Here is a 53361-nt window from a genome sequence, read left to right on the forward strand (position 1 = left end):
GGCAAGGCCCGCCCCTGCCACCCAGACAGCCAGGTCCAGGGCGCTGGCCTTCACCTGGGGCGAGAGGGACTGGAAGCTGGCCACTACCTTCTCCAACCCATCCGCCACCTGCTTCGCCACCGGCATCAGCGCGTCGCCAATGTCAGCAGCCAGGGTGTAGAGCAGCGAGGTAATCCGCTCCACCTCCTTGGACATGGCCGCGTTGGACTGGGACGCGGCGGCCACCGCGCCCGCGAGTCCCGCCGCCACCACCGCGCCAATGTCCCCGAGGTCCCCGGCCTTCTCCTTCACTTCCTTGGCGGCCTTCTCCACGCCCTTCACCAGCTTGGCGAGGTTGGCCATGGCCTCGCCAATGGCGGCCGTTACCGCCACGTAGAGGTCGCCCACCTTCAGCCCGCCGCCAGACATGCATCACCTCTTCGGACGCTTTCGGAAAACCGTTGTCCCTGCGTGACCGCCGCTCCCGGGCCCCGCCTGGGGGCGTCCCGCGCGCAGCTCGTCGGCCTCCAGCTCACAGAAGGCGAGTAGGTGGACGACGTCGTCCCAGGCCCACCCGCGCACCGCGTCTGGAGACTGGCCCGTCAGCTTCACCACCCCATGCAGGGCCTTCAGCTCGGGGTGGTCTCGGAGTTTCCCTTCGCGCCCTCCAGCGTCGGGCCCGCGAAGGCCGAGGCCAGCTCGCCCTGCACCTCCTCCAGCCAGGGCTCGTTCTTCACCGCCGCCACGTCCGCCTCGGTGAAGACACGCGTCGCGGTGCCCGGGAAGTACAGGCAGCAGACGGCAATGCGAGCCATCATCATCATCCCCGCCGCCTCGTCCACGGGATGGCGGTTGTCGCCCATCTCCTTGGCGGCGCGCGACGCGGACAGCACGTCCATCTTCTCGCCCAGCGTGGGGCGGCAAATGTCGTAGTCGGCGCCGTCGAGAGCGACGCGCTTGTGGAGGGCTCGGCGGGTGCCCAGGGGCTTGCGGTGCATGACGGGTGCGGACATGGGTGTCTCCTCGAAGGTGGAAGGCAGTGGCCAGCTACACGGCAACAGGAGCGCCCTGGCCGTTGAGGGTGACTGAGAAGGTGACGACGTCCGTGGAGGTGCGTCCTTCCTCGTAGGACGTCACCGTCACCGGGTAGCGGTAGCCCTGGCTTCCCACGGGTGCCGTCTCGTCCTCGATGATGGTGAAGAACACCGTGGCGTCTGACTCGAAGGCATCGCGCAACACCTTCTGAGGCGCGCTGCCCTGGAGGACGTGGCCAGAAAGAGGGATGGTGAAAGACTTGAGGGTGCCCTTGCTGCGCTTGTACCCGTCATTCCCGAAGTAGTTGGTGTCGACGGTGTCCTTGGCGCGGTTGACAGGGGCCTCCGTGACACCATCCAGCGCGTCCACCTCGGTGGGTGCGGTCTCCGTGGCACGGATGTAGAGTTTGTCGAAGAAGGCTTCTCGGGGATGGGCCATGGGGAACCTCTCAGCGGGCGGGGAAACGACGAGCGAGGAAGTCCTGGAGGACGGCGGCGACGCGGCGGCGCGCGCTGCCTCTGGCTCGTCGGAACGATTTGCGGAGGAAGTGGGGCGGAGGGTTGAAGATGGGCTCGCCCCAGTGCCAGCCCTCGTGAATGGGGCCGGCGGACGGGTGCGAGTAGCCCGCCGCCCACGTGGTGGAGAGGGGCGGCCCGAGGTTGTACCGAGGACCGTCGAGGAAGGCCGTGTCGCGCAGGTGGCCGTCCGTCCCGTCCTTGCCCACCGGCACCAGGAACAGGGAGTAGTCGAGGGCGAGCCGCGCGATGTCCCGGCACGGCACGTCCAACGCGCGCAGCACATCGGCAGGAGAGCGGCGCAGGCGCTCCAGCTTCACGACGTCGACTTTGACTCGAACGGGCATCCCACTACTTCTTTATGGGGACGCTTTCCGGAACTGGCGCAGGACGACTGTCCTCCATCTCTATTGCAAAAGCCCCTGCGATTCGGGCTCGACAACAAGAACCGACCTTAAACTCCACCCATCAACACAGATAACAGCGTGGAAAATCATGACCCTCAAATTCCCATCAAGCTGGCGATTCGACGCCAACAAGACCGTTCCAGCAATCCCCGCCAACCTACTCAACGACCTCCACTCTCTCGCAATTGACCTCTCAGACCTGCACAAAAACCCACAACACATAGTTGAAATATTCAAGTCAAATTTCGGAAACCACTCAGCCAGTTCCAACATGGATTGGGCTGTATCCGATCTCCGAAGCGCAATGGAGAAAAAGGACCCCAACTCAGCAAACTTTATCTCTGCCTATTGGGCCTCCCTAGAGGAAACCCAGAAACAAGGAGTAGACATACCCTCGGCCGAATACATGAACAACCTCCTGAAAGTCCACGAGGTGCCCTTTGAAATACGGCCTCCAAATCTCGTCAGAGTCCTCCCATCCCATTCAGAACTACACCACCAAATAGACATAGACGAAGCCACCAACCCCCCCGACGCGCAAACACAGCACCAATACATCCAAGGCGAACTCCTCGGCCAAGGGGGATTTGGCTCCGTCTACAAAGCGACACGACACACCAGTGCAGGCACTTTCGAATTCGCCCTCAAGCGCCTTGACCCCAGCCCCTTCAACGAAGACGTCGGCAAGGCCAGACTCAGATTCCAAAGAGAAGTCGGCGCCATACAAAAACTCCAACATCGCGGAATCGTCCCCTATTTTGACGCAGGCTTCGACACTGAGGGGCGCCCCTTTCTTGTGATGCCTCGAATCCACGGAAGCAACATCAGAGACGCAGCAGGCATCGAGCCCTACTGGCAACGCGTCTCATTCATCACCGAAGTGCTCGACGCGTTACACCACGCACATAAAAACGATGTCCTTCATCGAGATCTAAAACCAAGCAATATCATTGTCCGCAATACAGACAAGCAACCCATCATCGTGGACTTCGGAAACGCATACATTGTCGACCGCCTCGACCAGGAATCACTCACAACCAAGGCCGTGGGCTCCCTTGGCTACATTCCATCAGAAGTAGTTGCGAACCCTAAAAACAGAAGCCCCCTACACGACATATACTCGTGCGCAGTAATAACGTACGAAATAATCGCAGGCCGGAGGCCTGATCCTGCCGACTACGAGAAGCTTGAGACACTAGATCCTGAACTCTCGCCGCTAGACCCGATTCTCAAGAAGGCGCTTGGCCCGGCATCAAAACGGCATGCTTCCGCACTAGAGCTAAAGAACGACCTACTAGCAATCATCACAAGCAGAAAGACATAGCATCACAAAAACACAGAAAATCGCACAACCAAGGTCACAATCCAGCGGTGCCGGTCCGCCCCGTCCGTCCCCAGGTAGACCGGGGCGCTCTCCTCGGCCCGCACGCTGATACCCGGAAAATGGGGCGACTGGTGGAGCACCGTGAAGGCGGCGAGCGCGAGTGACTGCCCCCCCTCGAAGTCCTCGCGCGCCGAACGGATGCGCAACTGACAGCCCGGGGACAGGTACGTCGCTCGTCCCAGCCCCAGGTAAGGCAATGGCCCAGCGCCGCCGCTCACCACCAAAGCCACGGCTCTGTCCGGCACACCACCATCCGCCTCGGGCATGGGGGCAGTGAAGAGGTTGGCGCCCGATGAGGGAGGACGCGTCAGCCCGAGGCCCGCCGCTTCCAGCACTGTCGCCAGCTCCGCAGCAAGGTCGCGATTCACAGCCACACCTTGCGAAAGCTCACCACGCCCGCGCCGTCCACCAGCTCATCCACCGCTACGGGACGCCGGGCACGATTGAAGTCGGGCACGTCCTCTCGTGACAGCCACAGGCGATGTTGAAGCGTCAGAGGTGCATCGATGTAGATGACATGGGAGGCAAGGTGCTCATTACCGCCCGCGTCGCGGATGAGCCTCCGACTCGGTTGCACGCGCGCTCGCGCCGAGGACACCAGCCCCAACATTGGCTTGCCGTGCGCATCCCTCCCTGTGACCAGGGAGTAGAAGATGATCTGACGGAACCTGTCCGAAGGCGACGCCATCAGCTCACCCAATGCAGAGCGTAGGGCGCGAGGAGCGCCTGCGCTGCCCCCGGAATGGGACTCTTCCCCTCGGCCTTCGCCGCGAAGTAGCTGACGCTCCAGTCGCCAATCGACTCACTGGCCACCATGGCGTCGACACCTCGCGAGCGGTAGAGCTGAACGGCAGTGAGGACGGCGGCCTCTTGCACATCCTCGGGAAGTGTCACCACCAGGGCACCATCGAGCGCCTGCTGGCCAGGAGTGACGTAGCCCCCATCGTAGACGACGCGGAGCCCATCCTCGCTACCGTCTCCATGGAAGTCCCCGAGCATCCCCGTCACCCCACCTCCCGCGCGCACCGTGGCCCGCCACACGCCGCGTCGTCGCCTCAACATGCCGGACTCGGCCAATCCGCCCGCAATCTCGTACTCGTCGGCGGAGACCTGGTTGCCACCCTCCCAGACTCCAGAGACAGCCAAGACGGGAGGGCGCTCCAGGAGAAGCAAGGGGCGCCCGTAACCAGCCGGGTACTCAACGAGCCCCAGGCCCCGCTCGAAGACCCGACAGCAGTAACCCGCCACGGCGCGGCTTGCCGCCGTGACGAGCACCTCCACGCGCGGAGACACGGGGATGCCCAAGTCATCCGCGACAGTGGAGGCAAGGCAGAGGTCCGCAGCTGAAGGCATGGATCACCGCACCGGAAACTCGTCAGCGCCGCCGAGGACGAGAGCCGCGCCCCATTGCGCGGTGTCCGTGCTCGCAGCCGACAAGTCGGGCGTCACCTTCATACGGAGGAAGCGCTTGCGGTTGGCAACGCGCAAGTCCACCCGGAGGCAGAAGGCTTGAGGCGCGGCGCCACCGGCCACCACCGTTACGGCATTGGCCAGCGTCTCATCCGCGCCGAACGTCACCCCGTCCTCGGATTCGGCCATCTTCACCGTCGCCTTGAGCGTCTGGCCCGCCGCACAGTTGGTGCTCCCCGTGAAGAGGAGCTGCGCGGAGTCGAACCCGTTGCGGTCCACGGCACCGCTCGTCACCTCGGCGGCGTCACCCGTCCCACCGGCCGTGAGCGCGCCGCCCGCCACCCCAACGGCCTTGTAGAAGACTTGGAAGTCCTGCGTGTTCGCGTGCATGTCGTGTCTCCTGGTGAGTCCGCAGGCTCAGTAGCCCTTGCGCTCCGAGAACGCCTTGTCGTGTCGCAATTTGAAGTCCCCTCGGCAGATGCCCCGGAGCGTCGTCTCGTCGTACTCGACGCGGACGTCGTGCTCCGACAGCACCAGCTCCGTGTCCACGCCATAGAGCAGCTGGTCCCACGTGCCGAAGAGGATGCGGCTCGGAGCAATCCGCGTGGACGCCTTGTAGGGGAAGCCGCGCAGCGTGCCCCGGTTGAGCATCTCGTCCCGGAAAATCCACGTGCCGCCGTCCTTCAGCCCGAGCAGCGCCGTCTCCCGCGTCGGGTGCAGCAGGAAGCCCGGACGCCGCAGCTTGATGTTCGCCTTGAGGACGTCCTCCACCATGCCGTCCACGTCCGCGAGGTAGTGGTCCGCGCTCGTTCCGCTCCGGGCCTTCGAGTGCGAAGAGTCCATCTGCGCCAGGACGCCCTTGGGGTTGGGACCCTGTCCGTCCCCGTTGAGAGCCGCCTCGTCCATGCCATCCGCCGTCGCCTCGCGGAAGTCCTCGGCCACACCCGCGTCACCCACCGCCGGGTTGCGCAGAAGGTCGTTGGAGATGTCCGCCAGAATCATCGCCTTGTGAGCCTTGAGGACCACCTTCCCGTGCGAGGGCTGCGTCTTCTCCACCTTCTCGCCCTCGCCAATCCACTTGAAGGTGACGCTCCCGGTCTTCTTGCCGAAGTGGAGTTCGCCCTTGAAGGGCACGGTACGAGCCCCCAGCGCGAGGACGACGGAGTCAGGACGGAGGAACTCAATCATCTCCCCCGCCTCCTGCACCGGCACCAGTACGCCCGCCGAGCTGAAGACGCTCTCCTGCACCGCCTTCTGGACGTCCGCGCCACCGAAGCGCTTGGCCTGCTCCAGCACCGCCTCGCGCGTCGGGTTTCGGCCCGCGTTGACGACGGCCTTCAGGTACGCGCCGAAGCCGTTCAGACTCTTCAGGATGCCGGAGACCTGGCTGTCCTCGGGCTTTGACTTCGCGCCCATGAGGCCCGCTAGCCCGTCACGCTGGCCCTTGGCCTGCTCCATCAGCTGCTCGGCCACGAGGGGCCCCAGCGACTTCGCCATTTCCTGCATCTGCTCGGGGGTCATCGCATCTCCTTGAAGTGCTGCAAGAGGGCCTCGGCCGTGTGCTTGGCCAGGGCGTTAACGTCGGGGGCTGGAGGGAGCGCGGCCTTGCTCCGCTCGCGCTCATCGAGCGTGGCGACCACGGCCTTCGCCACGTCCTGGATGAAGGCGGCGCGCTCGTCGGCCAGTTCCTTCACGCGCACCGCGCGCTGGTTGCCCGGAATCGTGACGACGGAGATTTCGAGAAGCTCTTGCTGCTCGCAGTCGAATCCGCCGCGCTCGTTCTCGTGGTAGCGGTGCATGAGGTAGCGCACCGACACGGCATTCAGGATGCCGCGCGCAACCTTGCTCTCCACCCTCCGAGCGAAGTCGTCTTCCTGGTCGAACTCGATGTCCACCAGGAGGGCATCGCCCTGGACGTAGGCGCGCCCCTTGCCGATGGGCAGGACGTCCTTGCGGCCCACACCGAAGAGGCCGCCGGAACCGTCGTCGTGGTTGTAGAGGACGACAGGGTTAACGTTGAAGGCGTCCAGCATCCAGCCCTGGACGCTCAGACGGTCGTTGTAGCGGTCGAAGTCGCCGTCGTTGGCGCGGAAGGTGTGAAACCTCGGCTGGTCTTCGACAGGCGCGGAGGCGTCCTTCTGGACGGCGAAGAGGAGGGACCTGGAGAGAGGTGTGGGCATCCACCTCTCTTTATGGGGACGTCTTCCGCAAATGGTCCCACGCCATCAGTCTCGTTTTCTTACGAGCGCCCCCTACACCTAGCCAGCCTCGTCCATTCCCCCCACATCTTCATCATCAACCAAGTCTGACTCATGCATATCAAATCCATCTCTTATCAAAAAAACCCTATCCCCTCTGGCCCCAGCGTTGCCCAAAATCGCGTCAACAACCTTCCTGCCCCAACCGCTCTCGCCATCTTCAACACCAGCATCCGCAAACTCAGCAGCAATGCGCACATACTCAATATAGTGCCTAACCAAAGAATCACACTCATCCTGGACATCAGGATCCATGGCTACTCCATCTGGCCATGTACCTACGCGCTTAATCATATCAACCAGCTTCGACTTCGAAACTTGAGGCCTAAGCCTTGGAAGCAGATCAACGCGACCATCCTCCGACTTCACCACAGCAAGGCATCGCCGCCGACGCTCAGCACCCTGCCTTTTCCCAAAAACATATCGCAGCGCCGAATTAAACCTCGCGCCGCGAGCAGGATCGCCGAGCGGATAGGCTTCACCATCAAGAATCACCCCAACGCCATGACACATCCCATTCGGATCCAGCAAGATGGCGCCATCAATAGATGCAGCATGAACTGCAACTGCTCCTGATAAACAGACTGGCGTCACCGGCATTGACTGAGAAGCCAGATGTTCAATCTCGCTTTCCGCGTCATCCACCACCACTACCAGTGCACCATGCCCCTGACGCAGCACATCATCAACCACACTCCAGGCGCGCACCGTTCCCTCGTGATGACTCTCCCCAAAAACCCGCAAGAACGCCGCCTTAAACGAGTCCTCGCTCAATTGAGGACGGGGAAGACTTGGAACCCCAAAAGCGACCTCCATGAGTCGCACATCCCCTACACCAACCCACCAACGACTCTGTCCACGAAATTCAACCCAGAACTCCAAGTTGCTTCGCTGGTTCCTGCGAACGAGGCCATGAAGCGAAGTCCCATCCGAATACAGGCAAAATTCCCTAGACGACAACTCCACAACCTTTCTTGCCCAAGCAGCCGAAGAGAGCGGAACCTTCTTCTTGAAGTCCAACTCAAACTTACCACCTCCTTCCGCCATCCCAAAAACGACCACAGCCTTTGCCTCGGCAGACTCATACCTCAGAGACGAAATAGCTCCAATCCAGTCATAGAGGCTGTCGCCACCCAATAGCTCATCCTGAATAAAGAACCGCAAATCCCCAAGCAGCCGACCACCAGCCTCTCTCAAAACGCCTTCAATATCGGCGTCTTCAATTTGACTTCTAAATCCCCCACTCTCTTTTCGGGCCTCATTCTCGATCCGACCAAGCAATGCTCTCGAAACCGCCTTGAGCATCGACCCCCCGCGCACACTCCAGTCCTCCGAGGCTACGTCGCCCAAGTGAGGACACTTGACAACATCATCAACCCGCATCTCTAAGACAAATATGACCTCATGCATCGCAACGGGCACTGCACTCGAAACAAGCGAAACTGTCTTCGCAGCCACGCCCTGACTTCGCACATCTTCCATTAGAGCCGAACGTAAAAACCATCCGCTCTCTGATTCACGAACCAGCCATATGCTCATCGCCATTTCTTTGGAACTCTCATCAGCCTTAGCGCGTGCGCGCTCGCGCAAATCATGAGGATCAACCACCCACTTCATGCGGGGGTCCCGAACAACAACTGGCTCGCGTTTATATTTTTCTTCGTCCCACCGAGAAACAGCAACAAAACCCAACAACGGAATATGCTCGACACCTAAATGATGAAATGTCCGCCGGACCAGCGTCCTAGCTTTGGTTAAGAAATCATCCTGAAAGTACCAAACCTTTTCCTGTCCATCGGAATTCGACACTTAAACCCCCATGCAAGCGCCAGTTTGTTCCCACAAATCACGTTGTCGTTGGAACCAAGCTTAGCCGAAGTCTTCTGAGGCCTGCGAGGCCTCCCCTGTCCCTAAATACTGGCCGGGAAGCGGCAAGGGGTACCCCTGACGACTTGGGTCTGGACGAAGTCCGGCCAGCTCACGCCATTCGTCATAGCTGAATGCTTCCGGCATGGTGCCCATGACACGGAGTTGGTGCTCGCGGTCCGCAGGGACAGGGCTGTCGTAGTCGAGGATAGCCCCTTCATCGCCCAGCAGCGGCATCAGCCGCATCTGGTACTCGGTGCGCAGGAACTCCATGCGAGGGAGCGTCGCCTGCTCGGCAAGGTTCTCCCGCGCCGCGAAGGCCGTGGCCTTGTTGGAGCTGGAGATGTCCCCGACGATTTCGGGGGGCACCCGGAAGGTCATCCGGACGAAGTCCATCAGGAAGCGGCGCAGCTCCACGAGCTGCATGTCCTTGAAGCTCGTGTCGAGGCGCGCGAACGTCACCTTGCCGCTGGTAATGAGCAGCTTCCCCGCCTTGTCCGGCCCCTGGTGCTCGCGCGCCAGCGACTCCTTGAACGCCTTCGCGCCCGCGCTGTTCGCATCGGACAGGCCCTCAATCGAAGCGATGGCAGGCGGCAGCATGTTGTTCCAGAAGGACGTCTTGAGGAACCGGGCCACGTACTCGTCGGTATCCAGCTCGTCTCCCAGCGCATAGGCCGGACCGATGCCGCGCCCCAGCGGGTCCTCCGGGTCCAAGCTGCGCAGATGCAACACGTCGCTGGCCGGAATCTCTCGCGACACCTTGCCCACCGTCACCGTGTACGTGCGTTGCTCGCGCGGCACGTCCAACGCGGGCAGCCGCGTGACAGTGCTCGGGGGCACCGGCCAGAAACCCACCGGCACACCGCCAACGCGCTCCAGCACCAGGAACGCCTCGCCCACCAAATCGAGGTACACCTGAACGAGCTTCGTCACCGAGCGGCCGGTGAGATGGTCGTTCGGGTCCGAGAGCAGCTTGAGGACGGGATGGTCCGGAACCTCCTGGGCCTCGCCGGCCTCCAGCATGGCTTTCAGCCGCCCAGTCCGGACCTCGCGCGTCGCGCTTCGCAGCGCGTAGTCCTTCACGGGATGCCCGTCCTTCTGGACACGCCGGTAGACGCGCCACTGCACGCCCGCCACCGAGTCGGCCACCACGTCCACACACGCGCGCAACCACGGCATCTCACGGTACGAGGCAAGGAGCTGCGCTGTCCCTCGACGCGGCGGTGCCTGCTGCCAGCGCACCAGCTCCAGCCCCGTCCCCTTGCGCGGCTCACGACTCACCGCCGCCTTCATCCGTCCCCAGAAGCCCATTGCCACCCTCACAGACAGAAGAAGGAATCCGCGAACACCAGCTCGTGGACGCCCCACAACAGGGCATCCACGCGGTCATCGCGGCGACCGTTGATGCCGCTGAACTTGGAGAGCTGGGACTCGAGCTTCGCGAAGGTGCCCACCAGCTCGATGCGCCCCGTCTCGGCCAGAGCGCTCACCGGTTCGGCGCGCTTGGACTTGGCCTCGCGGGCGCGGACGGGCTTCACGTTGACGTGGACGCCCATCTCAGAGGCCACTGTCTGAATCGTCGTCTCGACCATCTCCCCGCCCGAGTTCACCTCGGCCACAAGAGCGTCACATCCGAAGGCAAGGTACTCGCGGATTGCGGCGGCGGCCCACTCGCGCGGCGAGCCCCGGAGGCTGGCGTCCTTGAGCACCGAGACGCGCTTGAGTGACGCGCCGTCCGTCCCGACAAGCGGACTGTTTCTCACGCCCTGGACGATGATGCCTGTCTCGTCCGAGCCCGTCTCGCTGGTAGGCGCAGGGTCCACGGAGACGATGCGCCTATCCAACGCCCGCGCGTACTCGTGAGCGTCCGCCTCCACCCTGCCCCACCGCGCCGAGCCGAAGATGGCCCCCGGCACGTCCATCAGCAGCCTGCCGAGGACTTCCTGTTGGCCCCAGCGGGTGTGCATGAGGGCCTTCATGGTGGCCACGGCACTGGGCGCCAGGTTGGCGCGGTTGGCCAAAGAGGAACCCGTCCGCAGCACCACGCCAGGCCGAAGCGCCTTCGTCTCCGCGTCGGAGAAGAGAAGCTCTTCCAGCTTCCGCAACGGGCGGGGCGTGCCGGTGAGAAGGAGCTGGGGCGGGTTCGCAGCGGTGCCGATGCGCAGCACCATGGGGAGCTGGTCCAGAGCCGCCATCTCATGCTTCCACGAGGCCGGCTCATCGCCCCAGGCCCAGCCGCAGTTGGGCCCGCGCAGCCGGTCCGGCTTATCCGCCGAGTAGCAGATGGCATAGACGCCGTTGGGCCACGTCACGCGCCGCTTGCTGGGCTCATACACGGGCATGAACCACGGGGGCGACAAGGCGAGGATGCCGCTGGAGCCGCGAATCATGGTGTCGCGCACGTCCGCTGCCGTGGGGCCGATGAGCGCTCCAATCGTCTTCGCCTCGCGGGCCTTCTGAATCACCCAGCGCGCGCCGCTCCACGTCTTGCCGAAGCCTCGCCCGGCCAGGATGAAACACGTGGTGAACGAGGCCGGCGGCATCTGTTCGCGACGCGCCCAAAAGTCCAAGTCATGAACGAGCGTCTCCACCTCGGGATGGGTGAGCCGACCGAAGAGCCGCGCGAGGCCCTGACGGGTGCGAGCCTGTTTCACGAGGAATGCGGCCGGGGACTCATCCGGAGCGAGCTGGTCCACGAGCACCGAGAAGCGCGAACACCGAGTGTCACGAGACATGGCCGTCCCCTTCGTCCGTGTCGGTGGCGCTGGAGGCGCTCGCCTCGGGCTCGGGCTCGTCCGGGAGGAAGCGGCCCAGGCGCTCCATCAGCAGTTCGCGGAGGGCCTTCTCGTCGGCGGCCTTGTCCTCGGGCGCCTGCACCTCGACGTTGTCGCGTCTCCCGTAGAGGTCGGGAAAGCGCCGCGACAGCAACCACTGGACGTGCTTGGGGTTGTGAGAGGCGGCGGCCTGGAGCATGTCCGTTGCCCCCGCCATGAACTTCGCTTCCGCCTCGTTCACCGAGAGGAAGAAGTCCCGGTACAGGCCGCGCTGTTCCCCGGCGCCTCGGTGATACCAGCGCGAGAGGGTGTGCTCCTCGACGCCCACGAGGCCGGCAACGGCGCGGCGGAACAGGCCACGCTCCAGGTGGGCGCAGATGTCAGCTTGCAGCTCAGGGGTGAGCTTCGTTGGACGAGCCATTCATCCCCTTCAATGGGGACGCTTTCCGCGACTGGTCCGGAGTTCTCTTCAAACTTTCATTCAGCGGGCCGAACAAAACCCGAAGGGGCCCTGGCGTTTTCTTGAAGTTTTTCAAGCGTGGGGGTCCGCCGAGCAAGGCAGGAACGGGCCCGCAGTCCAAAATCCGGACCCGGGGGGCTCGCTAAGTCCAGCTACAGGTTTCGCATGTAGGACAAGTTCTCACTGCGGGCCCATGGCGAGCCGTGCGTTGCACGCTGCGACGTCCGAGCAGAACACCCGCCAGACGCGCGAGAAGGCCCCGCCCTCGCTCGTTTCGGTGACGTCGAGCCTTCCCCTCCCCTTGCGCACCAGGAAGCCACAGAGGGCGCACCGGGCCGCGTACCTGTTGCGACGCAGCTCCGATGCCCTGTCCGCACACGCGAGGTGACGTGGGCCTGTCTCCAGCTCATAGGCGATTCGCTCGCCCTCCAGGATGGGCGCGCCACACGCCGCGCACGGCCCGCCCTTCCTGGCGACGAGCACCGGCACTACAGGAGCCTCCCGCTCAACCGCGCGCGCAGCTCGTCATGGGCCTGGGCCAGCAGCTCGTCGACACGCCGCCGGGACATCCCCCACCGCGTAGCCACGGCCCGCGTCCCCTCGCGTGGCATACCGATGCCATAGATGCGGGAGAGCAGCTCCTCTTGCTGGGGCTCCAGCTCCGCGAGAGCACGTTGCACCAGGACAGACCGCTCATGCGCGATGAGGACGGACACAAGGCCGTCTGCCTCGCGGGCTCGTCTCTCGTCATTCTTCCGAGTCGCGGACGTGGAGAGCCCCTGCTCTGGCGCGTCTCGGCTGATGAGGTCCACGGCCTGCTGCCACTTGCCCTTGCCGCGCTGGGCACGGTCCGGCAGACACACGTCCGCTCGGTGCAAGCGGATTTGGTCCATGATGGCTCGGTGGGCTCGCCACTTCACCCACGTCGCGAAGCTCTGCTCTCCGCGCTTCGAGCGCTGATACGTATCAACCGCCTTCACGGCCTCCATCGCCGCGACTTGGACGAGGTCTTCCCGCGACAGGGAGCCTCTCGACTTGTCGAAATCGCACGCGAGCTTGCGCAGCTCGGGCATCAGCACTTCCATCAACTGGCTGGAGTACTCGCGCTCGGACTGCGCGTCGCCTGAAGCCCGGCACCCGCGAATCGCCAGCACCAGCGTATCAATCCACTCCCGCGACTCGCGTGGACCACGCCCACCACTCACAGACTGCGCGTCTCCCCGGGAAGACGCTTGTTTCACCGGACCTCTACCGCACAGCATGACTGCCCCCTGCGACTCGCCTCGTTGTGAAACACTCAAGGAACAAAGAATCCGAAGGGGAAGGCATCGCCAAGCAAGGCGCCTGCCAGTTCACACTGAGAACAATGGCTCGTGCTGCGAGCAACACCACGGCGAGCGAATGAAACGCCCGCACGAGCGGCATGCCGCACCCGACGACGAGGGGGACTCGCAGGACGCAACGTAGCGCCCGTCTCTGACACGAAGTCGCAACCATGCTGGAGAGGACAAAGCCCATGTCCCTTTCTTTTATGGGGACACTTTCCGCGAGTGGCTCAGGCCGCATGCGGATTCCTCGGCGGCAGAGGTCACCAACAAGGAGTCACTGTCACTAACTCTTCTCAATAAGGGATGTAGAAAAGTTGAGGTATCAGAGGACATGACAAAGACACACTGGAGTAGTTCTAGAGAACAGATGGAGCGGAGCTAGTGACGGGGACACCCTTCGATCGGGGCATGCCGAGACGCGGGAAATGAGCCCTGGCTGGGCCAGTCGCGGAAAGTGTCCCCATAAGTAAGTGCGTGAGCCTGCGATCTAGTCAGAGTCCTGCCGGAAGTGCCGCCCCTGTCGTCGGAGACACCCGCGTCCAAGTCGCCTTCTTCGATGGCGTCCAGGACAACAGACCCCAGTCCCAGGTGGTGACATGGGACGAGTTGATACAGTTGCTCACCACACATGCTGTGACGGCCTGCGCCCCGTGCGTCGGCCACAGGTGCCCCACGAAGCTGTCTCAACGGGCCTGGGCACCCGTCGACATCGGCCTGCTCCGCAAGGATGCCGAGGTCCGCTCTGTCACGGCAGCTGTCTTCGATTTGGACGGAGTGTCCACGGAGCAGACTGTCCGAGCCTCGGAGAAACTCGAAGGATACGCGGCGGTTGTCCACACCACCCATGGGCACCGCCCCGGCCACACCAGTCTACGCATCGTCGTCCCGCTCACGCGCCCAGTCCTGCCCGCCGAATGGCCGCGCGTGCGGGAAGCAGCGGAGCGACTGCTGGAGATGCCGGCGGACCCGAACACGCGGAACCTGTCGCGCATCTACTTCCTGCCTAACCACTCGGGTGAACACGAGGCCATCACCAACGTTAGCGAGGGCCGCGCGCTCGACGTCGACGCGTTGCTTGGCTCGGTGCGCCAAACACCGGCCGTCCCTGCCACTCCCTCCATCCCCATGCCCTCGGTGGAGTCGGGCTCGGCGGACCTCTACGCTCTGCGCGCCAAGCTGCGCCGCGTCCGCAAGCCCGAGCACAGCGCGCTCATTCGCCGCGTGCTGTCTGGAGAGCCTCTTGCCGAGGTGGGCATGCAGGACAACACGCTCAACACCCTCATGTCCTGCGTGGCTCACGTGCTGCCACCAGCCACACCCGAGGAGGCCATCCTGGAGGTGCTCCGTCCCTGCTTTGCGGCAACGGCATGGGGCGAGGGCACGGCGCATCTCTGCGAGGAGGCCCTCCTCAAGCTGCGTCGACACCGCGAGCGCCGCGTCCAGGGGGATGCCAAACGCGTCGCGGACAACCAGGCATTGTGGACCTCACTTCAAGGCAGACCGAAAACCGAGACGCCGGTATCCCATCAGGGGGACGCATCTACAGCTCCCGAAGAGGACTGGACGCGCGCGCTTCTCTCATACGAGACGAAGGACGGTAGGCGCCTCAAGAACAACGAGGCCAACCTCTTCACAATCCTGACGCTCTCTCCCGAGTGGCGAGACACCATCCGCTTCAACGAAGTGACGAAACACATGGAGTACGCGGGCGGCCCACTGGCGGACGACACGCCCGTTGACGAGCTAGACGGCCGCATCGCCTATTGGATTCAGAAAAGCGAGTACGGCCGCCTCGGCATGGACCCTCGTCCCGCTCATGTCCGGGAAGTGCTTCGGCAGGTTGCCTCAGAGAATGCGTATGACCCTCTGCGCGAGTACCTGGAGGGCCTCGTCTGGGACGGAGTTCCTCGCGCGGACTCTATGTTGGAGCGCTACTTCGGCGCCGAGGGCGATGCCGAGCACCTGCGCACCATCAGCGGCAAGTGGCTCATCAGCGCCGTGGCCCGCGCGTTGGAGCCGGGCTGCAAGGTGGACACGGTACTCATCCTCGAAGGGCCCCAAGGCATCCGGAAGTCCACGGCCTTCCGAGTCCTCGCGGGAGAGTGGTTCTGCGATGCCCCCATCAACATCCGTGACAAGGACAGCACCTCCCTCGCGGGCCGGAACTTCCTCATCGAGCTTGCCGAGGTGACGACGCTGCGCGCGTCCGAGGCGGAAGACCTCAAAGCCTTCATCTCGCGCAACGAGGACACCTTCCGTCCGCCCTATGGTCGCGTCACGGTGAAGACGCCGCGCCGTTGCGTCTTCGTCGGGACCACGAACTCGTCCGAGTACCTGCGCGCGGATTCGAGCGGCTACCGGCGGTGGTGGCCCGTCAAGTGCACCCACATCGACATCGCGGGCCTGAAGCGCGACAGGGGCCAGCTATGGGCCGAAGCCGTGGTGCGCTTCCTGAGGGGCGAGGAGTGGTGGCTCGAAGAGAAGCAAGCCCAGCGCGCGGAGCTGCATGCCCAGGAGCGCAGTGAGTCCAACGGAGGCCCGGACGACACGATTCTCCAGTGGGTGTTGAGCTTGCCGCCCGAGAAGCGCAACGAGGTGACGACGGAGCTGGTTGCCCGCGACGCGCTACTCCTCACCACGCCTGGGCAGATTCCGCGCGGCGTCCGCCTCGACATTGGCCGCGCACTGCGGCGACTGGGCTTCCAGCGCACCCAGCGGCGGATTGCCGGCATCCAGACGTGGGTCTACCTGCCGCCGGAGAACATCCGAATCGCGCCCCAGCAACTGGGTCCCGGCGCACCCCGCGCATTGTCCGTCCTAGCACCATCAAAGGTGATGAAGCCGTGACTCAAGTCAACGATGCGCGAAAGACCCTTCCTGTCCGGGATAGGTCCACGCCATGGCAATAGCCGTTGAACGAGGACTACGAGTCGAATCGACAGTAAGATACCAAACATGAACCGTCTATTCGCCACCGTTGCGCTCGGAATCTTCATCACATGGGCAGCCTACGCATTCGCGATGAAGCACATCGAATCACTCAACAACACTGGATGGCCAGGCACATTCGGCGACAGCTTCGGCGCGCTCAACACTCTATTTACAGGGCTCGCATTCGCCGGCCTCATCGCCTCCCTATCGCTACAAAGGACTGAACTCGCCCTACAGCGAAAAGAACTCAAGCAGCAGAGAGAGGTTCTCGAAGCTCAAAGTCGCGAACTGTCAGCACAAGCCGAGGCGATGAAGCGCTCCGCAGAAGCACAAGAAAGAACCGCGAAGGCCCAAGAGCAAGCAGCTAAAGCACAAGTCCGAAGCGCAACGATTGCCGCAAAAGCCGAGCAGCTAAAGGCCCTCGACGCAACCCTCGCCTCAATAGGCACATCCAGCTCCGGCCATAAGTCCAAGATATTCATTGACACCAAGGAAGCGCGCCTGAGGCTGATCGCCGAGATCATTCAAATGGCAGACGCAGTTGACTAGGTCGCCCTCCAGATACTGGGCACCAGGAACTCCACTCCTCGAATCGCCGCACACCGTTCGCAACACCGAAACTCGCATTTCGCAGCTAAGAAACCGCGTTGGAGTGAACCACTCGCGGAAAGCGTCCCCATTGAAGAGAGTGTGGACGCTCCTGCACATCAGCCCGTCGAAAGCCCCCGTCGCCGCGCCGTGGACGGCGGCGTCCTCAACTTCCTCTCTGTCTCGCAGCTGAAGCAATTCAGCCTGTGTCCGCGCCGCTGGCACTTCGCCAAGGTGCTGCGTTTGCCCGAGCCCGAGACGAAGGCGCAAGCCCTGGGCATTGAGGGGCACGCGCAACTGGAGCACTACCTCCGCACGGGCGAGGATGTCCTGGGCGACGTTGCGCGGGCGGGGCGCCATCTGCTTCCAGCTCCGGGCGCGGACCTCCTGGTTGAAGAGTCCTTCGGCACGCCCTCACCCCTCTCAGCGGATGGTGTCCCGTTCATCGGGCACATCGACCTCATCAACCCGCGCCGACTCGCGGAAGGCGTGCTGCGCGTCACGGACCACAAGTTCTCTTCCAACGTGGCGCGCTACGGGGCGACGCCCACGCAGCTGGCCGACGCGAGCACCGAGGCCGGATTGCAGATGGTTGGCTACGGCGTCTGGGCGGCCCTCTCCGACGCGCGCTTCCCAGGTGTCCGCGTGCTGGAGCTGGAGCACCTCTACTTCCAGACGCGCGGCGCGAAGCGTGCAGCGAGCGTGTTGGCCTCGGTGAGCGTCGAGCACGTCACGCGCGAGTGGACAGAGAAGGTCGTCCCCATGGTGCGCCGCATGCGCGAGGTGGCCCGCGCCACGCGCACCGCCGACGCGCCGCCCAACTTCGGCGCCTGCGAGAAGTACGGCGGGTGCCCCTTCAAAGCGCAGTGCCTTTCAGGAGAACGCACCATGTCCCTGTTGAACCGCGTCATTCCCAAGCCTCAGTCCCCCGACACCGTCGCGCAACTCCCGCTCACCGTGCCCCACCAGGTCATCCCCGTGCCGCTCGGGACGTGCGACAGGTGCGGCGAGACGCTGACGCCGGAGAACACCAGCAAGCTCCGTTCGGGTGACGTGCTGCATGTGTCCTGCCCTGGTGCCGAGGTGGCCGCCGTGCTGCCCCCGGACGCGCCGCCTGCATCGCCCACCATCGCAACGGACGCCGCGCCGAAGCGCCGTGGACGCAAGCCGAAGGTCCTGGACGTCCCGGTCGCCACGCCGCGCGTCGAGCACGAGGAGCCCGCCAACAGCTCACCGGCTGCGCCGAGTCCCCAGGGAGAGCGCCTGCGCCTCTTCGTGGACTGCATTCCCAACATGCCCGCGGAATCGCTGTCCGAGTACGTGGCCAAGGTGGCCGCCCAGGTGAGCGAGGCCGGCGGCGTGGCGGACCTGCGCTTCGCTGGAGCGGAGAGCACGCTGGGCTTCGGCAGGTGGAAGGGAGCGCTCTCCATGGCCATCCGCAACGCGCCGCCCGCGCCGGGAGCTTACGCGGCCCTCGGCCTCGCCCACTCGGAGCTGCTGCAACTCGCCGTCGAGGCCCTGGAGCCCTTGTGCGGCCCTGGTGACTTCGTGCGCGGTGCTCGCTGAAGGGAGTGGGGATGCGGCTTCTTGAACGACTGGGCGTCACGCACACGCCCGCGAGCCCCCCGCCGCTCGTGGAGCGTGCTCCGGTCTACGGGCGCTCTCCCGTGGGCTACTCGGCGGACCTCGGCCGCATCCTCGCCTTGCCTCGGCGGGATCTTGCCACCGCGTACACCTCGGCGGACATCGAGGCCCTGGAGGCCCAGCTACGCGCGCCACCCGGCCCGTGTAGCTGCGCGAGCATGTCCCCGCTGCGCCCGTGCCCTACGCGGTTGCGTCGAGTGCAAGCGCAAGCGCTCCTGGAAGCCTCACGCGTCGGCGGGCTCCTCGCGCCCATCGGCACCGGCCACGGCAAGGAGCTGACAACCTTCCTCATGCCCATGGTGATGCCGGGCTGCCGCGTGGCCGTCCTCTTCATCCCCGCCAACCTCCTGCCCCAGTTCCAAGTCGAGTGGAGCTACTACGGCGCGCACTGGCGGCTTCCCAACCTCGCGGGCGGCAGGTGGTTCCGCGTCGGCCTGCCGGTGCTCCACGTCGTCTCGTACAACAAGCTCTCCAGCCAGGAAGCAACGAACCTCCTGGAGCGCATCCGCCCGGACCTCGTCATTCTCAACGAGGCGCACAACCTCAAGGACCCGAAGTCAACGCGCACGGGCCGATTCCTCCGCTACTTCGAGGAGCACCCACGGACGCGCCTCGTGGCGCTCTCCGGCACCTTCGCGTCCAAGAGCATCAAGGACTACGCGCACCTCTCACGCCTGGCGCTCGGTGAGGGCTCGCCCTTGCCGCTCGCACACCACGTCATCGAGGAGTGGGGAACGGCCCTGGACCCAGGCAAGGTCGTGGCGCCTCCTGGCGAGTTGGAGCAGCTGTGCGAGCAAGGAGAACACGTGCGCGAGGGGTTCCAGCGCCGCCGCAACGCGACGCGCGGAGTGGTGGCCACGGAAGAGAGCGCGCTGGACAAGCCTCTCATCATCCGAGAGCGCCACATCAGGCCCGTACCCACGCAAATCCTCGCCCTCATCGAGCTGGCGCACGCGGGCGAGCGTCCGGACGGAGAGCAATTCCAGGAGCAGCTCCAGGCCGTGGCCTGCGCGCGGCAGTTGTCCGCCGGCTTCTTTCATCGCTGGCGCTACCCGAGGGGCGAGCCTCCAGAGCTGATTGAAAAGTGGTTCGCGCGACGGAAGGCATGGAACAAGGAAGTCTGGGAGGAACTCAAGGGCGAGCGTCGCGAGCACCTGGACTCGCCTGGGCTTCTCACCAAGGCTGCCATCCGCGCGCATCTGACGCCGCCCTACAACGGTGACAAGCCCGTCTGGCACGCAGGGACGTGGCCGGAGTGGGCGGAGATTCATGCCGCCGTGCAGCCCGAGCCCCAGGCCGTCTGGGTGTCGGACTTTCTCGTGAAGGACGCAGCGGAATGGGCGCGCTCGCGGGTGGGAATCGTCTGGGTTGAGTACCCGGAGCTGGGGGAGCGCATCGCCAAGGCGGCGGGCGTACCTTTCTACGGCGGGGGTAAGACTGCGTCCGAGTCCATCCTCCGGGAGACAGGGAAGCGCTCCGTAGTGGCGAGCATCAAGGCGCACGCTACGGGGAAGAACCTCCAGCAGTTCTCCCGAAACCTCGTGGTGACACCGCCCGCAGACGGCGCCACCTGGGAACAACTGCTCGCGCGCACGCATCGCCCCGGTCAGCAGGCGCCCTGCGTCGAGGTGGACGTGTGCCTGCACACTCAGGACTTCGCAGATGCGTTCGCCACGGCTCGTGAGCGAGCTCGATTCATCCAGGAGACGGATGGGCAGCCGCAGAAGCTCCTAATACCCCCAGAATCGCTACTGTCGCACACCACCCGGGTCATTCCCGACTCAATCAAGAAATGGTAGCTCAAATGAACGCGCACAGACCCAGCGGATTGCTCCGTGTAGACTCCGCAACCAACAGCCTGCGTAGAATGCGGAAGCAACGGGGGTTTCGAATGACGATTAAGCCGGACCGACTACGTTTGGCACTTCAAGAACTCGGCGCAGATGCGGGCTTCGAGTTTGAAGTGTTTGCCAATCGCTTTCTAGCCAGCGACTTTCCAGATCTGCGCCCTGTAGGCGGCATTCACGATGGCGGGCGCGATGCATTCCTTCATCAAAGCACCGAACTTCCCGACGTCTTCGTCCAACATTCAGTAACTCAAGATTGGATCAAGAAAATAAACAGCACAGTCAAAACATTACAGGAAAATGGCCACACGGTACGAGAATTAATCTACTGCACCAATCAAGAGATTCAAAAAAGGACCGATGATCTCAAGAAGACGCTCAGACAAAAGAAAATAACACTCGACATCAGAGATCAAGGCTATTTCACAACATTCTGCAACACAAACACAGACCGTTCAGCAGCTTCGGAAGATTTGGCAAGAAAGTTCGTCGACCCCCTCCTCCGCAGCAAGGGCGTGCCCTCCAGTTCCTCAACTGAACTAACTTCTGAGGAAGAGCGCGTAGCCCTTGTCTATCTTCAACTGGAGATCCAAACCAAAGATCCCTCGAAAGCCCTCACCAAATTCAGCTACGATACGCTAATTATCCATACACTCCGAGATTCAACCCCAGAAGCCCCGATTCCTCGTGCCAAACTCTACGACTCCCTTATACGGCTGATGCATAGAGCCGACCACGCGCGAGTGCGCATAATGATCGACAACGCATTGAAGCGCCTCACGGAAAGAGGCGTCATCAAACACCACATGAAAGATAGCGCATACACACTATCACACACTCAGCGCACCGAAATTAAATCACGCATCGAGCAGATGCTGGTTCAGAAGAACATAGTCGAGCATGAAGTCTCCGAGAGAGCCAAAGAACTCAAGGAGACCCTGGAGCTTGACTACGACTTCGACCCACAACAGATTGCCCGCGACGCCCTGACCGTAACGGATCACCTTATCGCAACCCAGGGCCGGCTCTCTGCGCTAACATTTATCGGGCGGCCCGGCGTCTACTATTCACGACCAGAATCGGCTGCCCAAGCAGCCAAACACATTTCCGAGAAATCCCCCTCGGTGCTCTTGTCGCTCCCTTCGCTCGGCGTCGACAAGTTTCTAGACTTAATACCTCCTCTCGTAGACTCAATCATCCGCAATCCGACCCCAGCAATAAGCCACCGTCTAAACGAAGCCGCTGACGCTTACTGTCTACTTTTTTCGCTGCGCGAGACAGGCGAAACACAGAATGCCCTAGAGAAGCTATTCCACGGCGTGAAGCTATGGATTGACACAAACATCCTAGTCCCATGCTTGGCCGAACAACTACTTCCTGAAGAGCAACGGCGAATGACTAACCTCCTGACGCTGACCGCACGCTCAGGAATTGAACTCCTAATTGGGGACGATGTCCTCAATGAGCTTGAGACGCACCTTGAGCGCCTACGCTACGCATTTCCTCGTAGATTCGCGAATCCGGCAAACACGCTCTCCGTCGCTCAATCCGCATACGCACAACCGCTTCTGGTTTCATCGTTTTTGGCCGCGACCAAACCGGCAAGATTTACGAGCTTCGACGAATTTATCGACACTTTCATGGGGCAAGGAAATCCGAAACAGGATCTCATTGACTTCCTAAAGCACGAACTGTCGATAGAATACAAACCTCTCGACCAAGACATGACCGACGCAGCAAGCCAGCCGGAGGTCGGGACACTCTTTGCCCAATGGAGTGAACAAAAAAAACAGAAGCCCTGGATGGACGACCAAGCATTTGCTCGACTAGTGCTTCATGACACGCGCTCATACCTCTTGGTTGAAAAACTCCGCGCGAGCGACAAATCTAGCGATGTCAAGTATGGATACCTATGGTGGTGGCTCACTCTTGATGGCGTCGCTTATCGTGTCGACGCAGAAAGACGCAAACATCGAGGAGTCCCTATCTGCATTGGCCCTGATTTCTTTCTGCGTTACCTTTCTGTTAGACCAAAATCAGCAGACGAGCATCGACGAATTCGCGACCTTCTCCCTGTTTCTGTTGAGATGGCTGCGCTTGGCTACATCCCCTCGGAACTCCGAGCCGAAGCTGAGAAGCTATTCGAAACGACTCAAAACCTTCCAGAGTATCTGCGACGTCGGAAGCTCCGCGACTTGGCTAATCAAGCAATCGCTGGGAGAGGGGATTTCGAAGCGAGAAATTCTCCGGACACAAAGCGGGCAAAAAAGTAGGACCCTAATTGCGATGCGATACGCCAGCTTCGCTGCCATTCTGACTCTCCCGTCCTTATCCTGAGCCACTTTCGGAAAGCGTCCCCATAAAGGGGGGTGAGGACGTCCTTTCGGCGTCCCTCCACCTGACTGGGGACAAGGGACATGAGCAACGCAGCACTCGCACGAATCGCCACCGCCCAGGCCGCCCTCGGCGCGCAGTACCTCAAGGCAGGCCGCTACCGCCTGGAGGTGCAGTCCATCCGCACGAAGGACGGCTTCAAGGGCCTGTCCGCCATCGCTGAAGTGAAGGTGGTGACGTCGGAGCGGACCCAGCCCAACACCGAGCCCACGCGGCCCGGCCTCGTCACCAGCTACGTGGAGAATCTCTCCGACGCGAAGAAGAACGGCGGCGGGCGCTTCAAGGCGTTCCTCATGGCCCTGGCCGGTGCCGAGGAGCACGAAGTCTCTCCGGACTTCATCGCCAAGTTCACCGAAGCGAAGCAGGCCGGCGCCTTCCTCCTGGTGGATTGCGACGTCTTCCCCAAGACGCTCCCGGAGAAGGACGGCAGGCCCGGCAAGGTCATCGAGGGCTACCGCTGGAGCAACGTGAGCCCCACGGACGCGGAGCTGGCCGACATCGAGTCCAATCGCGCCACCGCGAAGCTCCCGCCGCTCGCTGACGCTCTGGGCTGACGTCCTCTCCACCTCTGGAACTCCTGGCGCTCTCCCTTAGGGCGCCACGGCTGGCCCACGTCACGGGCCTTTCGGTGTTGTGCCTGTCCTCTTCAGCTTCGACACCGAGACGTACCCGATTCAACCCGGTCTCCTGGCGCCTCCGCTCGTCTGCGCCTCCATCGCCCTGGACGCGGCTGGAAGCGAGCAGCTCCTTTCCGTCGCTCAGGCCCGCGCGTGGTTCCGTGAGGCCCTCCGCGCTTCTGACGTCGAACTGACGGGCGCCAATCTCCCGTACGACCTGGGCATCATGTGCGCGGACGACCCTCGACTGGTGGACGACGTATTCGCCGCCGCCGAGGCGGGCCGACTCCATGACGTGGCCATCCGCGAAGCCCTCTTGGACATTGCCCGGGGACTCCATGGCGTGGACCCTGAGACGGGCCGCCCACTCGGAGATGACGAGGGCGCTCGCTACCCGCTGGCCCTCCTGGTGAGGCGACACCTCGGCCTCGACATCGGCGCCGACAAGCACGCCCCCGACGCATGGCGCCTTCGTTACGGGGAGCTGGATGGCGTGCCGCTGGAACAGTGGCCCGAGGGCGCCTTGAAGTACCCTCTACGCGACGCGCGCTTCACGCTGGACATCCACCTCTCCCAAGAGCGCGCCGCGTCAAGCATCCCCAACGGTGGCAACCTCCACGCCGAAGAGGACCAGGTCCGCGCCGCCCTCGCTCTGCACTTCGCCTCCGTGTGGGGACTGCGCACCCATGCCGGACGCGTCGAGCAGCTGCGCCGCCGCGTCGAGCAAGAGTGGAAGGCCAACCGCGCGCACTTCCAGGCCGCCGGCATCTTCCGCCCCAACGGCACCAAGGACTCCAAGCGCCTCGCCCAGTTTGTCACCACCGCCTACAACGGCTCGCCTCCCGTCACCCCGCCATCCTCCCGCTTCCCCGAGGGACAGGTGGCCACGGACCGCGACACGCTTCTGGACTCGGGCGACACGGTGCTGGAGGAGCTGGGCAAGGCCGGCAAGGTGGACAAGTACCGCTCCACCTACCTGGGCAAGCTGGAGGCCGGCACCACCACGCCCCTCAACCCGCGTTTCAACGTGCTGGTGTCCACGACGCGCGTCTCCAGCGACTACCAGCAGCTTCCCCAGCGCGGGGGAGTGCGCGAGTGCCACGAGGCCCGCCCTGGCTTCGTCTTCTGCTCCGTGGACTACGGCGGCCTGGAGCTGCGCACCATGGCCCAGCGTGCCATCTGGGACGTGGGCTACTCGCGGATGGCGGATGCGCTGCTGGCCAAAGAAGACGTCCACACCTCGGCGGCGGCCACCTTCCTGGGGGAGAGCTACGACGCACTCCTGCCGCGCGTGAAGGCCAAGGAGGCAACGGCCACATCCTTCCGCTCCCTCGCCAAAATCTTCAACTTCGGCAAAGGCGGGGGCCTCGGAGCCGGCGGCATGGCGTACCACGCACGCGCCAAGGACGGCGTCCGGTTCTGTCTGCTGGCGAAAGTGTCGGACACGTGCGGCATGGAGCGCGTCCCCGTGCGCGTCCAGGGCAAGGTGAAGATGGTCTGCGCCGCGTGCGTCGAGGTGTCGCGCCGCTACGGAGACAGGTGGCTCGACGCGTGGCCCGAGCAACGCGTCCTCTTCGGCCGCGCCAGCGCTCTCACGCGCAACGACCAGCTCGTGGACGTCATGATTCCGGGCGCCAACATCCTCCGGGGAGGATGCAGCTACACGCAGTGGCTCAACACGCCCTTCCAGGGACTCGGTGCCGTGGGCGCAAAGCTGGCGACCTGGCGCGTGTCTCGGGAGATGTACGCGGACCGTCGCTCTCCTCTCTGGGGCTCGCGCCTCGTCCTCATGGTGCATGACGAGTTGGTGGCGGAGCTGCGCGCGGACTGCCCCAACCGGCTCCACGGTGCCGCCGAGCGCATGGCGGAACTCATGCGTCAGGCGATGCGTGAGGTGACGCCAGACCTCGCGGGTGCCATCGAAGCCGAGCCAGCCCTCTCGCGCGTGCTCTCAAAGGACGCGGCCACGGTGAGGGACAGCACGGGGCGTCTCCTGGTGTGGGAGCCAGACGCGAAGAAGGCGGCGTGAACCAGTCGCGGAAAGTGTCCCCATTCAAGAAGGAGTGAGCACAACACCTCCTTCCGAGAATCCCCCCGCGCATCGCGCCGCGAAGTTCGCCTCCATCGACCCTGGCCTTCGGCATTGCGGTGTCGCCCTGTTCGACGTGCCGGTGGACGGACGCGCGACACTCCTGGCCGCTGGGTTGCCGAAGAATCCCGAGCGTCAGGACGGAGAGCTGTCGCTGGCGTCGTGGGCGTCCATGGCCTTCGCGGTCCGCGAGTGGCTCCGTCCCCGCGTGGGCGACGAGCCCTTCCAGCTCATCATCGAGATGCCCCGCGTCTACGCCGCCGCGCACCAGAAGGGCGACCAGAACGACCTCATCCAACTGGCCGGCGTCGTCGGCATGCTCGGCGGCTTCCTGCCGAACGTCGCCAGCCGTCGCAGCGTGTACCCGCGCGACTGGAAGGGCACCGTCGACGCGGACGCGTTCATCGAGCGCATCAAACAGCGACTCGACGCCGCCGAGCACCTGCGCGTCGAGCTGCCCAGCGCCGCCACCCTCCATCACAACATCTGGGACGCCATCGGCATCGGGCTTCACACCCTCGGTCGCCTCGCTCCCCGCCGCGTCTACCCGAGGTAGCCATGTCCGAGCCCATCTCCAACAGCTCGGAGGACACACCTACGTTTCTCACCGTGGACGAGGCCGCCGCTTTGCTGCGCGTAAACCGGAAGACGCTCTACGAGGCCATCCGGCTCGGTCAGGTGCCAGGAGTCGTACGCATCGGAAAAGCACTCCGTATTCGGCGGGATGCCCTGGTAACGTGGCCCTCGGGTAAGGGCCGTGATTCTGCGCTTGGGAGTAGACGATGAGCGTCAGATTGCGGAAGTGGACGACGAAGGAAGGGAAGTCAGAGGAGGCGTGGCAAGTGGACTTCGTGTATCAGCACGCGGACGGACAGAAACAGCGAGTCGTGAAGTTCTCGCCCGTTCAGACCCGTCGGGGTGCTGAGGCATACGAACGCGACCTGCGCAACGCCCTACTCAACGGGACTTTCGGAAAGGAGAAGCCAGGGGAGGATAGCCCGCTCACGTTCGAGCAATTCACGCCACGCTTCCTCACCTACAGTGAGAACAACAACAAACACTCAAGCGTCGACAGCAAGCGACAAATTCTTAGAGACCATATCCTCCCATTCTTCGGGAAGATGGCTCTTGAGCGCATTGGTTCAGCGGAGACTGAGGACTTCAAGGCGCTCATGCGCAAGAAGAAGTCGGCGGCTCACAAGCTGAAGGAGTCCTCGTCAAAGCGAGCTATCCAGAAGCGGCTGAACAGAGCGCCCAAGCCCCTGAGCTTGAAGACCATCAACAATGTTCTGGCCGTGCTTCAAACGCTGCTGGCACTCGCGGAAGAGCAAGGAGCCATCCGGCAGGCGACGCGCGTGAAGCTCTTCAGGAAGCTACCGAAGCCTCCTTTCGACTTCCTGTCGTTTGAGGAAGCCGAACGTCTTCTCGCCGTTGCTGCGCCGGAATGGCGCGCCGTGCTGTTCGTCGCGATCAAGGCAGGTCTTCGGCAGGGAGAACTTATTGGGCTCCAGTGGAACGACCTGGACTTGCCGCGCAGCACGCTCCACGTCCGCCGAAGCATCTGGCGAGGGGTGGAGGGCTTGCCGAAGGGCGGTCGCGAGCGGTCGGTAGAGCTGCCTGTGTCCGTCGTGGATTGTCTCAAGGCCCACAGGCACCTTCGTGGTCGATTCGTCTTCTGCCAGGAGGACGGACAACCACTCACCAAAGGCAAGATGTCGGCACCGCTTCTCCGTGCACTTCGGGCAGCAGGCATCACCCGAGCAGTGGGCCAAATCGGTTGGCACGACCTGCGCCATACCTATGGCAGCCACCTCGCAATGAGAGGTGTCCCGCTGAAAGTGATTCAGGAGCTGATGGGGCATTCGACCATCGAAATGACGATGCGCTACGCCCACCTGAGTCCCGACGCCAGGAGAGATGCGGTCAACGTGCTGGACCGCCCGATTGCGCTGGCATGCGACATACGTGCAACACAAGCAGGTGCCCTTGCTAACCACCCGTAAAGACTGAGCAAAGAAGTGCACGAGCCGGGAATCGAACCCGGACGGCCCTTTCGGGCCAGCGGATTTTAAGTCCGCTGCGTCTGCCAGTTCCGCCACTCGTGCGCCAGGAGTTCCGGCACCTTACCTCGCCCCACCCCGCTTTGCATCCCGGTGCAGGCGCCCTGAACCCCTTGCTACCCAAATTCCCCAGCAAGGTGAAGCAGATCATTCCCAGTGCAGCCACTCCTCCCTGCAAACCGGGAGGAGCACCACGGAAGCAGGGTCAGTTCCCTCCCACCGTCGCCCTGCCATTCAGGTACGTCTGAATCACCGGAATCCGGCTGATCTGCGTGGGGGCTCCGCCCCGGGCCTTGTCGTAGTCCAGCGGATTGGCCCCCAGCACGACGAAGTCCGCCACCTTGCCCGGCTCGATGCTGCCCACCCACTGGTCGATCTCATGCTGCCGGGCCGGCTCCACGGTCACCGCGCGCAGAGCCTCTTCGACCGTCACCGCATGCTCGGGCCCGAGTACGAAGGTCTCCGTGAAGTCAGGATAGGCCCACGTGCGCCGAGTGACAGCCTGCTCCACGAACCAGAGCGGGCGAGCCGGCGTCACCATCGAGTCACTGTGGAGCGAGAACGGGATTCCATACCGGCGATCAAACGCCATCGGGTCGAGGTTGCGCGCCCCCTCCTCGCCCAGCATGCCCTTGAACGCAGCACCCCAATACGCCACATGTCCGATGAGGTGCGTCACGCGGACGTCCAGGCTCGGCACCGGCTTCCCATCGGCAGCCACGTAGGCTCCCTTGCGCATATCGCCGATGTTCTTGGAGAGCTGCTCCTGCCCCACCGTGTTGTGGATGAGCAGCACCCGATGCGGGCTCACCTGCTGCTGCTGGAGCTGCGCGAACGCATCGAGGGCCCACTGATTGGCCAGGTTGCCATTCGCATGCAGCTGGAACCGCCAGGACTTCGTCGCCCAGAGCGGGCTCAAGACGTCGACGATGGCCTGCACGTTCGCGAAGTCGGCCTCCCCCTCCTTCGCGTCCGAGCAGTGGCCCCCATCCGCCAGGTACACATAGGGAGGCCCCAGCAGCGCCGTGCAGCCCTGCGTCGAGCCATCCACCCAGAGCTTGATGCCCCCAGCGCCCAGCCACTTCGGCAGCTTGCACTGTGAGTCCTTGCTCGGGTCGCAAGAAGGCCCCGTCGCCTGGATGTTCCCCTGCGTCGCCGCGTCGTGAGTCACCAGGGCCGTGACACGCAGCGGGAAGTCCTTCTGCTCCGCGAGGAACTTCACGGCCTGGACCTGTGACGCGCTCGCCAGTCCTCCATCCGCGATGGTCGTCAGCCCGGCCCGGCGCAGGTCCTGAATCCCTCGCGCGATGTCCTTCTCGTACTCCTCGACGAGCTGGCGCGGATTCGAGTGCGCCAGCCCCAGCGGCAGGCCCTTCTCCATCGCCGCCATGAAGGGCGCGAAGGCCGCGGACTCCTGGAGCAGCCCCGTGTAGTTCCCATTGTCGTCCTCCACCCACCGTCCACCGTTGGCCGTGACGGACTCAGGGGGCTTGCACTTCCGTGCCCCCTTGCAGACGACCTCGAAGGCCTTCTCGTTCACGTACGCCAGGTGCCCCGACTGGTCCAGGATGAGGACCGGACGGTCCTTGCTCACACACGCATCGAGGTAGAGCTTCGGCTGATTCATGAAGGGCACTTCGCCGCTCACGCCGCACTTGCCCCGAACGAACTGCTGCCGCGACGGGTCCAGGTTCATGCCCAGGACGAACTCCTTGCCCGCGTTCGCGCCAGCGGACTTCACCTGCATCGACTGGAGCGCGCTCAGCAGATCCGCATGCGTGGAGCAGTCCTTCGGCGTGTCCAGCCTGTACGGCGGAGGCAGGCACGGCGCCAGGTTGTGGGTCCCCAGGAGGTTCTGGGCCAGCGTCGGCAACAGGTGCATGTGCGGATCGATGAACCCCGGCATCAGCACCTGCTCCGGCTGCAGGCGGACCCACTCCACTCCGGAGCCGAGCCCGTCCGTCACCTCCTCTTCCGTCCCCACCTTCAAGATGCGTCCGAGCCCATCCACGGAGACGGCCTCGGCGACCGTCCCCTGGTCATCCAGGGTGACAATCTTCCCGACGAAGACGGTGGTGCCAGCACCGCCAGTGCCGCCGCCTCCCTTCGTCGCACAGGAAGCCAGGAGGGCGAGCGCCATGGCGGACACCACGGCACGTGCAAGGACATGAGAGTGAACGAGCAACTCTCGACGCAGGTATCGATTCATGCGGCTCCTTTCGAGGGAACACGGCCTATACCAATCGCTCACATCGAGACCTATCGAAATCCATCCCATCCACACGAATCCCCGCGCAATCACTGCCTCCCGAAAGCTGACGCGTCAGCCAGATGTTTTGACGTGTCAAAGCCAGCGCCTGACACGTCAAGGCACGTCGACCCGGCAGGTCGGACAGGTCCGGGCGGCGCCGCGGCCATCCACCGCTCCCCGGCCCGCACTCCCGATGGACCCCGCATCCCACCTGTGAGCGCTCGGACACTCCTGCCCTCCCCGCACACGCCACGTTCTCCTCACAACTCACGCGCGCTGCCTCGCTCTCAGATTCAGCGAGAATTCCGGAATTCACTGTCCTGAAAGAAGCGCACGTCCCAGACCCGGGGACGAACGACTTTCACCGGTCACCCGTCCATTCTCGGCGGCGTTCAAAGACAGGCTTCATCGCAGCTCCACCCCCGGAGAACGCTGCTCATGAGCACGTCGTCCAGTACGCTACGAGCAGACCTCTTTCTCCTGCACGCGCCCAGCGTGTATGACTTTCGTGAGCGCGACGACCTGCTGTTCGCCTATCTCAGCGACTCGGACAGCGTCAACGTCACGTCCATCTACGAGATGTACCCCATCGGGTTCTTCTCCATGCAGGAGCACCTGCGCAAGCACGACCTGTCGGTGAAAATCGTCAACGTCGCGGCGCTCATGCTCAAGCACCCCGAGCTCGACGTGGACCAGCTGCTCGGGCGGCTCGAGGCGCCGGTCTTCGGGTTGGACCTGCACTGGATGGCGCAGTGCCACGGCACCATCGAGCTGGCCAAGCGCATCAAGCTCGTCCACCCCGACGCGGTCATCATCTGCGGCGGCATCTCCGCGACGTTCTACGCGGAGCAGCTCATCCAGTATCCGGAGATCGACATCGTCGTGCAGGGCTACGACACCCTGGAGCCCGTCCGACGCCTGGTGGAGACCATCAAGTCCGGCGAGCGGCGCCTCGTGGACATCCCCAACCTCCTCTACAAGCGCCGCACCCAGCAGGTGGAACGCACCGGCTTCAGCCACAAGCCCGCGACGAACTACAACGACGCCACGGTCGACTGGTCCTACTACCGCGACGCCGTGGACGACGTCGCGACCACCAAGCTCATCATGACGCTGCCCAACACCGGCTGCGCCTATGACTGCCCCTGGTGCGGCGGCTCGCGGTCCGCCTATCGCAACATCATGGGCGTCAAGAAGACGCTCATCTCCAAGGACCACTCGCGCATCGTCGACGAGCTGAAGTCCATGGGCCCCGCCGCGGCGACCACGGGCATCTACGCGCTCCAGTGCTACTCGGAGACGCGCCCGCGCTTCCACGAGTACCTCGACGCCGTGAAGCAGAGCGGCTACCGCCAGCTCTTCGTCGAGCAGTTCCACCTCACCCCGGACGAGACGCTGAAGAAGATGGGGGAGTCGAGCCAGTCGTACATCATGCTGTCCCCCGAGTCGCATGACCCGGTCATCAGCAAGCTCGCCGGGCGCGGCACGTACACCATGGAGCAGATGGAGGCGTGGATTCCTCGCGCCCTCGACGCGGGCATCGCCGGCGTCATGATCTGGTTCTTCATCGGCATGCCCCAGCAGACGCCGCAGTCCATCTTCGACACGGTGGACTACAGCATCCGGCTGATGGAGAAGTTCCAGGGCCAGCGCGTCCTGCCGCTTTTGTGCCCCATGGTCCCCTTCCTCGACCCGGGCTCGCGCTTCTTCGTCGAGCCCGAGCAGCACGGCTACCGCATCTTCCACCGCACCCTGGAAGAGCACCGCCAGGCCATGGTGGAGCCGCTCTGGCACCGGCGCCTCAACTACGAGACGCGCTGGCTGTCCCGCAAGCAGCTCCAGGACACGACGTACAGCGCCGTCGCCGCGCTCGTTCGCGCCAAGGGCCAGGCGGGAGTCCTCCCTCGCGCCATCAGCCAGAGCATCCTCACCGCCATCTCCGACACCCAGGAGCTGCTCGCGGACATGGAGCGCGCCATCACCCTGGATGGCGCCCTGCCCTCGTCCCTGCGCGACGTCATCCGCTCCTACAACCGCCGCGTCCTCTCGTACTCCAGCGATCAGATCATCCCCATCCAGCGCCCCTTCGGAGGCCGCTGGTTCGACGACTTCACCGTCCCCCCGGAGCTGCTCGCCCAGGTCATGTCTCCGCGTCCACGGGCCCCCGTGCCCGCGCTCACGGGAAGCGGAGGCTGAGCCGTCATGGACTTCGCGTGGACACCCGACGAGCGGCGGATGAAGGCCGCGGCGGTCGCCTTCGGCCGCGAGCGCCTCGCCTTCGACGTCGTCACCCTCGACGCCGAGGGCACCTTCAACCGCGAAGGGTGGCACCGGCTCGCCAGCTTCGGTGCCGCGGGCTTTCCCATTCCGCGCCGGTATGGCGGCGCGGAGCACCCGGTGCCCATCACCGCCCAGGCGCTGGAGGGGCTCGGGTACGGCTGCGCCGACAACGGGCTGCTCTTCGCGCTGGGCGCCCACCTGTGGGCCTGTGCGCTCCCCATCCTGCTCTTCGGCACGGAGGCGCAGAAGGAGCGCTACCTGCCGGCGCTCGCGCGCGGAGAGATGCTGGGGGGCCACGCCATGACGGAGCCCGAGGCGGGCTCCGACGTCGCCGCCCTCCAGACCACCGCGACGCGCAAGGGCGAAGGCTACGTCATCCAGGGCCGCAAGGTCTTCGTCACCAACGGCCCCGTGGCGGACCTCCTGCTCGTCTTCGCCACCGTGGACGCCTCCCGGGGACGCGACGGCCTGACGGCCTTCCTCGTGGAGAAGGGTCAGCCCGGGCTCCACGTGGAGCGCACCGTCCCGAAGATGGGCCTGCGCACCGCGAGCATGGGCGAGCTGCGGCTCGACGACTGCGAGGTCCCCGCGAGCAACCGCCTGGGTGACGAGGGCGGCGGGCTTGCCCTCTTCTCGCAGATGATGGAGTACGAGCGCGGCCTCATCCTCGCGCCCGCGCTGGGGGCGATGGAGCGCACGCTGGAGCGTTGCATCCGCCGCGCCCGTGAGCGCCAGCAGTTCGGCAGGCCCATCGGTGGCTTCCAGGCCATCTCCAGCAAGCTGGTGGAGATGAAGCTGCGGCTGGAGACGGCGCGGGGCCTCTTGTACCGCTTCGCCTGGCTCAAGCAGCAGGGCCGCTCGGCCATGTTCGAGGCCTCCCTCGTCAAGCTCCACGTCAGCGAGTCCTGGGTCCAGACGAGCCTGGAGGCGGTGCAGCTCCACGGAGGGCTGGGCTACCTCACCGAGACGGAGTTGGAGCGGGAAGTGCGTGACGCATTGGGGAGCCGGATTTTCTCCGGCACCTCGGAGCTCCAGCGAGAGCTCGTGGCCCGCTCCATGGGCCTGTGACGGAGAACCACAGCCATGTTGTTCCAGTATCTTGAAGACAGCGCCAGGGCCCACTCGGCCCGGATCGCCGTCATCGACGGAGAGCGGACCTACTCCTACGAAGAGCTCGAGGCGGCGTCGAATCAGATGGCCCGCACGCTCAGGAACCAGGGCATCGGCCGGGGCGACCGCGTGGGCCTGCACCTCGACAAGTCCCTGGAGGCCATCATCGGTCTCTTCGGCATCCTGAAGGCCGGTGCCGCCTACGTCCCCATCGACCCCGCCTCGCCCGAGTGGCGGCTGAACTTCATCGCCCGGGACTGCGCGCTCTCGGGTGTCATTTCCATCCCCACCTGGCATGCCTCCCTGCGCGCCGTGGAGAGTCTGCGCTGCATCATCCTGGTGGAGGCCCGCCCGACGAACACGCTCCGCCTCCCCCAGGAACAGGGCGCCCCCGTGACTCTCACCTGGGCCGACGTGCGAGCCCAGTCCAGCGCCCCGGTGGAGCCACTCGCCGAGTCCTCCCCCGAGGACCTCGCGTACATCCTCTACACCTCCGGCTCCACGGGGCAGCCCAAGGGCGTCATGCTCAGCCACCGTGCCGGGCACGCCTTCGTCGACTGGGCCTTCAACGTCGCGGGAGTGCGCCCCGGGGACCGCGTCTCCAGCCACGCGCCCCTCCACTTCGACCTGTCGGTCTTCGACGTCTTCGCGACCGCGAAGGGCGCCGCGACACTGGTGCTCGTCCCCACCTCGCTCTCCGTCTTCCCCCGCGAGCTGGCGGACTTCATCGCGTACAAGCACATCGCCATCTGGTACTCGGTCCCCTCGGTGCTCACGCAGTTGGTGGCCCGGGGCGAGCTGTCGCGGCACGGCTTTCCGAACCTGCGCACCGTGCTCTTCGCCGGTGAGGTCTTCCCGCTCAAGTATCTGCGCCAGCTCGTCCTCACCCTGCCCAGGCCGCGCTACCTCAACCTCTACGGCCCCACCGAGACGAACGTCTGCACGTTCCACCTCGTCACCCCCGCGGACCTCGCGCGCTCCGAGCCCCTGCCCATTGGCCAGGTCTGCTGTGGGGACGAGGTCTTCGTCATCCGCGATGACGGCATCCTCGCGGGAGCTGGCGAAGAGGGAGAGCTGTGCGTCGCGGGCCCCACGCTGATGAGCGGGTACTGGGGCATGGAGGAGCGCACACGTCAGGTGCTCGGGCCCATTCCGGGCCACGCCTTCGCCTATCGGACCGGAGACCGCGTCATCCGGGAGAGCGGCGGCGCGCTGTGCTTCCTGGGCCGCAGGGATGACATGGTCAAGGTCCGGGGTCACCGCATCGAGCTGAGCGCCGTGGAAGAGGTGCTCCTGCGCCATCCGGATGTCGAGGAGAGCGCGGCGCTGACACTCCCGGACGATCTCACGGGCAATGAGCTGCGCGCGTTCGTCGTGCTGCGCGACAACGCGAGCACCAGCCCGCAGGACCTGCGACAGCACTGCGCCAACTACCTTCCCCGCTACATGGTCCCCACGCGCATCGACGCGTGTGAAGCCCTGCCGAAGACGACGACAGGAAAGAAAGACAAGGTCCGGCTCCAGGAGCAGGCACGACAGCTCGTGTGAGCCCTCTCTCGAAGACAGTGTTTGCCTCATCGGGTCACCGACCCGAGGGGATTCGTATTCCCTGAAGCCGGAGTGAGCGTCCGTGAACGAGACAGTGGCGAGCTACACCGAAGAGCAGGTCGCGCAAATCATCCGCGCCCACATCGACCAGGAGTTCCTCTTCCGGACCAAGGACTCCGGGCTGGCTGATGACGACAGCCTCATCGCGCGCGGAGTCATCGACTCGATGGGCATCTTCCGCCTCGTCAACTTCCTGGAGCAGCGGTTCGAGATTTCCGTCAGTCCGCCCGACATCGTGATGGAGAACTTCCGCAGCCTCCAGGCCATCCGGGCGTTCACCGTCACGCGGCTTCGCGGCCGTGACGGGCAGGAGACCGACTGATGCATCCGGACATCTGGAGGGCCTTCCAGCAGCTGCATGCGCTGCGCTCGGAGGCTCCACCGCTGGTCCTGCGCGAGCACATCGAGGACCCGCCCGCGTCCTTTCAGCAGGAGCGCCTGTGGTACCTGGACCAGGCGAACCCGGGCGGCTCGGCGTACCACCTGCCCGTGGCCTTCCGTCTCTCCGGTCCGCTGGACTGGCGAGCGCTGCGCCTGGCCCTGGAGGCGCTCGAACACCGGCACGAGTCCCTGCGAACCTCGTTCGACTCCAGCCGTGGCAAGGTCGTCCAGCGCGTCCGCGCGCCCGGCGCCTTCGTGCTCCCCACCGTCAGCCTGCGCGACGAGGCACAACGGCCCGAGCAACAAGAGGCCCGGCTGCGAGAGGCACTGGGTCGGGAGGCCTGGCGCCCGTTCGACCTCCACCGGGAGGCCCTGTTCCGCGCGACGCTGTTCGTCCTGGGCGCGCGGGAGCATGTCCTCCTGCTCAACTTCCACCACATCATCTACGACGGCTGGTCCCAGGACGTGCTCTTCCGGGACCTCTCGGAGCTGTACACGGCCTTCCACGAAGGCGGCTCCGCGCCCCTGCCGGAGCTGGACGTGCGTTGCACGGACCATGCGCTCTGGCAGCGCAAGTGGCTCCAGGGCAGCGCTCGCGAAGCGCTTCAGGCGTACTGGCGGGAGCACCTGAAGGAACGGCTGCACGGCCCCCGCCTCGCCTCGCGGACGCGGGCTGGCAACGTGACCGCACCGGGCCTGCGCGAGCTGGGACGGCTGCCCATCACGCTCTCTCCAGAGCTCTCCAACGCCATCCTCCAGTTCACCCGGGAAGCGGGCGCCACCGTCTACATGGTGCTGCTCGCCGCGTTCCACGTCCTGCTGCATCGGCACTCCGGCGGGCAGGAGCGGCACTTCGTGTGCAGCCCCATCGCCAATCGTCCGCAGGCGGAGACCGAGCGCCTCATCGGCTACTTCGTCAACCTGCTGGTGTTGCCGGCGGACCTGCGCGGTGACCCGAGCTTCCAGCAACTGCTGGAGCAGGTGCGCGGTGTCGTGGCGGGCGCGCTGGCGCACCAGGACCTCCCCGTGCAGCTCCTCGACGGAGTCGACCTGGGCGGCGAGCCCTTGTCCCAGGCCCTCTTCGCCTTCGAGAACACCCCTCGCTACCCGCTCCAGCTCACGAAGCTCGACGTCGCTCCCGTCGAGCTCGAAGGCGGCACGTGTGACTTCGACCTGTTCCTCGCGCTTCACGAGGAGAAAGGCGTCATCTCGGGCACGCTCAAGTTCTCCCGCCAGCGCTTCGAGACCGACGAGGCGGCGAGGCTGCTCCGCGACTTCGAGACCATCCTGAGCCGGGCCGTATCCGCGCCGGGGCAGGCGCTCTCGGCCTTCCTTCCCGACCTCGTCGTGCCCCGCGCCGACACGCCGCCGGAGCCCATCACCCCGGAGCCCGCACGTGCTCCGCTTCCGCCACCGTCCACGGACGTGCTCGCGGCGCTGGGCGCGGCCAGGCCTGAGCAGCGCCGGGCCTTGATGAGGGATTACCTGCGGGGCACGGTCATCCGCGTCGCGCTCCGGGGACAGACGCCGGACGTCGCGTTCCAATCCCTCCAGGAGCTCGCGCTCGACTCGCTCCGGCTCATCGAGCTGACGGGACGAATCCGCACTGAGCTGTCCATCGACATGCCCGTCTCCCACTTCTTCGAGGCGACGAGCGTGGATGTGCTGGCGGATGAGCTGCTCACGCGGTGGCTGCGCGCGCAGTTGACGGAGCCCCGAGCCCCCGCGGTCGGTGGGCGACGAGAGCTTCTCACGCTGTAGCCACACCACGCGCACAGGGGGATTCCAAACATGAGCTATCAAGCCGACGCCTGGGTCATTCGCGAGGGTGGCACCGATGAGCCACGGCGCGCCCGACTGACGCGCACGCGCGTCACCGTTGACGCCATCCAGGAAGACGAGGTCCTCGCGGCGCCGCTCTACGGCTGCTGGGAGGGAAACAACGAGCACGCGCTCGAACGAAAGCCCATCGACATCTGCAAGGTCCGCCAGGAGCAGGAGATCGTGCTCGGCAACGCGGGCGTCGTCCGGGTGCTCGAGACGGGCAAGGGCGTCACCCAGGTCCAGGGCGGCCAGCTCGCGATGATGTTCCCGAGCGGGGAGACGGATGCCTACGGCTACACCGTGAAGGCCCTGGGCTACGAGGCCCCGCGACAGATGGGCTGCATGGCCACGCTGATGAAGCTCAAGGGCCGGCAGGTCATTCCCATTCCGGAGAACACACGGCACTCGCTGGCGCAGTGGGCGGCCTTCAGCGTCCGCTATGTCACCGCGTGGGCGAACTGGCGCGTCGCTTCGGCGGTCTTCCGAACCCAGATGACGGAGCAGGAGTGCCCGTCGCCGCATGTCTGGGGTTGGGGCGGAGGAACGACGCTCGCGGAGCTGGCGCTCGCCAGACTCCAGGGCTGCCGCGTCGTCATGCTGTCCGGCGCGCACCGGCACCTGGATGAGATTCGAGGAGCGGGCCTGGAGGTCATCGACCGGCGCGCCTTCAGCGGCTTGAGCTACGAGCCGGAGCGCTGGGACTCCGACCCGGCTTACCGCGAGCGCTATCAGGCCGCGGAGGCCGGGTTCCTCGCGGAGGTCTCCCGTCGCACCGACGGAGAGATGGTCCACCTGTTCCTCGACTACATCGGCACGCCCGTCTACCGGGCCACCATCAAGGCCCTGGCCCGACAGGGTGTGATTGCCACCGCCGGCTGGAAGGAAGGCATGTCCATCTCCCTCTTGCGCGCCCGCGAGTGCATCACCCGGCATCAGCACATCCACACCCACTACGCGCGCTATCAGGAGGGCGTGGACGCGGTGGCCTTCGGAGAGGCCCACGGCTGGATGCCCGACGTCGGCCCGCGCATCCACACCTTCGACGAGCTGCCCGAGCTGGCGGAGGCGTACCGCGCCGGTCACACCAACTACTTCCCCTGCTTCACCATCAACGAGGAGGGGAAGACTTGAGTCGGGACAGCGGGGTGACGGCACTGCTCACGCGCCTCTTCGACCTGGGGATTCGTCTCTGGGTGGAGGGTGGAAGGCTCGCGGTGGATGCACCGGAAGGCGCGCTCACCGCGGAGCTGCGCGCGGAGCTCTCCGCACGCAAGGCGGAGCTCATCGCGCTGCTCGACGACAGCATGGGGGATGCGCGCGCGGCGGAGCTGCCCGCGCTCATCTGCCGCCCCGAGGAACGGGACGAGCCCTTCCCGCTCACCGACATCCAGCAGGCCTACTGGGTCGGCCGTGGCGGCGACTTCGAGCTGGGCGCGGCCATCCACGTCTACGTCGAGATAGACAGCGAGACGCTGGACCCCGCGCGCTTCGGTGAAGCGTGGCGACGCCTCATCCAACGCCACGAGATGCTCCGCGCCGTCGCCCTGCCCGACGGGACGCAGCGCATCCTCCGCGACGTCCCCGACTACGAAGTGGCCGTCGAGGACTACCGCGCGCTGTCCCCGGAGGAACGTCAGCGTCGCCTGGACGCCCACCGCGAGCGGCTGGCGCAGCAAATCCTGCCGCTCGACACCTGGCCCCTGTTCGAGATTCGCGCGGTGCGGCTGGAGGAAGGCCACCGGCTCTACTTCAGCATCGACTGCACCTTCGTCGACTCGTGGAGCGTACAGGTCCTCTTCCGGGAGCTCATCCAACTCTACGCCGACCCGGACGCGACGCTGGACCCGCGCGAGCATGGCCAGTCGTTCCGCGACTACGTCCTGGCCACGCGCGCCCTCCAGGAGACGGAGCTCTACCGTCGCTCGGTGGATTACTGGCGCGGAAGGATTGCCACCCTGCCCCCCGCGCCCGACCTGCCCAGGGTCCAGCAGGTGGGTGCGCCCCGTCATCCGCACTTCGTGCGCCGTGAAGCCCGCATCGAGCGAGCACGTTGGGAGCGCCTGGTGGAGCGCGCACGCGAGCTTCAGCTCACGCCCACGGGGCTGCTGCTCGCCTGCTACGCGGAGGTCATCGCCCACTTCAGCAAGAGCCCGCACTTCACGCTCAACGTGCCGCTCTACAACCGACTTCCCCTGCACGAGGACGTGGGGAAGATGGTGGGGACCTTCTCGTCGTTCCTGCTCGTCGAGGTGGACCACCGCGCGGGCGGCACCTTCCAGCAGCGGGCCCGAGCGCTCCAGGAGCAGCTCTTCAGGGACTTGGAGCACCGCTACATCGGCGGGGTGGAGATCCTCCGCCAGATGTTCCGCGAGCGCGGGAAGATCAGCGGCGCGTTGATGCCCGTGGTGCTCACCAGCTTCGCCAGCGGCGTCGAGGGCTGGGACTCCTGCTGGGTGGACCACCTGGGCCGCGCCTTCGGCCGTGTCGTCCACTCCGTCACGCAGACGCCGCAGGTGTGGATTGACCACCAGCTCGTCTTCCAGGACGGCGGCGTGTTCTACAACTGGGACGCCGCGGATGAGCTGTTCGCTCCGGGCCTCCTCGACGCGATGTTCGCGTCCTACCAGCGGCTCATCGACCGGCTCGTGGACGAGCCCGACGTCGTCCACGAAAAGCCCCTTCGCCTGTCCACGCCCCAGGTCGCGGCCGGACCACGGCGTGACGGCGAACGCTCCGAACGCCTGTTGCACTCGCGCTTCGTGGAGCAGGCCACCGCACAACCCGACCGGCCCGCGGTCATCGCCCCCGGGCGCACGCTGAGCTACGGCGAGCTGCTGCAGAGGAGCACCGCGCTCGCCCACGCGCTCACCCAGGCGGGCGCGCGGAAGAACCACCCCGTGGCCGTGGTGATGGAGAAGGGCTGGGAGCAGGTGGTGGCCACCCTCGCCTGCTCCATCGCCGGCGCACCCTATCTCCCTATCGACGCGGGTGTTCCCGGGGAGCGTTTGAAGCAACTCCTCGAGGACAGCACCTGTGAGCACCTCGTCACCCAGCCATGGCTGGAGCCGCGCCTCGAATGGCCCGCCACCCCACGACGCTTCACGGTGGAGCCCCTGGAGCCGACCTCTGGCCTTGCGTTGCCAGAGGCTCCGGTTCAGGGCGCGGATGACCTCGCGGTCATCATCTACACGTCCGGCTCCACGGGCCGCCCCGGTGGAGTGATGCTCGCGCACCGAGGGCTCGTGCACGCGCTCGAGGAGACGCTGCGCGAGTTCTCCATCGGTCCAGAGGACCGGGTCCTGGCGCTGACGGCCCTGCACCACGACATGTCGATGTTCGACGTGTTCGGGATGCTGTCGGCGGGCGGCGCCATCGTCTTCTGCGAGGCCACGGCGCGGAAGGAGCCCGCGCGCTGGGCAGAGCTTCTGCGCACCGAGCGCATCACCGTCTGGAACTCGGTCCCTGGAATGATGGAGATGCTCCTGGCCCACGCCAGCGGGCGTCCCGAGCCGCTCGCTCCCGCGCTGCGCCTCGCCTTCATGGGCGGCGATTGGATTCCCCTGGACCTGCCCGAGCGACTCCGCGCGCTCGTGCCGGGTGTGCAACCCGTCAGCGTGGGTGGGCCCACCGAGACGAGCCTCTGGAACATCTGGTTCCCCATCGGGAAGGTCGACCCCGACTGGAAGAGCATCCCCTACGGCCGGCCCATCGCGGACACCCGCTACCACGTCATGGACGAGACGCTCAGGGAGCGTCCCCTGTGGGTCCCCGGCGAGCTGTGCTGCTCGGGCGTCGGCGTGGCCCAGGGCTACTGGCGCAACGAGGCCCGCACGAGAGAGCGGTTCGTCACCCACCCCGTGACGGGCGAGCGCCTGTACCGCACGGGCGACCTGGGACGACTGCTGCCGGACGGCACCGTCGAGATTCTGGGACGCGTCGACTTCCAGCTCTCCATCCTCGGCCATCGCGTCGAGCCCGGTGAAATCGAGGCCGCGCTCCGACTCCACCCGGAAGTCTCCGCCGCTGTCGTCGTGGCGGATGGAGACCGCCACGCGCCTCGCCTCCTCGCCTACGTGGTGCGGCGCGCGGGGGCCACGCTGTCTCAGGAGCCGTTGCGACGCTTCCTCGGCGAGCGCCTCGCGGACCACATGGTCCCCTCCATCGTGGTGTTCCTGGAGCAGCTCCCGCTCGGCCCCACGGGCAAGGTGGACCGCGCCGCACTGCCCAGGCCGGAGGCCCTGCGAGTCCTCACCGAATCGCGTACCGATGACGGAGCGCCCGCGCACGAAGCCGAGGCTGCGCTGGCCGCCATCGTCCGCGACGTCCTTCAGCTCCCGGAGGTGGAGCGGAGGAAGAACTTCTTCGAGCTGGGCGCCAACTCCGTCCACCTCGTGCGCATCAACGCCCGCATCCGGCAGGAGCTGGGCGCGGACATCCCCACCGTGGAGCTGTTCCAGAACGCGAACCTCGCCGCGCTGGCCGCGCACCTGGGACGGGTGCGACGCGGAGACACTGGTGGCCCCTCTCAGCGGGTCACCCAGGCCCGCGCGGACACCCTCGAGCGAAGCCCCATCGCCATCATCGGCATGAGCGCTCGGCTCCCGGGCGCGCCTGATGTGGAGGCCTACTGGAAGAACCTCGTCGAGGGCGTCGAGTCGGTGCGCTTCTTCACGGACGAGGAGCTGCGGGCGCAGGGCCTTGCCCGGGAGATGATTGGCAATCCGCACTACGTGAAGGCGGGCGCCGTCCTCGACGACATCTCCGGCTTCGACGCGGACTTCTTCGGGCTCACCGCTCGCGAGGCGCTGCTCACCGACCCGCAGCAACGGCTGTTCCTCGAATGCGTGTGGGAGTCACTGGAGCGCGCGGGCTACCGCCCTGACGCGACAGGGAAGAAGGTCGGCGTCTTCGCCGGAAAGAGCCTGAGCAACTACATCTATCCCGAGCTCGACCTCACCCAGCCCCTGCCCTACTTCCAGCGGCTGTTCGGCAACGACAAGGACTTCGTCGCCACACAGGTCTCCTACAAGCTCAACCTCACGGGCCCCAGCATCACGCTGCAGACGGCCTGCTCGACGTCGCTCGTCGCGGTGACGCTCGCCTGCCAGTCCCTGTGGAACCGCGACTGCGAGATGGCCCTCGCGGGCGGCGTCTCCATCAAGGTGCCCCACCACCTGGGATATCTCGCGGAGCCCGGCTCGGGGATGTTCTCCCCAGACGGCCACTGCCGCCCCTTCGATTCCCAGGCGCAAGGCATCCTCCCCGCGAGCGGCGCGGGGGTCGTGGTGCTCAAGCGGCTCGACGAGGCGCTCGCCGACGGTGACGCCATCCACGCCGTCATCCTCGGCGCGGCGGTGAACAACGACGGTGGGGACAAGGTCGGCTTCTCCGCGCCGAATCGCGACGGACAGGCGGAGGTGATTGCTCGCGCCCAGGCGATGGCGGGCATCCCTCCGGAGACGGTCGGCTACATCGAGGCGCACGGCACGGGGACGCCGCTCGGAGACCCGATGGAGATCGCCGCGCTCACCCAGGCCTTCCGGCTGGGAACTCCGGCGAAGGGCTTCTGCGTGGTGGGCTCGGCCAAGTCCAACTTTGGCCACCTGGACACCGCGGCGGGCGTGGCGGGGCTCATCAAGGCCGCGCTGACCGTGGAGCGAGGGCTCATCCCGCCCACCCTCCACTTCGAGCGCCCGAATCCCGCCATCGGCTTCGAGCAGACCCCGTTCTACGTCAACGCGCGGCTCCAGCCGTGGCCGGAGGGTCCGCATCCGCGTCGCGCGGGGGTGAGTTCATTCGGCGTGGGCGGGACGAACGCGCACGTCGTGCTTGAAGCAGCGCCCAGGCGTGACACCTCGCCGTCCCGACGCCCCGTCCATGTGCTGCCGCTTTCAGCGCGCAGTCCTCGCGCACTCGAAGCCCTGGGCCGACGCTTCGAGAGCTTCCTCGCGAGCGCCTCTGACTCCGAGCTCGCGGACATCTGCTACACGGCGGGCCTGGTCCGGTCGCACTTCTCCCATCGACTGGCCGTCGTGGGACGCACCGCCGAGGAGCTGCGGGAGCGACTGCGAGCGAGCCTCGATGGGGCCCTGGCACCGGGTGTGTCCCGAGGTCAGGCCCAGGCCGAGCAACCCCCTCGCGTCGCGTTCCTCTTCACCGGCCACGGAGCGCAGTACGAGGGCATGGGGCGAGCGCTCCATGACACGAGTCCCGTGTTCCGCGAGGCTCTGGAGCGGGTGGCGGCGCTGCTTCGCACGGAACTCGAAACACCTCTGCTCGCAGTGCTGTACGGGAGCGAGTCCCACCGACTCACGGAGCTGGCCTACGCCCAGCCCGCCATCTTCGCGGTGGAGTACGCGCTGACGGAGCTGTGGCGCTCGTGGGGCATCGAGCCTGACGCCGTCCTGGGACACAGCCTGGGCGAGTACGTCGCCGCGCTCAACGCGGGTGTCTTCTCGCTGGAAGATGCCGTGCGACTGGTCGCGGCGCGCGGACGGCTCATGGAGCAGCTCGCGCTGGAGGGCGAGACCATCGTCGTCCTCGCGGACGAGGCTCGCGTCCGCGAAGCCCTGACGAAGCAGGGTGGGCGCGCATCCATCGGCTCCATCAACGCGCCCCAGAACGTGGTCGTTTCCGGTGAAGGACCCGCCGTGCGGCAGCTCACGGACGAGTTGGTGGCGCAGGGCATCGAGGTCAAGAAGCTGGAGGCCTCGCGCGCGGCCCACTCGCACCTGATGGACCCGATGCTGCCGGCCTTCGAGAAGGTCGCGCGGACGGTCACCTACCGTTCGCCCACGCGGGCCCTCATCTCGAACCTGACGGGCCGGCTCGCGGGAGCAGAGGTCGCGACGCCCGAGTACTGGGTGCGGCACCTGCGTGAGCCCGTGCAACTCGCGGAGGGGATGCGGACCCTGGCCGAACAGGGGACGCAGGTGTTCCTGGAGATCGGCCCGAAGCCGACCCTGGTCTGGATGGGGCGCGAGTGTCTGCCCGTGGCCCAGGCACAGTGGTTGTCGAGCCTGCGCAAGGGACATGAAGACTGGCACCAGTTGCTGGAGTGCCTGGCGGCGCTCTACACGCACGGCGCGCCGGTGAGCTGGCGCGGCTACGAGCAGGCGGAGGCACGCCGACGCGTGGCGCTTCCCACGTACCCGTTCGAGCGACAGCGGTTCTGGTCCGACGAGGCCGGTCCCCGCAGCACCGCGCGCCGCGACGACACCCGGACCACACATCCGCTGCTCGGAGCACGCGTGGCGGCGGCGACCCTGCAGCCGGGAGAGCTGTTGTTCGAGTCGCGAGTCGGTGCCACCTCGCCCTCCTATCTGGGCGACCACCGCGCGCTCGGAACGGCCCTGCTGCCCGGCACGGCGTATCTGGAGCTGGCCCTCGCGGCCGGCGCGGTCGCCCTTCCGAATCAAGCCCTCGTCGTCGAGGACCTGGCGCTCGAACAGGCCCTCATCCTGCCGGAGCAAGGTGAAGTCACCCTCCAGACCGTGGTGCGAACCACGAGCGAGCAGGTGCTCTCCATCGAGGTCTTCCGACGCGAGGAGACCCACGAGGGAGAGTCCCGGTGGATACGCCATGCCTCCGGCAAGGTTCGGCCGACAGGCGCCGAGACCCTGGTGCCGACACGGCTCGAAGCCTCACTCCTTCAGCCTTCAGGCCTCGGGACGCAGCCTGGAGAAGCACACTACACGCGAGCCCGAAAGCTCGGGGCGGAGTTCGGAGAGTCGTTCCGAGGCCTCGTCGAGCTGTGGAGTGACGACGCCGGGGCCTGCGCGCGCATCGAAGTCCCGGAGCAACTGCGCGACGAACCCAAGCCCCATCACGTCCATCCCGCCGTGCTCGATGCGTGCCTCCAGCTCATCGGCGCGGTGGGCCCGGAGCTGAAGGAAGGCGAATGGATGCTGCCCGCGAGCTTCGGCCGGGTGCGCGTCCACCGAGCGTCACTGCCCAACAGGTTGGTGAGTCGGGTCATCCCCCGCTCGCCCCTCCTGACGGACGTCTTCGTCTACGACGAGGCAGGCGACGAAGTGCTCCGCGTCGAGGGCTTCGAGCTCAAGCGCGTCCGGGGAGAAGCCTTCCTCCAAGGCGCACGGCCGGGGCTCGAGGACGCGCTCTATGAGCCCGCCTGGCGCGAGCAACCTCGTCCCGTCAGCGAGGTCACCCATCGCCCCTCGACATGGCTCCTCATCGCGGACGAACAGGGTGTCGCCGAAGCCCTCCGTGCACGCGTGGAAGAGGATGGACGAGACGCCTGCGTCATCGCCCGCGTCGGCCCACGTTACGAGCGACATGAAGCCCATCGCTTCCAGCTCGACCCCACGAACCCAGAGCACTTCACGCGGTTGCTGGCGGAGCTGGCTCACGAGGAGCGACCGTTGCGTCAGGTCATCCACCTGGGCTCACTCGACGCGCCGTCCGACCAGGCACTCCAAACCGAGACACTGGGTGAGGACCTTCACCGGACCTGTGGTGGTGTGCTCCATCTCGTCCAGGCGTTGGTCGCGCGGAACGACCCCCCTCCGGCCCTCCAGCTTGTCACGCGAGGAGTCCAGGAAGGCAATCCTGGCACTGGCTCGCTGCTGTGGGGACTGGGGCAGGTCATCGCCCTGGAGCATCCGGAGCTTGGCTGTCGGCGGGTAGACCTCGCGCCCTCAACAGGGCCCGAGGCGAGCCGCGAACTCCTCGCGGAGCTTCGCTGTGAGAGTCAGGAGGCCCAGGTCCGGCTCGAAGGTGGGTCACGACAGGTCGCACGGCTGCGCGTCGCGGAGGCATCTCGCGCGGAGGGCGCTTTGCGTCCCGATGCCACCTACCTCATCACCGGAGGCTTCGGGCGCCTGGGTCGTCTCGTCGCGCAGTCGATGGTCGACCGGGGCGCGCGTTCGCTGGCGCTCCTGGGCAGACACGTGCCCTCGGATGATGACGCGGGAATCGCCGCGCTCCGGTCCGCGGGCGCGCGCGTCCTCTGCCTCGAAGCGGATGTGAGCCGTTTGGAGAGCGTGAGCGCGGCGCTCGACGAGGTGCGCCGCTTGCTTCCGCCACTGCGAGGCGTCGTACATGCGGCGGGCGCCGTCCACGATGGGCCTCTGCGAACACAGTCGTGGGAGTCCTTCGCCCAGGTCCTTGCCCCCAAGGTCCAGGGAGCATGGAACCTCCACACCGCGACTCGGGGACACGCGCTCGACTTCTTCGTCCTGTTCTCCTCCGTGTCCTCCCTGCTTGGGAATGCGGGACAGGCGAACTACGCCGCGGCGAATGCCTTCCTGGATGGCCTCGCGCGACACCGCCGCTCGCTCGGCTTGCCGGGTCTGAGCATCGCCTGGGGCCCGTGGTCCGGAGAGGGCACGGCCGCGAGCGACGTCTTCGCGGAGCGCCTGCGCAGACAGGGACTCGGCCTGCTCTCACCCATGCACGGCCTCACCGCGCTGCACCGACTGTATGCCCACGCGCGGCCCAACATCGCCGTCGTGCCCATCGACTGGAAACAGCTCAGCGGCACTGCGTCCTCCACGTTCCTCATGGAGCTTGTCAGCCGAGGTGACTCCCTCCGGAAGAGCGGCGCCGCGCAGCAAGGCTTCCGCCAGCGAATCGAGGCCGCGCCAGCGTCGGAGCAACAACCGCTCCTGCGAGCCCACGTGCGTGAGCAGGTGGCCGCGGTCCTGGGCCTGACTCCGTCCGCCGTCGGCGTCGACCGGGGATTGTTCGACCTCGGCCTGGACTCGCTCGGCTCGTTGGAGATTCGCAACCGCCTCCAGGCCTCGCTGCCCTGCACGCTGCCGTCCGTCGTGGTGTTCAAGCACCCGAGCGTCGACCAGCTCTCCACGTATCTCGCCACCGAAGTGCTGCGACTCGCCTCGGCGACACCCCGCCCTCAGGAAGAAGCCGGCGAGGAGTTGCCGCTCGACGAAGTGGTCCGCCGGTTGGAGCGAAAGCTCGAGGACATGGGCTAGATGAGCACGTCAATTCCCAGTGGCGGTCAGGAAGCCCTCCTGCGGCGCGCACTGCGCAAGCTGGAGGAAACCGAGTCCAAGCTCCACACCCTGGAGCGAGGCCAGCGCGAGCCCATTGCCATCATCGGAATGAGCTGCCGCTTCCCGGGTGGGGCCACGAGTCCCGAAGCCTTTCGTGAGCTGCTGGCCTCGGGGCGCGACGCCGTGCGCGACGTGCCCGTCGAGCGCTGGGATGCGGAAGCGCTCCATGACCCGGACCCGGATGCGCAAGGGGCGCTGACCGCGCGCAAGGGCTGCTTCATCGACCAGCCAGACCATTTCGACGCGGCCTTCTTCGGCATCAGTCCACGCGAGGCCGCGCGGATGGACCCGCAGCAACGGCTGCTGCTCGAAGTGAGCTGGGAGGCGCTGGAGCGAGCAGGCGTGGCGCCGGACTCGCTGATGGGAAGCGCGACCGGGGTGATGGTGGGCGTCGCCAGTCACGACTACTTCGAGATGTCCACGAGCGCGCCGGAGTCCATCGACGCCTATACGGGCTCGGGTACGGCGCTGAGCGTGGCGGCGGGGCGACTCTCGTACGTCCTTGGCTTGAGAGGGCCCGCGCTCTCCGTGGACACGGCCTGCTCGTCGTCCCTGGTCGCGGTCCACCTCGCCTGTCAGTCGCTGCGACTGGGCGAATGCAACCTGGCGCTCGCGGGCGGCGTGAGTCTGATGCTCGCACCCATCCTCGCGATGATTGAGTCGCGCACGCGAATGCTCGCACCGGACGGGCGGTGCAAGACGTTCGACGCGGCTGCGGATGGAGTGGTGCGGGGAGAGGGCTGCGGAGTGGTCGTGCTCGAGCGGCTGTCCGACGCTCAGCGGGCAGGCCATCGAATCCTCGCGGTCATCCGAGGCTCGGCGGTCAACCAGGACGGTCGCAGCGCGGGACTCACCGTGCCGAACGGCTCCGCGCAGGAGGCGGTCATCCGACGGGCCCTGGAGCAGGCCGACCTCGCACCGAAGCAGGTCGGCTTCGTCGAGGCACACGGCACGGGCACCTCGCTCGGAGACCCCATCGAGGTGGAGGCCCTGGGCGCCGTGCTGTCCAAGGAGCGCGCGCCAGAAACCCCGCTGTTGATTGGCTCCGTGAAGCCCAACATCGGGCACCTGGAGGCGGCGGCCGGCATCGCGGGCCTGATGAAGCTGGTGCTCTCGCTGGAGGACGGCACCCTCCCGCCCCACCTCCACTTCACCACGCCCAACCCGCGCATCGCCTGGAACTCCCTCGGGGTGCGCGTCGTGACGGAGCCGACTCCCTGGCCGCTCATCGATGGCCGGCGCATCGGTGGAGTCAGCTCCTTCGGCTTCTCGGGAACGAACGCCCACGTCATCGTGGAGCAGGCCCCCGCGCGAGAGGAACAGCCCACCGCTCCCGAGCGCCCTTGGTCTCTCCTGACGCTGTCTGGCGCCACACCGGAGGCACTGGAAGCCCAGGTCGACCAGTACCAGCGTCACCTCGCTCGGCATCCCGAGCTGCCACTCGGCGAGGTGGCCGCCACCGCGAACAGCGGACGCACCCACTTCCGTCACCGTGCCGCGTTCATCGCCCGGAACACCGAGGAGCTCACGAGCCAGCTTCAGCGAGGGGAGTCCGTCATCCGAGGAGTCATCCCGGACGAGCCTCCGCGCATCGCCTTCCTCTTCAGCGGACAGGGCGCCCAGTACGCGGGCATGGGCAATGAGCTGTTCGCCTCCGAGCCGCGCTTCCGTGAGGCGCTGGAGCGCTGTGACGCCGTCCTCGCGTCGCGCCTGGAGCGTTCCCTCCTCTCGGTGCTCTTCGACGAGGACGCGGGGTCCACGCCGCTGTCACGAACCGCCTACGCGCAGCCCGCGCTCTTCGCGCTCCAGTACGCGCTGGTCGAGCTGTGGAAGTCCTTCGGCATCGCGCCCGCGGCGGTCATGGGACACAGCGTCGGTGAGCTCGCCGCGGCGTGTGCCGCCGGAGTCTTCTCGCTGGAGGACGGGCTGACGCTCGTCGCAGAGCGAGGCCGGATCATGCAGTCCCTCATGGACGAGGGGCATATGGCCGCCATCTTCGCGGAAGGCACCGGGTCCCGGCTCCTCGACGTGTCTCACGCGTTCCACTCCCCGCTGATGGAGCCGATGCTGCAGGGCCTCGGAGCCGTCGTCGCGAGGCTTCGGACGACGGACCCTCGGGTCACCTTCATCTCCAACGTGACGGGCCGGGCCATGGGCTCGGAGGTCACTCGACCTGACCACTGGGTCGGGCACGTGCGCAGCCCGGTGCGCTTCGCGGACGGAATGCGCGCGCTTCGTGCCACCGGCTGCGAGGTCTTCCTGGAGGTGGGCCCAGGGTCGGCGCTGCTCGACCTGGCGAAGAGCAACCTGCCAAACGACGGGGGCCTGTACCTGCCCAGCCTGCTGAAAGGCTCGTCCGATTCACGCGGACTCATGGAGACACTGGCGCGGCTTCATGTGCGCGGCGCGCCCGTGCGGTGGGCGGGGCTCGAAGCCCGTGGAGCCCGGAGCCGAATCACCCTGCCGACGTACCCCTTCGAGCGCCGCCGCTACTGGCTCAAGGAGGAGACCTTCCAGTTCCGGTCCGGCCGCACGCCAGCCTCCAGCGCGGCAACGACGACGCATCCCCTGTTGGGACATCGGCTGCACTCACCCGTGCAGGGTCCTGAGGACGCCCACTTCGAGGCACACCTGGGACCTGCCTCGCCCCCACTGCTGGGACAGCATCGCGTCTTCGGGCGCGCGGTGGTCCCCGCCACGGCCTTCATCGAGCTGGCGCTCGCGGCCGGACAGAGGACTCTTGGCGAGGGAGCCCTGCGCGTGGAGGCGCTGGAGCTCTCCCAGCCGCTCTTGCTTCCCGAAGAGGGCACCATCGTGGTGCACACCGTGCTCGCGCCCGAAGGTCCGGGGCGTCGTGGGGTGCGCATCTTCAGCCGAGCCGAAGGTGCGTGGCGCCTCCACGTCACGTGCAAGGTTCGTCTCGAGGACACGCGCCGCCCCGAGGCCACTGTCGTCGTTCCTCCCGCGCGAGAAGCCCTGCTCTCCGTCGAGTCCCATTACCAGAGGACCCGCGAGCATGGCCTGGCGCTCGGCCCACTCTTCCGTTCCATCCAGTCGCTCTGGCGCACTGAGCGCGGAGGGGGTGCGCATGTCGTCCTTCCGAATCGAGCGGGGAACTACGTCCTGCACCCTGCCCTGCTGGATGCCTGTCTCCAGGCGCTGAGTGTCGGTTTCGGTGACGCAGTGGAGGGCGAGGCGTGGCTGCCCGTGGGCCTGGAGCGACTGACGGTCCACGAGTCACCCCGCGAAGCCGCCTTTTGCGAGACGCAAGAGCGCCCCTCTCTCGGAAAGGGTCGCCTCCAGGTCGACGCGTGTCTCCGCGCGGAAGACGGCCGCGTGCTCGTCGTCGTCGAAGGCCTGGAGCTGCGCCTCGCACGGCGCGAGGCCTTCCTGGGAGGACAGCCCGCCTCCGACTGGCTCTACACGGTCGACTGGCCTCTTGCGCCCCAGGTCAACACCGAAGCCGACTTCATCCCCGCGCCGCGCATCCTCGGTGACGCCGTGCGCGAGGGCTTGGGCTCCATCATCCCCGAGGACGACGTCTCGCGGTACACGGCGGTCCTCGGGCGCCTCGAAGCCGCGAGCCTCGGTTACATTCTCGCCGCGCTCCACCGACTGGGAGCGGGCTTCGAGCCCGGCCAGCGCTTCAGCACCCGCGAGTTGGCGGAGCGGCTCCGGGTCGCCTCGCCCCATCAGCGACTGCTCGGGCGACTGCTCGCCATTCTCTCCGAGGAAGGCTTCCTGGAACGCGCCGGAGAGGGCTGGCATGTCCTCCAGGTGCTCCCGCACGCACGAGCGGAGCGACTGCCCGTCTCCGAGGAGGACTCGTCTTCCACACGGGCCCAGCTCGCGATGCTGGAGCGCTGCGGAATGGAGCTCGCGGCCGTGCTTCGTGGAGAGCGCGACGCGCTCGAGCTGCTCTTCCCCGATGGAAATCCAGACGCGGTGGCGGAACTCTACCGAGGCACTCCGGTCATCCGAATGATGAACACCGTGGCACAGCAGGTCGTCACGCGCGCGCTCGCGGGCGCACCACCCGAGCGTCGGCTGCGCATCCTGGAGGTCGGCGCGGGGACAGGTGAAACCACGGCCTGGGTACTGCCGCGACTTCCCGCCGAGCGGAGCGACTACCTCTTCACGGACGTCTCCGCGTTTTTCACGGAGCGGGCAGCGGAGCGCTTCACGGAATTTCCCTTCGTCCGTTACGAGGTGCTGGACGTCGAGCGGACTCCGGTCGGCAACAAGCGCTTCGACCTGGTGCTCGCATCGAACGTGGTGCACGCGACGCGGGATGCGCGACGAACCCTGCGCAACCTTCGCGAGCTGTTGGCACCGGGAGGCACACTTGTCCTGCTGGAAGGGACCGTCGCGCTGCGCTGGGTGGACCTCACCTTCGGGCTCACGGACGGCTGGTGGCGCTTCGAGGACACCGCCCTGCGCACCGACTGCCCGCTTCTGCCACCCGCACGTTGGTGTGAAGTGCTCGAGGAAGAAGGCTTCGCTCACGCGGACATCGCATCTCCGAGCGACACTCTTCCGCCCCTCCTGGGACAGCAAGCCGTCATCGTCGCGCAGACGCCTCGGACTCCGAAGGAGACTCGCGCGGCCGGAGCATGGCTCATCCTCGCGGACCGAGGGGGCGTGGGTCAGGCACTGGCGCATCAGCTCCAGGCCCAGGGGGGCGAGTGCTTCCTCGTTCACGAAACGGGGTCCGACATCGACCCTCGTTCCGCCGCCTCCCTTGCCCTGTTCCAAGCCAAGGTCGCCAACGTTCGGGGCGTCATCCACTTGTGGGCACTGGATGGAACGTCCGCCGCCCACCTGTCCACGCAACAACTGCGCGAAGCCTCGAAGGCAGGCTGCGGCAGCGTCTTGCAGTGCGTCCAGGCGCTCACGCAGGGAACGCAGTCACCGCCTCCACCCCTGACGCTCATCACGAGAGGAGCCCAGCCCGCGGGCGGCGCGGTGCCAGGGGTGGCGCAGTCGACGCTCTGGGGGCTGGCCCGCGTGATTGCCCGTGAGCATCCGGAGCTGCGTTGCCGCATCATCGACCTGGAAGACACGCCGACGACCTCCGAGCCCGAGGCGTTGCTCGACGCGGTGCTGGACCCGAGCGACGAGCAGGAGTTCGCGCTGAGAGGCGCGGAGCGCAGGGTGGCCCGCCTCGTGCGCGCCGGCCAGCTCGCGCCAACGCACACCGTCTCCATCCGCCCCGATGCCACGTACCTCATCACGGGTGGGCTCGGTGGACTGGGTCTGCTGACGGCACGCTGGCTCGTTGAGCGGGGAGCACGCCACCTCGCGCTCCTCTCGCGCAGGCCGCCGGGACCCGAAGCCCGGACGGCGATGGCGGAGCTCACGGCGCGAGGAGCCACCGTGCTGGCCCTGCCGTGCGACGTCTCGCGCGAAGAGTCGCTCACACAGGCACTGGCCGAGCTGGAGCGGCGCCTTCCGCCGCTGCGAGGCGTCTTCCACTCCGCGGGTGTGCTGGAGGATGGCGTCCTCTCGGGACTGAGCTGGGAGCGCTTCGCCACGGTGCTCGCGCCGAAGGTCGACGGAGCCTGGAACCTCCATGTGCTCACCCGGACAAAGCCCCTCGACCTCTTCGTCATCTACGGCTCGGCGACGTCGCTGCTGGGAGCCTGGGGACAGGCGAACCACACGGCCGCCAACACCTTCCTCGATGCCTTGGCCCACCATCGCCAGGCCCTCGGACTGCCTTGCACCTGCATCGCCTGGGGCGCGTGGGAGGGAGTCGGCGCCGCGAACCGCGCGGAGGCGGGCACGCGCATGGGCGAGCTGGGCATGAGCACCATCAGCCCCGAGCGAGGCCTGGAGCTGCTCGAACGCATCCTCGCGTCCGGGGCCGCGCAGCTGGGTGTCATGCCCATCGTCTGGTCGGAGTTCGCACGGAAGGTCGGCGCCAGTCCCTATCTGTCGCGACTGCTCGCCGAGACGAAGGCGGAGCCGGAGCAGCCAGCGCGAGAGGGCCTGCTGGCACGCCTCCAGGTCGCCTCCGTGCACGAGCGACGGGTGCTGCTGGACGAGCACGTCCGGAGCCAGCTCGCGCGCGTGCTGGGGATGAGCAGCCTGGACGCCGTCGATGGAGACCACCGCCTGTTCGACCTGGGCATGGACTCGCTCACGGCGGTCGAGCTGAAAAACCGGCTGTCCACGAGCCTCGAGCGCCCGCTGCGCTCGACGCTCGTCTTCGACTTCCCACGCATCGACGCGCTGGTGGAGCACCTGGGACGCGACGTGCTGGGAGTGCTCCCACCACCCGAGCC

At 66.0% G+C, this 53361-nt stretch carries 35 protein-coding genes, 1 tRNA gene and 1 pseudogene; 19 read left to right on the forward strand and 18 right to left on the reverse strand.

All coding sequences use genetic code 11. The features are described 5' to 3' along the window. The 4 genes and pseudogenes from HR086_RS07290 to HR086_RS07305 all read right to left on the reverse strand — a co-directional run. Window positions 1-408 (reverse strand): annotated as a pseudogene (locus tag HR086_RS07290) (phage tail protein); the annotation flags it as partial. Between the two features lie 200 nt (window positions 409-608). Then, window positions 609-992 (reverse strand): phage tail protein, encoded by a 384-nt coding sequence (locus HR086_RS07295; RefSeq protein ID WP_174465207.1) that lies wholly within the window; start codon window positions 990-992, stop codon window positions 609-611. A 34-nt stretch (window positions 993-1026) separates the two neighbouring features. After that, complete coding sequence (locus HR086_RS07300) at window positions 1027-1452, reverse strand: phage tail tube protein (protein ID WP_174465208.1); 426 nt, start codon at window positions 1450-1452, stop codon at window positions 1027-1029. Window positions 1453-1462: 10 nt separating this feature from the next. Beyond that, window positions 1463-1876 carry a hypothetical protein gene (locus HR086_RS07305; RefSeq protein WP_174465209.1) on the reverse strand — a complete coding sequence of 138 codons (414 nt, stop codon included), beginning with the start codon at window positions 1874-1876 and terminating at the stop codon, window positions 1463-1465. Between the two features lie 148 nt (window positions 1877-2024). Between HR086_RS07305 and HR086_RS07310 the strand changes: the two genes are divergently transcribed. Beyond that, window positions 2025-3260 (forward strand): serine/threonine-protein kinase, encoded by a 1236-nt coding sequence (locus tag HR086_RS07310; RefSeq protein WP_174465210.1) that lies wholly within the window; start codon window positions 2025-2027, stop codon window positions 3258-3260. Between the two features lie 2 nt (window positions 3261-3262). Here HR086_RS07310 and HR086_RS07315 read toward each other — a convergent pair whose 3' ends face one another. From HR086_RS07315 to HR086_RS07370, 12 genes are all read right to left on the reverse strand, one after another. Beyond that, on the reverse strand, window positions 3263-3688 hold the full coding sequence (locus HR086_RS07315) for a hypothetical protein (RefSeq protein WP_174465211.1): 426 nt from the start codon (window positions 3686-3688) through the stop codon (window positions 3263-3265). Next, on the reverse strand, window positions 3685-4008 hold the full coding sequence (locus tag HR086_RS07320; RefSeq protein WP_174465212.1) for a hypothetical protein: 324 nt from the start codon (window positions 4006-4008) through the stop codon (window positions 3685-3687). The genes HR086_RS07315 and HR086_RS07320 overlap by 4 nt, the downstream gene beginning before the upstream one ends. Next, window positions 4008-4673, reverse strand: a complete 666-nt coding sequence (locus HR086_RS07325; RefSeq protein WP_174465213.1) for a hypothetical protein — start codon at window positions 4671-4673, stop codon at window positions 4008-4010. The genes HR086_RS07320 and HR086_RS07325 overlap by 1 nt, the downstream gene beginning before the upstream one ends. Before the next feature lie 3 nt (window positions 4674-4676). Then, the gene (locus HR086_RS07330) at window positions 4677-5120 is read right to left on the reverse strand and encodes a hypothetical protein (protein WP_174465214.1); all 444 of its coding nucleotides are present in this window, start codon (window positions 5118-5120) and stop codon (window positions 4677-4679) included. Window positions 5121-5147: 27 nt separating this feature from the next. Then, the gene (locus HR086_RS07335; RefSeq protein WP_174465215.1) at window positions 5148-6251 is read right to left on the reverse strand and encodes a phage major capsid protein; all 1104 of its coding nucleotides are present in this window, start codon (window positions 6249-6251) and stop codon (window positions 5148-5150) included. After that, window positions 6248-6910, reverse strand: coding sequence for an HK97 family phage prohead protease (locus HR086_RS07340; protein ID WP_174465216.1), 663 nt, complete (start codon window positions 6908-6910; stop codon window positions 6248-6250). Before HR086_RS07340 ends, HR086_RS07335 begins: the two co-directional genes overlap by 4 nt. A gap of 78 nt (window positions 6911-6988) precedes the next feature. Further along, entirely contained in the window at window positions 6989-8797 is a 1809-nt protein-coding gene (locus tag HR086_RS49535) for a diadenylate cyclase (RefSeq protein WP_174465217.1), read from the reverse strand. A gap of 60 nt (window positions 8798-8857) precedes the next feature. Further along, window positions 8858-10165: a phage portal protein gene (locus tag HR086_RS07350; RefSeq protein ID WP_174465218.1), complete on the reverse strand. Its 1308-nt coding sequence runs from the start codon at window positions 10163-10165 to the stop codon at window positions 8858-8860. Between the two features lie 8 nt (window positions 10166-10173). Beyond that, complete coding sequence (locus HR086_RS07355) at window positions 10174-11589, reverse strand: terminase large subunit domain-containing protein (RefSeq protein ID WP_174465219.1); 1416 nt, start codon at window positions 11587-11589, stop codon at window positions 10174-10176. Then, on the reverse strand, window positions 11579-12049 hold the full coding sequence (locus HR086_RS07360; protein WP_246137124.1) for a hypothetical protein: 471 nt from the start codon (window positions 12047-12049) through the stop codon (window positions 11579-11581). Before HR086_RS07360 ends, HR086_RS07355 begins: the two co-directional genes overlap by 11 nt. A gap of 219 nt (window positions 12050-12268) precedes the next feature. Next, window positions 12269-12577, reverse strand: a complete 309-nt coding sequence (locus tag HR086_RS07365) for a hypothetical protein (protein ID WP_174465220.1) — start codon at window positions 12575-12577, stop codon at window positions 12269-12271. Beyond that, window positions 12577-13293 carry a sigma-70 family RNA polymerase sigma factor gene (locus HR086_RS07370; RefSeq protein WP_174465221.1) on the reverse strand — a complete coding sequence of 239 codons (717 nt, stop codon included), beginning with the start codon at window positions 13291-13293 and terminating at the stop codon, window positions 12577-12579. Before HR086_RS07370 ends, HR086_RS07365 begins: the two co-directional genes overlap by 1 nt. A gap of 1047 nt (window positions 13294-14340) precedes the next feature. On the opposite strand from HR086_RS07370, the gene HR086_RS07375 reads away from it, so the two are divergent. From HR086_RS07375 to HR086_RS07420, 10 genes are all read left to right on the forward strand, one after another. Then, a complete protein-coding gene (locus HR086_RS07375) occupies window positions 14341-16263 on the forward strand; it encodes a VapE domain-containing protein (protein ID WP_373564269.1) in 1923 nt (640 codons plus the stop codon). A gap of 108 nt (window positions 16264-16371) precedes the next feature. Next, window positions 16372-16896: a hypothetical protein gene (locus tag HR086_RS07380; RefSeq protein WP_174465222.1), complete on the forward strand. Its 525-nt coding sequence runs from the start codon at window positions 16372-16374 to the stop codon at window positions 16894-16896. Window positions 16897-17037: 141 nt separating this feature from the next. Next, window positions 17038-18501, forward strand: a complete 1464-nt coding sequence (locus HR086_RS07385) for a PD-(D/E)XK nuclease family protein (RefSeq protein WP_174465223.1) — start codon at window positions 17038-17040, stop codon at window positions 18499-18501. 11 nt (window positions 18502-18512) lie between these two features. After that, window positions 18513-20378 (forward strand): DEAD/DEAH box helicase family protein, encoded by a 1866-nt coding sequence (locus tag HR086_RS07390; protein ID WP_254626226.1) that lies wholly within the window; start codon window positions 18513-18515, stop codon window positions 20376-20378. A 92-nt stretch (window positions 20379-20470) separates the two neighbouring features. Next, window positions 20471-22699, forward strand: a complete 2229-nt coding sequence (locus HR086_RS07395; RefSeq protein ID WP_174465224.1) for a hypothetical protein — start codon at window positions 20471-20473, stop codon at window positions 22697-22699. A 144-nt stretch (window positions 22700-22843) separates the two neighbouring features. Next, window positions 22844-23374, forward strand: coding sequence for a hypothetical protein (locus HR086_RS07400; protein WP_174465225.1), 531 nt, complete (start codon window positions 22844-22846; stop codon window positions 23372-23374). A gap of 79 nt (window positions 23375-23453) precedes the next feature. Further along, a complete protein-coding gene (locus HR086_RS07405) occupies window positions 23454-25466 on the forward strand; it encodes a DNA polymerase (protein ID WP_174465226.1) in 2013 nt (670 codons plus the stop codon). A gap of 34 nt (window positions 25467-25500) precedes the next feature. Beyond that, a complete protein-coding gene (locus HR086_RS07410) occupies window positions 25501-26082 on the forward strand; it encodes a hypothetical protein (protein WP_174465227.1) in 582 nt (193 codons plus the stop codon). Window positions 26083-26084: 2 nt separating this feature from the next. Then, complete coding sequence (locus tag HR086_RS07415; RefSeq protein ID WP_174463043.1) at window positions 26085-26312, forward strand: helix-turn-helix domain-containing protein; 228 nt, start codon at window positions 26085-26087, stop codon at window positions 26310-26312. After that, the gene (locus HR086_RS07420; protein WP_174465228.1) at window positions 26309-27529 is read left to right on the forward strand and encodes a site-specific integrase; all 1221 of its coding nucleotides are present in this window, start codon (window positions 26309-26311) and stop codon (window positions 27527-27529) included. The genes HR086_RS07415 and HR086_RS07420 overlap by 4 nt, the downstream gene beginning before the upstream one ends. A gap of 16 nt (window positions 27530-27545) precedes the next feature. Here HR086_RS07420 and HR086_RS07425 read toward each other — a convergent pair. Then, a tRNA-Leu gene (locus tag HR086_RS07425) sits at window positions 27546-27631 on the reverse strand. 160 nt (window positions 27632-27791) lie between these two features. Then, entirely contained in the window at window positions 27792-29726 is a 1935-nt protein-coding gene (locus HR086_RS07430) for an amidohydrolase (RefSeq protein ID WP_254626227.1), read from the reverse strand. Between the two features lie 549 nt (window positions 29727-30275). On the opposite strand from HR086_RS07430, the gene HR086_RS07435 reads away from it, so the two are divergent. The 8 genes from HR086_RS07435 to HR086_RS07470 all read left to right on the forward strand — a co-directional run. Further along, complete coding sequence (locus HR086_RS07435; RefSeq protein ID WP_141642384.1) at window positions 30276-32033, forward strand: B12-binding domain-containing radical SAM protein; 1758 nt, start codon at window positions 30276-30278, stop codon at window positions 32031-32033. Window positions 32034-32039: 6 nt separating this feature from the next. After that, window positions 32040-33185 (forward strand): acyl-CoA dehydrogenase family protein, encoded by a 1146-nt coding sequence (locus tag HR086_RS07440; protein ID WP_174465230.1) that lies wholly within the window; start codon window positions 32040-32042, stop codon window positions 33183-33185. 15 nt (window positions 33186-33200) lie between these two features. After that, window positions 33201-34775 (forward strand): amino acid adenylation domain-containing protein, encoded by a 1575-nt coding sequence (locus HR086_RS07445; protein ID WP_174465231.1) that lies wholly within the window; start codon window positions 33201-33203, stop codon window positions 34773-34775. Between the two features lie 82 nt (window positions 34776-34857). Beyond that, entirely contained in the window at window positions 34858-35157 is a 300-nt protein-coding gene (locus HR086_RS48355) for an acyl carrier protein (protein ID WP_141642387.1), read from the forward strand. After that, window positions 35157-36977, forward strand: a complete 1821-nt coding sequence (locus tag HR086_RS07455; protein WP_174465232.1) for a condensation domain-containing protein — start codon at window positions 35157-35159, stop codon at window positions 36975-36977. Before HR086_RS48355 ends, HR086_RS07455 begins: the two co-directional genes overlap by 1 nt. Before the next feature lie 30 nt (window positions 36978-37007). Further along, window positions 37008-38171 (forward strand): zinc-binding alcohol dehydrogenase family protein, encoded by a 1164-nt coding sequence (locus tag HR086_RS07460; RefSeq protein ID WP_174465233.1) that lies wholly within the window; start codon window positions 37008-37010, stop codon window positions 38169-38171. Continuing rightward, window positions 38168-46993: a non-ribosomal peptide synthetase/type I polyketide synthase gene (locus HR086_RS07465; RefSeq protein ID WP_174465234.1), complete on the forward strand. Its 8826-nt coding sequence runs from the start codon at window positions 38168-38170 to the stop codon at window positions 46991-46993. Before HR086_RS07460 ends, HR086_RS07465 begins: the two co-directional genes overlap by 4 nt. After that, window positions 46994-53361 (forward strand): type I polyketide synthase (locus HR086_RS07470; RefSeq protein ID WP_174465235.1); only part of this gene is annotated, 6368 nt, incomplete at its 3' end.

This window comes from Myxococcus sp. CA039A (genome assembly GCF_013336645.1).
Classification (GTDB): domain Bacteria; phylum Myxococcota; class Myxococcia; order Myxococcales; family Myxococcaceae; genus Myxococcus; species Myxococcus llanfairpwllgwyngyllgogerychwyrndrobwllllantysiliogogogochensis.

What these genes read in the sequence shown, in the direction of transcription:
- HR086_RS07295 (WP_174465207.1), bottom strand. Translation starts at nt 992, where the DNA reads ATGTCCGCACCCGTCATGCACCGCAAGCCCCTGGGCACCCGCCGAGCC.
- HR086_RS07300 (WP_174465208.1), bottom strand. Translation starts at nt 1,452, where the DNA reads ATGGCCCATCCCCGAGAAGCCTTCTTCGACAAACTCTACATCCGTGCC.
- HR086_RS07305 (WP_174465209.1), bottom strand. Translation starts at nt 1,876, where the DNA reads ATGCCCGTTCGAGTCAAAGTCGACGTCGTGAAGCTGGAGCGCCTGCGC.
- HR086_RS07310 (WP_174465210.1), top strand. Translation starts at nt 2,025, where the DNA reads ATGACCCTCAAATTCCCATCAAGCTGGCGATTCGACGCCAACAAGACC.
- HR086_RS07320 (WP_174465212.1), bottom strand. Translation starts at nt 4,008, where the DNA reads ATGGCGTCGCCTTCGGACAGGTTCCGTCAGATCATCTTCTACTCCCTG.
- HR086_RS07325 (WP_174465213.1), bottom strand. Translation starts at nt 4,673, where the DNA reads ATGCCTTCAGCTGCGGACCTCTGCCTTGCCTCCACTGTCGCGGATGAC.
- HR086_RS07330 (WP_174465214.1), bottom strand. Translation starts at nt 5,120, where the DNA reads ATGCACGCGAACACGCAGGACTTCCAAGTCTTCTACAAGGCCGTTGGG.
- HR086_RS07335 (WP_174465215.1), bottom strand. Translation starts at nt 6,251, where the DNA reads ATGACCCCCGAGCAGATGCAGGAAATGGCGAAGTCGCTGGGGCCCCTC.
- HR086_RS07340 (WP_174465216.1), bottom strand. Translation starts at nt 6,910, where the DNA reads ATGCCCACACCTCTCTCCAGGTCCCTCCTCTTCGCCGTCCAGAAGGAC.
- HR086_RS07350 (WP_174465218.1), bottom strand. Translation starts at nt 10,165, where the DNA reads ATGGGCTTCTGGGGACGGATGAAGGCGGCGGTGAGTCGTGAGCCGCGC.
- HR086_RS07355 (WP_174465219.1), bottom strand. Translation starts at nt 11,589, where the DNA reads ATGTCTCGTGACACTCGGTGTTCGCGCTTCTCGGTGCTCGTGGACCAG.
- HR086_RS07360 (WP_246137124.1), bottom strand. Translation starts at nt 12,049, where the DNA reads ATGGCTCGTCCAACGAAGCTCACCCCTGAGCTGCAAGCTGACATCTGC.
- HR086_RS07380 (WP_174465222.1), top strand. Translation starts at nt 16,372, where the DNA reads ATGAACCGTCTATTCGCCACCGTTGCGCTCGGAATCTTCATCACATGG.
- HR086_RS07390 (WP_254626226.1), top strand. Translation starts at nt 18,513, where the DNA reads ATGCGGCTTCTTGAACGACTGGGCGTCACGCACACGCCCGCGAGCCCC.
- HR086_RS07395 (WP_174465224.1), top strand. Translation starts at nt 20,471, where the DNA reads ATGACGATTAAGCCGGACCGACTACGTTTGGCACTTCAAGAACTCGGC.
- HR086_RS07400 (WP_174465225.1), top strand. Translation starts at nt 22,844, where the DNA reads ATGAGCAACGCAGCACTCGCACGAATCGCCACCGCCCAGGCCGCCCTC.
- HR086_RS07415 (WP_174463043.1), top strand. Translation starts at nt 26,085, where the DNA reads ATGTCCGAGCCCATCTCCAACAGCTCGGAGGACACACCTACGTTTCTC.
- HR086_RS07420 (WP_174465228.1), top strand. Translation starts at nt 26,309, where the DNA reads ATGAGCGTCAGATTGCGGAAGTGGACGACGAAGGAAGGGAAGTCAGAG.
- HR086_RS07430 (WP_254626227.1), bottom strand. Translation starts at nt 29,726, where the DNA reads ATGGCGCTCGCCCTCCTGGCTTCCTGTGCGACGAAGGGAGGCGGCGGC.
- HR086_RS07435 (WP_141642384.1), top strand. Translation starts at nt 30,276, where the DNA reads ATGAGCACGTCGTCCAGTACGCTACGAGCAGACCTCTTTCTCCTGCAC.
- HR086_RS07440 (WP_174465230.1), top strand. Translation starts at nt 32,040, where the DNA reads ATGGACTTCGCGTGGACACCCGACGAGCGGCGGATGAAGGCCGCGGCG.
- HR086_RS07445 (WP_174465231.1), top strand. Translation starts at nt 33,201, where the DNA reads ATGTTGTTCCAGTATCTTGAAGACAGCGCCAGGGCCCACTCGGCCCGG.
- HR086_RS07455 (WP_174465232.1), top strand. Translation starts at nt 35,157, where the DNA reads ATGCATCCGGACATCTGGAGGGCCTTCCAGCAGCTGCATGCGCTGCGC.
- HR086_RS07460 (WP_174465233.1), top strand. Translation starts at nt 37,008, where the DNA reads ATGAGCTATCAAGCCGACGCCTGGGTCATTCGCGAGGGTGGCACCGAT.